Below are 57,671 nucleotides of genomic sequence, written 5' to 3' on the forward strand. Positions count from 1 at the left end.
ACGGCATGTGTCAGTGCATCCATTGCTGTCATTGCTGTCAGGTGTGGTGGAAGGGTCAGTGTCATGCGCGGGTCAAGAATGGCAGCATTTGGCATCAGGTAATTGGATGCAAAAGGTATTTTGACGTGCTTCTGATTGTCTGAAACCACGGCAACCATGGTGACTTCTGAGCCTGTACCTGAAGTGGTTGGGATCACGAAGAAAGGTTTCAGCGGTTTAGGCAGGTTATGCGCACCTGAATATTTCAGCAGGTCATCTCCACCTTCAGTCACCAGAATGTTGGTTGCTTTTGAGGTATCAATAACAGAACCACCGCCTACTGCAATGATCGCATCACAGTTGTTGGTACGATATGCCTGAGCCGCAGCACGGACAGTTTCAAGACTTGAATCTGGTGGAACGTCATCAAAGACAAAACCAATTTCTACATTGGTGGATTCAAAAGCTGCTTCAAGCGGTGCAAGCAGGTTATTTGCGCGGACACCCTTATCTGTAATGATCATTGGACGTTTTGAACCCAGTGAGGCAAGTTCAAACGGAATGTGTTCGAGTGCAGCATGACCAGCAATAACTTTGACCGGACAGAAAAATTCGTAATAAGGCTTAGCCATGTTATGCACTCCGTTTCAGATAGGACTGAGCTACTTTCAGATAGATACTGGCAGCTCCTGTTAATTTTTCTTTCAGGCTTAAATCGCCTGGGTACTGTTTTACTGCCAGTTCTGCAACCAGTTTTGGCAGAATCAGCGCTTCCATTTTATTGAGGCAACGGACGAGCCTGATCGCATGGGCTAAATCACCATCTGCAATCATACGGTCATGTGCAAATGCCAAAGCTGTACTTTCCTGAAATGAAAAGACCAGGAATGCATGGCTCAGATGTTTGAACGTAATGGTCAGATCCGGTTTCTGCTGTGCAGTATCAAGCAGCTCCAGCTGTTTCTGTTCACTGACTCTTGCAATGAATGCAGGACCATCTAGAAATACATTCATGGAAAGAACGAAACCTGTTGGAAATTTTGCAACTTCCTGTTTAATTTCTTCATCGACCTGGCTCGCCATAACCAGACCTCTGCCAATCACATCCATCATGAGTTTGACATAAGCCTGTTGCAGAGCGGGTTTTACAGATTTACTTGTAATCACTCGCGAGTCCCTATTGTAAAAATAATTATAAATTAGAGTAAATACTCTAATTTGTTTTTGTGTGAAATGCAAAGTCTTTTATTGTTCTATGACTTCTACGTCATTAAAGTAACCGCTGTCTTTTAAAGATTCAATCACATCTGCACAGAAGTTTTCAAAACGTGGATAAGTTTCAGGAATAAGATCCATCACTCTGACCATTTCAAGTCCTGCATAACCACATGGATTAATCGTATGAAATCCGGTCAGATCACAGTCAATATTTAATGCTAAGCCGTGATAACTACGTCCTTTACGGATTTTAAAACCCAGAGACCCAATTTTACGTTCATCAACATATACACCTGGTGCATCTGCTTTAGCATATGCCGTGATGCCATATTTTTTCAGCAGTTCAATCATCAGATTTTCAGCATAGGACACCAGGCTGCGGACATTCCATTTCAGTCGGTTTAAATCAAACATGAAATAGACCACCATCTGACCAGGACCATGCCATGTAATCTGACCGCCACGGTCGCTCTGAACCACTGGAATATCGGTATGTGCCAGGATATGTTCAGGTTTTCCTGCCTGTCCCTGCGTCAGTACATCGTGATGCTGCAAAATCCACAGTTCATCGGGTGTATTTTCATCACGGTTTTCTGTCAGGTTTTTCATTGCCTGAAAACGGTCAGCATATTCAACCGCTGTTTCAAAGTGTCGAATAATCAGCTTGGGTTTCAGAACAGTATCATTCACAGAACAGGTATCCTTTTCGTCAAAACTGTTTGTCCAATTATAGACTTTTCAACTGAACTGTGGAGCTGAAAAAGACCGTGGAGACATAAAAAAACACGCCAGCAGGCGTGTTTTTAAAGCAGATTACAGTGCTGTTTTAATCAGAGGGCAGGCTGCAAGATCGGCATAAAGCTGATGTACCTGTTCCAGTTCTTCAAAACGGAGCTGCGCAGTAATGGAGTGATATTTACCTGTACGCGAAGGCTGAACTGATAAAGTCGCTCCATCAAACTCAGGAAAATGTTTCACTAAAATTTCCAGGACTGCAACGTGCAGTTCTGTACCTGCATTACCAATGAGTTTAATTGGGTAGTCCATTGGAAAAACCCAGAGATGTTCCTGTAATTCGCGGGATGGTGTGCGATCTGGCATAGTCATGAGAGTCAGTCCCCCTTATATCAAACGCCTGCATGAGTGCAGGCGCTGTTGTGGTTCTCTTGATTACTTAATGGAGACTTTCAATAATTTTTCAAGCCTCCATCGGAGTATCAGAAATCAGTCGTTTTCCAGGAAAGAACGTAAGTGTTCTGAGCGGGAAGGGTGACGTAATTTACGCAGCGCTTTCGCTTCGATCTGACGGATACGTTCACGGGTTACATCAAACTGTTTACCTACTTCTTCGAGAGTATGGTCAGTTGGCATATCAATACCAAAACGCATTTTCAGAACTTTCGCTTCACGTTCAGTCAGGTTTTCCAGGACTTCACGGGTTGCTTCTTTTAAGCCTTCTGAAGTCGCAGCATCTACAGGAGATGTAATGTTGCTGTCTTCAATGAAGTCACCAAGATGTGAATCTTCATCATCACCGATTGGCGTTTCCATGGAAATCGGCTCTTTGGCAATTTTAAGCACTTTACGTACTTTCACTTCGTCCATTTCCAGACGTTCACCCAGTTCTTCAGGGGTAGGCTCACGACCCATTTCCTGAAGCAGCTGACGGGATACACGGTTGATCTTGTTAATGGTTTCGATCATGTGTACCGGAATACGGATTGTACGTGCCTGATCCGCGATTGAACGCGTGATTGCCTGACGGATCCACCATGTTGCATAAGTTGAGAACTTATAACCACGACGGTATTCAAACTTATCCACGGCTTTCATCAGACCGATGTTACCTTCCTGAATCAGATCCAGGAACTGTAAACCACGGTTGGTGTATTTTTTCGCAATTGAGATCACCAGACGTAAGTTGGCTTCGACCATTTCTTTTTTCGCACGACGGGCTTTTGCTTCACCAACCGCCATACGTTTGGAAATGTCTTTAATGTCTTTTACATTTAAGCCAAGTTCTTTCTCAAGATCTGCAATTTTCTGCTGGAATGCCAGTACATCAGGGCGAACTTTTTCAAGATAGCCTTTCAGTTCAGCAGGCGCTTTGGCAATCTGTTCATCCAGCCATGCAGGATTTGATTCCTGGCCAGGGAAAGAAGTACGGAACTGAGTACGGTCCATACGGCCACGACGGACTGCATAACGCATCACTTCACGTTCAGAAGTACGGATCTGTTCATGTGTGCCACGGATCATTTCTGAAATAATATCGAAAAGACGTGGAGTGAATTTGAACATCATAAAGACAGCGGCAAGTGCCTCCATCGCTTCAGTACCCTGAGCGCTGTTTCGTCCATGCTGTGCAATTGCCTGTTTCGCAGTGTTCCAGGCATTTTCCAGTTCTTCAAAACGTGCTTTCGCAATTTCAGGATCTGGACCTGATTCGCCTTCAGAGTCATCATCACCCTCAGACTCTTCCTCTTCATCATCGTCATCCAGTTTTACATCTTTGGTTGGCTTTTTAGATGAATCTTCGTCGTCGTCAAGTTCTTCTGCGCTGTCTTCCAGTACTTCTGGAATATCTTCATCTGTTTCAGGGTCTAAATAACCTGATAAAATATCGGCAAGGCGGCGCTCACCGGTTTCGTATTCTTTGTATTCCTGAAGAACCACTTCCACTGCATTTGGCCAGTAGGCAATCGAGTTCAGAACGTCGCGGATACCTTCCTCGATACGTTTTGCAATACTGATTTCGCCTTCACGGGTCAACAGTTCAACGGTACCCATTTCACGCATATACATACGGACTGGGTCAGTGGTTCGACCAGGTTCATTTTCAACAGATGCAAGTACCGCAGCGGCTTCTTCTTCTGCAACCTCATCGGCTGCTTCCGCGTTGTCTCCGAACATCGTATCGTCAGATTCAGGCGCACGTTCGTGTACAGGAATACCAACGTCCTGAAGCATCTGAATAATGTCTTCAATCTGCTCGCTTTCTGTGATTGAGTCCGGCAGATGATCGTTAACTTCAGCGTAAGTTAAGTAACCCTGTTCCTTGCCTCGGCTAATCAGCGCCGCTACCTGTGAAGTAGGGGAAGTCATATCGCTCATCTTTGCTTACTCTTCATTGAATCTGTGGCGGTAAAAAACCGTGCATGATAGCACAATTCGCTCAAAATACTTTCTGATTTGATCAGTCAGCAGTGAATTTATGTAGTTTGATTTAACAACTGCTTAACAGTATTGGGGCAATATAAAAACTTTCAAGTCCTGTCTCTGTTCGAGCTTCACACTTTAATGTTTATAGGGTGGTTTGAACTGAAAAATAACTGATTATAAATACACAATTTTATTAGGTGTATGCAAGAGGATAATATGCAATTGGTATAAAAAATCAAATAAAACTTGACAGGAAACTGTAAGAAAGATAAATAGCGCCTAGACCCATTCAAATTTTTTCATTATGAGGTAGTTTTAGTGTCTTCTACAGATTTCGAACTGGATGATAGCTACGGTGATGATGATGTTAATTTCGAAGAGGCATCAAGTAAAATCAGTGCTAAAGAATCACTTGAAAAGCGCCGTCTGATTGATGACCTTCTCGCAAAGCGTCGCCTTGAACGTGAGCTGAAAGATTTCGATTATGATATTGATGACGACGATTTTGACGACGAGTAAAAAGTCATTGGGCAAGCTGCCTTTCGATGCTATGCTTTGACACTGATGAAAACCGCCTGGAAATAACATGAGTGCTTTGGATTTAGATCTGTTAAGTGATTATCTTGATGGGGACCAGAATGAATATGGTCTCGATTTTGCTGCGACACATGGCTTTTTATGTGCCATAGCAGTTGGTCCTCAGTTCGACAAATGGCTTGAAGAGCTGTTTGAGGGAAATCAGAGCAAAGCACCGAAAGAAATCGTAGCGCAGATTAAACTGTGGCTTGAAGACCTGCGTCAGAAACTTTCAAATGAAGAAGGGATTGAATTTCCTTTTGAAATTGAAGAAGCGGATGTTGAATCGAGTCTGGGCGACTGGGCAGTCGGTTTTGTGGATGCAATGTTCCTGAATGAAGATGGATGGTTCACACCTGAATTTGAAGAGCAGGTGGTTGATCTGACCTTACCAATGATGGTTTTCAGTGGTGTCGATGATGAAGATCCACAAATGGAGTCTTTCCGTCGCAATGGTCAGTTAATGGACGAAATTGCAGAAGAAATTCCTGAAAATCTGAATGAAATTTATCTGATGTTCCATACACCAGCAAAATAATCTGTTCAGCATTAAAAAAGCACCTTACTTCAGGTGCTTTTTTATTGATTATATGAAATATGGGAGCACCCTGTCAGCCTGATATATTGGTCCGGTTCAGACAGCGCTTGGCATACCAGTGATATGCAACATGAAAAACTGCACCATGAATGGCAATCAGGCAGAGCATGATCACAGCTGACAGACCTATTCCTGCCTGATCTGCTGCCTGTAAAATCTGTTCAGCATCAGGATTCAGCATCACAAGAAAAAAGACAAACAGACTGCCAATAATAATAGCAACAGCAGATGATCCCCAGATCAGCTGTACTTTTTCTTCAGGAGTTGGCAGGCGTTTTTCCCGTTTTACAAAATGCCCCGCAGCAATGAAGGCTGAGGCAATCAAAGCAGGCAACAGGGTAATACCACTTAAATTTAAAGCAATGATCAGTACGGTGGTCAGCAGCACCAGTGCAATGCTGTAGACGGATGCGAAATAAAGCAGATAATGTTTCACGTTCAGGTTACTCTATGAATAATTTTTTTATTCATTTTAGTGGCTTATGACTGTATTTACGGTATAGCCATACAGCAGAAAATGCAATACAGATTGCCACAATGATATAGCCGACCCGACTGAAAATCTGATGCATCAGTGCCTGATTTTCACCAAAGTAATAACCGACAGTAGCTAAAAAAGTCGTCCAGATAATAGTGCCTGATCCACTGTACAGCATGAATTTCCAGAAGGGCATGTGACTCATGCCTGCGGGTATGCTGATCAGTGAGCGTACAGCGGGAATCATCCTGCCGAAGAAAACGATACGGTGTCCGTAACGTTCAAACCATTCCAGGGCTTTTTCCACATCTTCTTTTTTGATGAACAGATATTTACCGAAACGGTCAACCAGACCAAACAGTTTGTCATGTGAAATTTTTCTTCCAGCCCAGTACAGCACTGCGGCAGCAATCAGTGAGCCGAGACTGCCTGCGATAATCACACCTGTCAGAAGAAGCTGTCCTTTGGAAGCGGTATAACCCGCTGAAGGCATAATAATTTCAGAAGGGATAGGGGGGAATACATTATCCAGGAACATGAGCAAGGCAATACCGAAGTAGCCAAGTTGCTCCATAATGGAAATAATCCATTCAGTCATATTTGAAGTTCAGTCAGATTTTTTAACAGTTTAATTGAGCGGGTCATTATGTATATATGAATTGTATTAATTTTATGCGATAAAAAAGGAGATTCATCTGAATCTCCCTTTTTTTACTTAAAATAATATTTCCAGTTTACAGGCGTTTACGTTTAGCCGCAGTAATTTGTGACTGACGCATACGGAAACCTTCTTTTTGCTTTTCAGAAGTTTTGTCGATGCAGTACTTACAAGACACGCCATGTTCATAGCTAGGTAAAGCCACTTCTTCAGGAACCAAAGGCCAGCCACATGCGTGACATTTGGTATTTTCGCCTTCTTCCATACCATGCGTGACCGCAGTACGACCATCAAAGACGAAACATTCACCTTCCCACATGCTTTCTTCAGCAGGGGTTTCTTCGAGGTATTTTAAAATACCGCCTTTCAAGTGATAAACCTCATTGAAACCTTCCTGAAGAAGTAATGACGTCGATTTTTCACAACGGATACCGCCGGTACAGAACATCGCGATTTTTTTATCTTTATGCTGTTCCAGCTCTTTTTTCACGTAATCTGGAAATTCACGGAAAGTTTCAGTTTTAGGGTCAATCGCACCCTTAAAAGTCCCTGCTTTATATTCATAATCATTACGTGTATCGATCAGGATCACATCATCACGTGCGATTAAGTCATTCCATTCTTTAGGATCAAGATAGTGTCCAACCAGGTCACGTGGTTTAACTTCTACGCCTAGAGTCACGATTTCTTTTTTATGTTTGATTTTCATTTTACGGAACGGTTTTTCTTCACTGTGCGATTCTTTATATTCCATCGCTGTGAAACCTTCATCTAAAAGGAACTGATGAATCACATCAATCGCTTTACGGTCACCCGCAACTGTTCCATTAATACCTTCATCAGCAACAATCAGAGTACCGCATAGGTTGATGGTTTTTACCAGATCTAAAAGACGTTGTTGAAGATCGGCAGAATCTTGAACTTCTTTGAATTGATAAAGTGCGGCAACAACCCAACCAGAGGTCGCTTGCTGTTCTACAGGTGCAAGCTGTTCTACAGTAGCGTTCATGGAGTACTCCAAATGTGTAAATACAGGATAAAATTTAAGGCGCACATTTTAACGTGATTTGCTCAGGTTTGCGAGAAAACCTTATTGAAAAAATGGGTTTTTCAAATCTTTGCAGTATGGGTATGATGCTGTCATATTTTGAATGAACTGTGTACGGACGTTAATGTCAGTATTACAGGATGAATTATTTTTACAGGAGTCTGTTTTGAGTACTGATCGTCGAATTGCCTCATTAACCCCATGTGCAGGGCGTTGTTCAACGGTATTTGGTGATTCAGTATGTCGTGGTTGCCGCCGCTTTAATCACGAAGTAATCAAATGGAATACTTATACGGAAGAGCAGCACAGTGCTGTCTGGAAACGGCTGGATGCACAGCTGGATCAGATTCTGATTCCGATGTTGCCACTGGCGGACTTACGTCATGTAGAAGGTTTTGTACTTTCACGCAGAGTCCGTTTGCGTGATGATGCATCTAAAGGACGAAAGCTTTATCATGCGTTGAAAATATGTGAAAAGAATAAAAATTTTACTGAAGACAGCGGTCTTGGAATCACTCAGAAGCAGGTCAAACCGATCTGGCAGGAGTTTGAACGGCGTGTACTGGCACTGGCAACGGCAAGTTATGATCTGGCTTTTTTAAGAGCGGATGGGATCAGTCATCATCTGTTGCAGATGGATGAAGAGCAGGAGATTTAATGATCATCAACGGATTTTATTCTGAACAACATACTGTTGCTGGACATAAAAGTGGCTGAGTATCTGCTGTATTGTTTTGCTGTGGTGATTATGATTGCCACACCTGGTCCTGTAATGATGCTGGTGGCGAGTGCGGGTTTAAAGGGGGGTTATGCTCAGGCATTCAAAACCATTACTGGAACCAATCTTGCGTCCCTGGTTCTGATTACATTGTCTGTACTGATTATTAAAGGCGCGGTTCATATTAATGAACAATGGCTCAGTACTGTGCAGATTCTGGGAAGTTCTTATATTGCCTGGCTTGGTATTCAGATCATAAGAGAAGCACGGACGGAAGTGCATCCTGCTGTTGGGGATGTGCAGAGTACAGATGGCGGTTTTGTCCAGGGTTTTATGGTTGGGATTTCAAATCCTAAAGACATTATTTTCTTTGCTTCATTTTTTCCACAGTTTATTCATATCACATCAGATATCAATATCAGTCTTATGATTTTGACTTTCAGCTGGATTGTTCTGGATTTTGCCACGCTGTCGGTAGTTTATCTTGGGTTTAACAAACTGTCAGGCTCAAGTATTTATCGTTATCTGTTGCTTGCCTGTGGCTGTATTCTGATGGCTGTTGCAGTTTTTGGACTGTATTCAGGATTAAAAAATTTCTGATATTCAGTGGTTGTTAAATATTAATGAATCTAAAAAAACTCCCATAGATTGAATCTTTGGGAGTTTTTTTCTGTTGCTTAAATTAAATCAGAAACAGCAAAAAATTATATGTTGTGAGTCAGTCGGTACTGAACCAGTTCTTCAATAGTGATCAAAGTCAGATCATGTGTCTGAGCATAAGCCAGGACCTGGATACCTGATGCCATTGTGCCATCTGGATTGGTTACTTCACACAGCACACCTGCGGGTTTTAAACCTGCTAAACGTGCCAGATCAATTGAACCCTCAGTATGACCACGACGAGTAAGTACACCACCACTGCGACCACGTAAAGGGAATACATGCCCAGGACGGTTTAGATCACTGGCAACAGCACCATCTTTAATCGCAGCATGAATCGTTGTGGTACGGTCTTTTGCCGATACGCCAGTGGTTACGCCTTCAGCAGCTTCAATGGTGATGGTAAATGCCGTTTTAAACTGACTGGAGTTATCCTGAACCATTGATGGTAATTCAAGATGATCGGCAAGTTCATCAGTCAGTGTTAAACAGACTATTCCAGAACCGTCACGGATCATACGTGCCATGGTTTCGGCATTGAGGGTTTCGGCAGCAACGATCAGATCAGCTTCATTTTCACGATCAAAATCGTCCATGACCAGGACGGGTTTGCCCTGGCGCATATCTTCTAAAGCTTGTTGAATACGTTGCTCAGCAGGGGAAAGTGCCGAAAAGAAAATTTCAGGTTGAATTAAACTGGACATTGAAACGCTCTCGTAAAAAATAAATACGGTTGAACATTTCAGGACATGTGAAATAGTGGCGTTACAAAACATTTTCCAATACAGGGCACTGGAATTTTTACTGTGACGTCGTCTTCTTTCATCCGGACTATACCGTCGGCTTTGGAATCTCACCAAATCTGCGAATCACTGGAGAAGTGACTGGCTCGTGGGCTACTGAAACATCAAGGTAGAATGATGATTCAGATTACCACCGGTGGGGAATTACACCCCGCCCTGAAGCGATGTAAGATCATTATAGACTGTTTTACAGTGTAGATATGTTTTTTGTTTAGAATGATCAGTACTATGAATAGAACAATCTGTGCTAAAGCATAGTGGATAAAAGGTTTAATAATGAAAAATAAAGACGGGGTATAGGCATTGATCAGAACTCAGCAGACAGTATTTTCATGGCAGGATCAGAAATTTGTACAGCATTTACAGATCTTTGGTTTTACATTGATTGCGGTCAGTGTTTTATATCTGATTGCAGCCAACTGGTTTATGTTGCCTCAATCTGTACAGTTGGTGATTCCACAACTTTTATTGTTACTGAGTGCGCTGTCCAGTGTTTTTCTGGTCAAAAATGATTCTTTAATCCAGTGTTTACATGCTGTCTGTGGCTTGATGATCGGGCTGTGTATGGCAGTTATTGGACAGGTTTATCAGACAGGTGCAGACAGTTATTTACTGTTTTTCATCTGGTCTGTGCTGCTGTTGCCCTGGCTGTACCGCTCTAGTATTGGCATCTTTTTTCTGCTGTGTATTGTGAGTCAGATTGCTTTATTTTTATTCTTTATTCAAACCTTTTGGGGAGATGAATCTCCAACCGTTTTTTTACTGTCTATCCATCTCCTGGCACTGTTACAGTTTTTATTCTGTCTCAGATATTATCCAAAAATAAGATATTTATTCATCATCTGGTTTGCCATGCTTTCTGTATGGAATATGGTGATGTTCTTATATATGGATAAGGGACTGCTCTATTTTATTTGTTCATTGATTTTATTGAGCATCGCATTTATTTATTTCTATAAGAAAAATGATCAGTTGTGCAGTGTACTGTCTGCGGTCACTTTAGGGATTACTTTCACCTTAATCATTGTGAAATGGCTTGATAATTTATTCAGACAGTCTGAAATCTTGGGGCTGCTGATCATTGCGGTAATTATTTTTGCATGGTTTGCATTGATTACTTTTTTACTGATTAAGTTTATTCCGAACAGCCGATTCAATAATATTCCTCTGGCTGTTGGTGCGTGGATTTCAGGGATTGTGCTGTCTTCATTGATGCTGACATTCTGGGGGAATTTTTCCTTAATTATGGGCATCATTTTTGTGGCTTTCGCAGCCTATATGCTCAAAATAAAGCAGAATTTATTTTTAAGACAGCTTGCTTACTGTTTGTTTGTCGCAGGGCAGGTCGCAATCCTGTTTCATACTTATGATTTGACCGAAAAGATTTATCCACTGTTGTTGATTCAGGCTGTTGGGCTGATCGTCGCATATTGGGTCAGAACGCACTGGTTCTTTGTTTTTGTTCAGTTGTCTGCGCTCTATGCTTTGGGTGTTGCGATGATCTGGCATGACAATGCAGCACACTTCTGGATGGGAAATGTTGAAAATTTTGCTTATCTGACGCTGCTGACTTATGTTTTTTATACGGCGCTGCTGTGGGTTCAGAAAATTCAACCGCAACAATATCAAAGAAGTTTGATGCTTTGTAATTTAGTGATTACTGTTTTTTCTGTTGGTTTTTACGCTTTTTTAGGAAAAAGTGAATTCGCTGATATTCAGCTTATTCCAGCCTTTACATTTGGTCTTCCGATTTTGTGGTGTGTATTATTTTTAATTCTGCATATACAGAATCAGTTCAATTTTTTAGCACAATGTGTTTTAGCGATTTTTGGTGCTGTGCTGATTTATTTCGGTTATTTTGAAATCTTTATTGTGCTGGCGGTGCTTTCATGGGCTTTGATGAAGCATGATAAATTCATCTCTGCTTTTGCATTATTGACCTTAACGGTTATTTTATGGTGCCTGTATTATTCACTGGAAGTGACTTTTCTGGTGAAAAGTCTGAGTATCTTTATTTCAGGCATCACGCTGTTATTACTGAGTCTATGTTTAGTGCATTTTAAAAATAAAGAGGGGATAACACAATGAAAAAAAATATCCCTTTGGTTATCGCCATTCTGAGTGTTGTATTTTTTCTTGGCCTGATCCTGAAAAATGAGCAACATTTAAAACACAGTGACAGTATTTATATTCAGCTTGCACCTGTAGATCCCCGTTCTTTGATCCAGGGGGACTATATGGTGCTCAATTATGATCTGAGCTTTTATGATGTGGCTGTGCAAAAGGGTGATCCACATATTCCCATGAATGCTACTGCAATTAAAAATAAGTCTTCGGTTGTTGCTTATGTCGCACTCGATGCACAGCGTCGTGTGGTGAAAACCAGTCTGGATCCAAGATTACTGGAAATGTATCCATCAGCCAGTCATCGTATCGTACTTAAAAATCCTGATAATCGCCTGGATAGGCTTTATCCTGCTTCGAACAGCTTTCTGTTTGCAGAGGGCTTGGCTGAATGCTATCAGGCTGCGCAATATGCAGAGTTTAAAGTCGATGAAAGGGGTAATGCTATTCTTGCTTCGTTGCGTGGCGGTGATTTGAAGTCTTTGGGCTGTGAAAAAAACAAGAAGTGGTGGAATGGAAATTTACCCGTTTTGATGCATAAAGATTGAATTAATAGATGTAAAAAACCCGCATTAAGCGGGTTTTTTTAGAATCTTTGAGTACTGTGCTTATTAAGCCACCTGGACAGGAATGCAGTTCGCTGTGTGGTTCACAGTATTGTCTGGATTTGCATACACAAGACGCGGTTTATGTGCATCCGCTTCTGCATTGGTAAAGTCACCAAATGTTGCAATAATCACGATATCGCCAACATCTGCCTGGTGTGCAGCACCGCCATTGACAGAAATAATGCCTGAGTTATCTTCACCACGAATCGCGTAAGTTGTGAAGCGTTTACCATTTGTCACGTTCCAGACATGAATTTCTTCATATTCACGGATGCCAGCTAAATCCATCAGAACGCCATCAATCGCACAGGAGCCTTCATAGTGAAGTTCTGCATGAGTAACGAAAGCGCGGTGAATTTTACATTTTAATAAACGAGATAGCATGGCTAGCGTCTCCTTAGTGGACCTAAGATGTTTTATCTTATGGTTGAATCAAATAGCTTCGTCCTGGACAGGCTTCAGCGCAAACGCATTTTGCTCTGAAATAAACGTCAAGGCAAGCGCTATTGTTCAACAATTCGTGAATTTATCAGTTCGGTTTGTAAGCATTGATCTGATTCATGGCTTGCTGTACATCACCATTGACCAGCAGTTTAATACGGGATAATGCATGATGAAGCGCATCGTCCATCAGAGTCTGTTCTGAGGAAGGTGCTTTGCCAAGGACATGTCCAGATACGCGTTCTTTTGAACCTGGATGACCGATTCCTATGCGTAAACGATGGAAATCAGAACCGATGTGGGGAACAATATCTTTTAAACCATTGTGTCCACCATGACCACCACCTGTTTTCAGGCGAATGACACCTGGATTCATATCCAGTTCATCATGGGCTATCAGCATAGATGATGGGGCAATGTTATAGAATTTTGCGAAGGGAACAACACTTTTACCAGAGGCATTCATAAAGGTTGTGGGTAACAGCAGACGAACGTCCTGACCTTCGATATTACCACGACCGCTGATTCCGTTGAATTTTGGGTCAGCTTTGAGGGAAATGCCATATTGATCTGCAAGGCGTTCAACGAACCAGAAGCCTGCATTATGGCGGGTCTGGGCATATTCCTTTCCAGGATTACCCAGACCTACAATCAGTGAAATATCTGACACTAATTTACACCATCAACACTTATGCGCGTTTGAAGTCAGCGTGCATAGGCGTGTTTTTAGCTGGGTGACGCTGTAAAGCCTGGATTTTAACGCTTTCAGCTTTACCGTCGATGTTGATTTCAACAACTTCTTCAAAGAAAGCATTGCTTTCTAAAGCTTTAACAAGCTCACGAAGTTCTAAAGTTACAGCAACAGGAGCAGCTTCACCACCGTAGATGATCGCTGGTACTTTGTTCTGAAGACGAAGGCGGCGGCTCGAACCTTTCCCTTGAACTGCTTCTTCACGTGCTACTGCATTTAATACGAAGTTTGCCATGACAGACATTCCTAATTTAAGTTTAATTGACTGAACCTTCGACCAGTTCAGTGATAGAAAGCCCCACCAAAAGGCAGGGCTTTTAAATTCAGCGCTATATTATAGATAAGAATCGAACATTGCGCTAATAGATTCTTCGTTGTTAATACGACGAATTGTTTCAGCAACCATACTTGCTACTGAAACCTGGCGAATCTTACCAAGATTTAAAGCTTCATCAGAAAGAGGAATCGTATCTGTTACAACCAATTCATCAATCACAGAATTTTTAAGATTTTCAAGTGCTTTACCTGAAAGTACTGGGTGAGTTGCATAAGCAACAACTTTACGAGCACCGAATTTTTTCAATGCATCAGCTGCTTTACACAATGTACCAGCAGTATCAACCATATCATCGACGATGACACAATCACGATCTTTCACATCACCAATCAAATGCATCACTTGTGATTCATTCGCTTTCTGGCGACGTTTATCAATGATTGCAAGGTCAATATCACCCATTTGTTTAGCAACAGCACGTGCACGTACTACACCGCCAACGTCAGGTGAAACCACCATCAGGTTGTCATGAGACTGTTGACGTAAGTCAGCAAGCAGTGCAGGAGTACCGTAGATGTTGTCTACAGGAATATCAAAGAAACCCTGAATCTGGTCAGCATGCAGGTCGATCATTACAACACGGTCAATACCAACAGTTGTCAGCATATCTGCAACAACTTTAGCAGTAATTGGAACACGGGTTGAACGAGGACGACGATCCTGACGGGCATAACCGAAGTAAGGAATCACAGCAGTAATACGACCAGCACTTGCGCGACGCAAAGCATCAGCCATTACTAAGATTTCCATCAGGTTATCATTTGTAGGGGCACAAGTAGGCTGTACGATAAATACGTCTTTACCACGCACGTTTTCAGTAATTTCAACAGTGATTTCACCGTCAGAAAATTTACCTACAGCGGCAGCACCCAGAGGGATATGCAAGTGGCTAACGACTTTTTGGGCGAATTGTGGATGCGCAGACCCACTAAAAACGACAAGATTGGGCATGAAGCACCCTTGGCGGTTGGCAGATTTGAAAGTATATGGCAGGGGCGGCTGGATTCGAACCAACGGATGCCGAGATCAAAACCCGGTGCCTTACCACTTGGCGACGCCCCTAATGCGGCAGAATTTTAGTGTTTCCAACTGTTTTTGTCAAGGTAAACTGGCAAAAAACAGTGAATACCATGTTCTGTCTTTTTTGAGAAAATGGCAGGGGCGGCTGGATTCGAACCAACGGATGCCGAGATCAAAACCCGGTGCCTTACCACTTGGCGACGCCCCTAATTGATGTGTTGTTCAGTATGCTAAGTAATGGCAGGGGCGGCTGGATTCGAACCAACGGATGCCGAGATCAAAACCCGGTGCCTTACCACTTGGCGACGCCCCTGTTACTTAGATGAACAAACATCTTACAGATGAAAATGATGGCAGGGGCGGCTGGATTCGAACCAACGGATGCCGAGATCAAAACCCGGTGCCTTACCACTTGGCGACGCCCCTATCATTACACTTTGAAATGAATGAGTGGTGATTCTTTTAAGCTGTTCACAATGTAGGATTTACATGGTGAATGTTTTAAAATCTCATCAGTATTCATATCTTCAGTGACTTCAACAAAAACACAGGCACCTGTACCTGTAAGTTTTGCAGTTCCGAACTGATTCAGATACTGCATCGCTTCATCGACTTCAGGATATAGACTTCTTGCTGTTGGCTCAAAGTTATTTATGAAATCGGATGGCTTAAGCTGATAGGCGCAAAATTTAGTAGGCTTAGTGTCTCTTGTCAATGTTTTTTGTGAAAAAAGCAGTTGAGTGCTGATAAAACAGTCAGGTTTTAACACAATGTACTGTTTTTGATCTAAGTCTATGAATGTTAAGTGTTCACCAATACCTTCAGCCCATGCGTTCCGTCCATGAACAAAAATCGGGACATCAGCGCCAAGTCTCAGCCCCAGTTCTGCCAGCTGTTCAGTGTTTAAACCGCATTTCCATAATTGATTGACCACAATCAGGGTGGTTGCTGCATTGGAGGAACCACCACCTAAACCTGCACCCATGGGAATATTTTTTTCAATACGGATATGCAGACCACCTGGCTGTTGAGCAAATGGTTTTAAGATTTCAGTCGCTCTGAAGATCAGATTCTGCTGTAAATCAACGCTGTTTAATCCGTCAATTAAAACATCCTGAGTATCTGTCTGGGTGAATTCCAGCCAGTCAGACAGGTCAATCAACTGAAAAATACTCTGCAGTTCGTGATAACCGTTTTCACGGCGACCGGTGATATGCAGAAACAGATTTAATTTGGAAGGGGACTGTACTCGGATCATAAGTGGTATGAATTAACGGTTCTGAATAATCATTGTAATACGGTTTTCCTGACCAGATTCAAGTGATTGTTTAAGAATCAGTTTGTTGGGGAGCAGGGTGGCTTCATTGTAGCTGAGACTGACAGCCCAGCCATCTTCATTCAGTTGTTCAATCCGTCCCTGTTCATCTTTTTTAATTTCAGCAGAAGTCGTTGCAGGTTTTGCCTGAACCCAGCTGACTAAATGTGTAATCGGTGCTTGCCAGCCCGTTGCTCTTTCCAGCAGTTCTTCAGGTGTTTCAGCAGTAATCAGACCAGTTTTAGCGCTGTTTAAAGACACTTCACCTGGTTTTCCTGTGATCTGGGTTTTACCCACACCCAGGATACCGCTCAGCTCTATGTCAAATTCCTGCTGCTGCTGTATCCATGTAAAAAATGCACTGCCACTCTGCTGAGGTGTGCGGACACCGATTTTACCCTGAAGGCTGAACTGGCTCGGTGCTTCCGGTAGCTGTGCTTCAGGGGGTAACTGAGGTTTGGTGTACTGCTGACAACCAGTCAGCATCAGTAATCCTGAGGTCACAAGAACAGTGCTGAAACGTGTGAATAATTGCATGAATCGGGTTAACTCTTTTTAGTCTGTTGAGGTAACAGTAATGAAGTCAGTTGATCCAGTTGTGGATCATCTGGATGATTTTGTTGTAGCTGATGTAACACTGTGTTGAACTGATTCAGTTCACCCTGCATGTACAGGGCACGTGCATATCGGACACCAATTTTTATGCTTTTACTGATGGAGTAGGCTTTTTGCAGTACCTGGGCAGATGTTTTGAAGTCATTCTGTAAAAAAGTGATATAGCCCAGTGTGTCCAGGATGGATGCCTGCTCTGGCGCATTGTCCAGTGCCTGCTCTGCGTACTTCCGTGCTTCATCCAGCCGTCTGTTCTGTAATGCCAGCGTATAGGCATAAGCATTCAGGTAGGTAGGACTGTTGGGTTCAATCTCCAGCAGTTTTTTCAGCAGTCTGTCCAGTTTGTCTCTGGATTCATAAGGATCGAGTAACAGGACTTCAGCATAGATCAGTTCTGGATCATCGGGCAGGTTTTTGATGGCTTCATCCAGAATGCGCAATGCTGCTTTTTTGTTGTTGGTGCGTTTTAAGATCTCAGCCTGTGCAAGATAGAGAAAACTGGCATGCTGTGGATAGTTGACCCGTTCCTGTGTCAGAAAACGCAGTGCATCATTCAGACGGTTCTGCTGTGCAAAGATTGAGATCATATTACGCCTGGAAACCGTATACAGGCTTCCATCCACAAGTCGATAGTAGGCTTTGGCTGTTTCAAAATGCTGTTTTCTTTCTGCATTGACTGCCAGGTAATAATACGCTTCATTCTGATACTGAGCTGAATAACGCAATTCGACCAGGTATTTTTCTGCAATTTCATATTTCTCAAGATCAATCGCAGTCAGACCTGTAATGAACAGCGCTTCTTCGGCATCAGGCCATTTTTTCAGAATGGTTTCCAGGTGCTCGAGTGCCAGTTCAGATTCATTTTTCTTGATCAGATATTTGACTTCAGCGAGTCGTATTTCAAGATTATTGCGGTTTTTTCGGCTGGCTCTTTCGTACCATGCCCGTGTCGCATTTTCATCTCCCATTGCATTCAGGAGATTGGCTTTCATTAAAATATAACTGGTTGCTTTGGGACGCTTTTTTAAGGCTTTGTTGACAGTTTCCAGTGCCTGTTTCAGCTGACCGTTCTGCGCTTCTAGCCCTGCGATCAGCACAAGGATGGATGGATTTTCACGTTCGTTGCTTGAACTGAGAGCACTGGTCAGATACTGACGGTCTTCTTCGGATTCGGGTGAAATGCCAGCCAGAATTTCTTCAAGGTCAGCGGTTGGATCAATCTTTAAAATTTTATCCAGTGTTTCAGCTGCAAGTTCATATTCATGTGTTTTCAGCGCAATATGTGACAGATAAAACAGGGCTGGAACATCAGATGGTTCCTGAACCACCCAGTGCGTTGCAATATCCAGTGCTGCCTGCAGGTTGTCCTGTTCAATCGCAATATTTAAGGCTCTTTGTTTGACCGCGGTTGAATTGCTTTTGATGGCAAGAACGGTGTAATTGTGCAAAGCAGTTGGAAAATCATGATAAGCCAGGGCAAATTCGGCAATCATGCTTTGTTTTATGGCATTATAGTTTGAGTCGGCATGGTATATTTCTCCAGCAGCACGAACTTGTGCTGAGGAAGCCATGCTACCGACCAGTAAGAATGTGGTAGAATATTGCTTAATTGTCGCGCCGTTGAGTCGGCTGTTTGTTTGACGCAATTTTTCTGAATCCAAGTAATGCTTTTTATGACACCGATGTTGCACAATAGCATAAATTTAGCGAAATGATGATCTGATATGTCTTTCTTTGCATTGGGTGTCAACCATCAAACCGCGTCTGTAGAACTGCGTGAGCAGATTGCATTTAACCCTGAAAAGTTAAGTGAAATACTCGCACAGCAAAGCGAACATCATGATCTGAATGATATGGTGGTCGTTTCTACATGTAACCGTACAGAAGTCTATGCCATGTCCGAAGATGCGGATAAGGTATTGGACTGGCTCGCCCGTGCCAATGGTATTGATGTAAAACAATTGTTGAATCATGTATACCGTTATGAAAATGCTCAGGCAGTTACTCACCTGATGCGGGTGTCCAGTGGACTCGACTCCCTGATGCTGGGAGAACCGCAGATTTTAGGGCAGGTCAAATCGGCACTGTCACTGGCCAAAGATGCAGCAACAGTTTCTCCTGATCTGAACAGAATATTTGAATACGCTTTCTATGCGGCTAAACGTGTACGTTCTGAAACTGCGGTTGGCAGTCATGCTGTATCCATGGGCTATGCCGTGGCACAGCTGGCACAGCAGGTATTCAGTAAGCCTGAAAAACTGACCGTGATGGTGGTTGCCGCAGGTGAGATGAACAGTCTGGTGGCAAAACATCTGGCGGAAATGGGAGTTGCAAAGGTCTTGATCTGTAATCGTGGACAGGAACGTGCGGAAACGCTTGCCCGTGAAATTGCACATCGTGTGGATGTTGAAATTGTTCCTTTTTCTGCACTGGCTGAAAACTTACATCGTGCAGATGTGATTTCCAGCTGTACGGGCAGTCTGCATCAGGTCATTGCATTTTCAGATGTAAAGTCGGCATTGAAGAAGCGTCGTTATCAGCAGATGTTAATGGTGGATCTGGCTGTTCCACGTGATATAGATCCGAAGGTTGAAAGCCTGGATGGTGTGTATCTGTATGGTGTGGATGATCTTCAGTCCGTCATTGACGATAATCTGGCGCAGCGCCGACAGGCAGCGGTTGAAGCTGAGATCATGGTCAACCAGCTGGCGACAGAACTGGTGACACAGCAGAAAGTGAATCAGGCCGGTCAGACCATTCATGCATACCGTCAGCATGGTGAAACTTTGAGAGAGGAAGAGCTTGCTTTAGCAATGCAGCGTATTGCTAAAGGTGAAAATCCTGAACAGGTCATGCAGGAGTTTTCACACAGACTGACTCAGAAGCTGCTGCACCCTGCTTCTATTCTGTTACGTGAAACAGCAAAAGAAGAAGATCCTTCCATTTTTGAATCCATTAAAAACAATCTGGATGACGTCTACAGAAAGCGACGCAAAAGTAAAAAATAAGCAGAAATAAAAATCAGTTCAGGACACCAGTCTTAAACTGATTTTTTTGGTCAGCTCATTCAGCTGTTGTCGTAAATTTCTGGATTCAATCAATGAACCAGGAGATTTCATTTTGTTTCTTAAGTATTTTTCCTGCAAAGCTAAGGCATATTCGGTTGCCAGTTTATCTGCCATTTCAGGTGCCTGCGTCAGGGCTTCAATATTTGTACGCTGAATAATGTCGGCGATTTCCTGTGCATAACGGCTACAGGCACCCAGCACATAATAGGTTGCCAGTTCCTGGTCATCAGGCAGTTCTTCAAACACAATATTCATTAGTCGAAGAACTTCAGCCAACAGTTCATTTTGCGGAACGACAGCTCTTAAAGTCTCAAAATGTATATATAAAAACGGATGGTGCATCAGAATCGCAAGTGCAAAATCTTCATCACGGGTACGGATACTGAAAGAAAGCGATGCGTCATTACTGACCTGTGGGGTCCAGCGACGACCATAACCCAGTTTTTCTTTAAAAGACTGGCTCAGCAGATAGCGGAATGAACCTGTCTTAGGTAACAGTTCAGTCAGCTGGCGCAGTTCAGCCATAACCAGGCTTTTGCCTTCTGGAGTAGTGATGTCATGATTCTGTGTTAAATACGCAAAGATAAAATCTGACAGTAACGGTGCCTGTTGAAGTAAACGCTGGAAATTTTCTATGCCTTCCTGGCGGATCAGTGAGTCAGGATCATGTTCTTTGGGCAGAACAAAAAATTTAAGTTCACGACCGTCATTCAGCAATGGAAGAGCAATTTCCAGTGTTCTGCGAGCAGCTTTCTGTCCCGCGGCATCACCATCAAATGCAAGGGTAATGCGGTTATTCTGTTTAAACAGAATATTCAGATGTTCGGTGTTACTGGCTGTTCCAAGAGTTGCAACAGCACCATTGATGCCATACTGCTGTAAGGCAATGACATCCATATAGCCCTCAACCATCAGCCAGTCCTGGGCTTTAAGCTTACGTCCCTCATACAGACCGTACAGTAACTGATTTTTGTGAAAGACTTCGGAATCAGGGGAGTTGATGTATTTAGGTTTGATTTCATCATTCAGCGCACGACCACCGAAACCTACCACACGACCTTTACTGTCCCGAATCGGGAAAATAACACGGTCTCTCAGCAGGTCAAAAGCCCGACCATTGTCACTGGTCCGTATCAGTCCCAGCAGCTTTAAACCCTCAACATCCTGAGGGAATTTTTTTTCAAGATGCTGCCAGTCTTCAGGTGCATAGCCTAAACGCCAGAACTGAATGGTTTCAGCACTGAGACCACGCTGCTTAAAATACTGCTGTGCAGTTTTACTGCCTGGAAGCTGTGATTCATAATACTGAGCCACACTTTCCAGCAGATCGTACAGGTTTCCTTCCTGAGCGGTGTCTTCAGCAGCAGCCATATCAAACTGCATGAAAGGATCATTGAAATGATAGATACTGTCATCGAAAGATGGCGGAAGAATTTCTGCAAAAGGATCAATGGATGTATCTGGTACAGATACTGTCGGCTGAGTTTTCTGCTGAGCAGGATTGTTTGGAGCAACAGGAATACTGACAGGTTTCGGGGCTTCTTTTTTATAGCTGAGACGCTTGGAGTCCTGATTGTCTTTGGGCAGCTCAATTCCAGTCTGACTGGAAAGATCCTTCATGACATCAATAAAATTACGACTGTCGATATCCATTAAAAAACGGATGGCGTTACCATTTGCCTGACAACCGAAACAGTGAAAATACTGTTTATCACGGTAGACGTGAAAAGACGGTGATTTTTCCTGATGAAAAGGGCAGCAGCCTGACCAGGTCCGTCCTGTTTTTTTCAGTTTCACACGCTGACCGATCAGATCGACGATATCGGTCCGATCCAGAATCTGATCAATGGTGTGCTGAGGAATGGCCATAGTTCTGTCGCGCTGCATGAAAACTGAAAATTTGAGTGCTGTGAGAGGCTGTTACTCTCAGTTCAGTACAACTTTTAAGCTACCTTAAAAAGAATTGAAAGTACAGAAACAGCAAGGGCAAGTATGATAACTTGCCCTTGCTTAAAATGCACTGTACAGCTGAATTTATTGCGCAGGTGCTGCTGCATCAGTTGGTGCAGCATCCTCTACAGGCGCTGGAATACTTTTTGACTTTTCAGGACGGTCAAGCAGGCCAAAACTCAGGCGGTTGGTCAGACTGCGTTCTTCTGTTACAGACTGTTGCTCTGCTTCAGCTTCAGATGAGTTTTTCGCCTCACGACCAAAAATTCCCAATGTTGCACGGTTGAACCAGCTGCCTTCTTTACGGGCTGCACGTAAATTTACCGTTCCATCAGATTTGACCAGGTTCGGATAGTTCAGTTTCAGTACTTCAGCATATTGCTGAGCCATTGCCTGATCTCCGAGTTTGCTGTAACCATAAGAAATGGTTGCCAGTGCTTCAGGAATCTGTGGTGTCTGTGGGAAATGTTCGATCACCCATTGTGAACGCTCAATCGCAGCAACAAAGGCTTTTCGTTTAATAGCGAAACGGGCAGCATTCATTTCACTTTCTGCCAGTTCATTTCCAATAAACTTCATACGCTGTGCTGCATCTACAGCATAGGTGCTGGATGGATAACGGCGAATGAAATCGACAAAATTCTGATACGCCAGTTTCATGTAGCTGACATCACGATGAGCCTGTTTCAGCGAGGTATAACGCAGAATGGCATCATAATTCTGTTCCATATTGGCTACACCACGGACATAGTAAGCATAGTCCACATTTGGATGCTGAGGGTTCAGACGGATAAAACGGTCAGCCAGTGCAACAGCACCCTCATAATCTTTCTGCTGGAATTTGACATACAGCAGTTCAAGCTGAGCCTGTTGTGCAGAGTCCCCAGTCGGATAATACGTATCCACCGATTCCAGGTATTTTGCAGCATCTGTATATTGTCCACGTTCCAGGGCTTTTTCTGCTTTCTGCATATAAACCTGTTCACTGGACTGCGGTCCTGTATCCACCACTTCTTTTTTTGGATTACTGCTACAGCCCACCATTGCAGATGCAATGCCTAAAGACAGGACCAGCATTGTAATTTTATAATGTGGCAGCGACATAAAAATTCCTCTGTTAATATGGGCAATGAGCTACAATTGCGCTATTAAACCACTTTTGTCTGAATGATCAAATGACCCAAGCACAATCTTCCAATTCCATTATCCCTGAAACTGATCTGAATGTATTTGAAGATTCTGAGGATGCAGATAATCATAATTCAGAGTCAACTGCAACACGTTTATCGTTGCAATTTCAACTGGATGAAAGCTTTCTCGGCCAGCGGATCGACCAGGTCGCTGCCATCGTATGGAGTGATTTTTCCAGGGAAAAACTGAAACAGTGGCTGAAAGAAGGTCATTTGTTGGTAAATGGTAACACTGTTAAGCCTAAATATAAGTGTGAAGGGCATGAACTGCTGACACTTGAAACTGAACTGGAAGTGCAGACTGCCAGTCAGCCGGAAGATATTCCACTGAATATTGTCTATGAAGACAATGACATTATTGTGATTAATAAACCGGTTGGTATGGTGGTTCACCCAGGTGCAGGTAATCATACCGGTACACTGGTGAATGCGCTGCTGCATCATTATCCGAAATCTGCGGAACTGACCCGTGCCGGGCTTGTACACCGTATTGATAAAGATACCAGTGGTCTGCTGGTGGTGGCTAAAAATCTTGAATCCCAGTTTTCTTTAAGTAAACAGCTGGCACGTAAGTCCGTGTACCGTGTGTATGACCTGGTGGTTTATGGCAATATGATTGCAGGTGGAACGATTGATGAACCGATCAAGCGTCATCCTGTAGATCGCGTAAAAATGGCTATTCTGCCAGGCGGACGTGATGCAGTAACACATTACAATGTAAAAGAACGCTTCCAGCACTTTACCCGTGTTCAGGCACGTCTTGAAACGGGACGTACACATCAGATTCGTGTTCATTTCAGTTATATCGGTTTTGGTCTGGTTGGCGATCCTGTTTATATGTCACGTGTACGGGTACCAGCAGGGGCATCTGAACTGTTGAGTGATACTTTACGTGGCTTTAAACGCCAGGCTTTACATGCTGCAAAACTGGGCCTGATTCACCCGCGTACAGGTGAGGAAATGATGTTTGAAGCGCCGTGGTCTGAAGATTTTGCTGAACTGGTCAATGTACTTCGTTCAGAAAATGCAGCGTATTGATTGCGGAAAAAGACCAGACAGTACTGACAGGGAAGCTCAGCCTTTTCTGTCAGCCAGTGCAAAAGTAAAAATGACGGTAAATGGAGTTGAATATGCAGTTTGTGCAGGGATTACCAGCAGGCATCTATGTCGGTCAGACTCGGGTGCATCATCCTGAAACATGTCCTTCAGAACAGCCTGAACTTGAGGGTTTTAATCTTGCCTTGCATGTCAGTGACGATGCACTTCGGGTTCAGCAGCACAGAATGACACTGCTCAAAGACTTTGCCGGTTATGGCGTCACAAAAATTACATGGATGACTCAGACACACAGTACCATTTGCCGTACTGTGAACAAGGATATTTACTTTGATGCCCCTGAGGGGGATGGACTGGTCACTCAGACCACAGGTCATGCCCTGATGATGATGACCGCAGACTGTCTGCCTGTTGTTCTGGGGAATGCTGAAGGCAGTGAAATCGCCAATCTTCATGCAGGATGGCGTGGACTGGCAGGTGGAATTATTGAAAATACCATTGCTGAAATGAAGTCAGCTCCAGACTGGGCATGGCTGGGGGCTGCCATCAGTCAGCCCTGTTTTGAAGTTGGAGCTGAAGTCAAAACAGCATTCTGTTCAAAATATGCCGAACTTGAAAGTGCCTTTGAACCAGGTGATCAGGCAGGCAAATATTATGCTGACCTGTATGCAATTGCCCGTTTTATCCTGAAGGCACATGGAGTACAGACTGTACTTGGTGGTGATCAGTGTTCATACCGTCAGCCCGATGAGTATTTTTCCTATCGCAGACATGCAAAAACTGGACGTATGGCAACCTTTGTTTTTATGGAAAATAAAAACTGAACGACTCCTAAGATCATGAAAGACTGAAAATTGAATTACTTAGTACTGAAATGCACAGCGATTTCAGGAATTGTTTAAATATGAATAGATGTTAAACTTGACAAAATTTGTCTGTTTTAACTGCTATGTCATTGTCTGCAAAATCTCTCGCCATTGTTTACCACAGCCCTTATGGGCATACCGCTAAAGTTGCTTCCTTTATTGCACAGGGTGCAGAAAAAACAGGTGTTCAGGTGTCTGTAATGGATATTGAGCACATTGACTGGGATATCCTGGATCAGGCAGATGCAATTATTTTTGGCAGTCCAACCTATATGGGCAGTGTGACTGGCCCTTTTAAAATGTTCATGGATTCCACTTCCAGACGATGGAAAAACAGAGACTGGCAAGGCAAACTGGCTGCCGCTTTTACCAACTCAGGTGGTTTGAGTGGTGACAAACTCTCCGTTCTTCAGCAGATCAATATCTTTGCTATGCAGCATGGCATGCTGTGGAGTGGGTTGCCCTTGATGCCAACTGGAATCAAACCTACAGACCTGAACCGTATGGCGGGTTATCTGGGATTGATGACGCAGTCTGATAATGCACCTGTGGATATCACACCACCTTCTGGTGATCTGGAAACAGCGCAATGGTTTGGTGAATATGTTGCGCTATTGTTAAAAAGAGTAAATTAGTTAACATTGTTGCGCTGTTTTAGTGCAATTCCACTCCATTGTTTTTAATGATTAAAAATGGATTTATTGGCAAAAAACACCAATATTTAGTGATTTTAGTCACCTAAATGAATGTTGCATGTGATTTCATACTGGTCTAGTTTGTTTTTTGAGCACTGTCGGGATGATGGTGAATATATAAAATAAAAAGGACTGAGCAAGGATGAAAAAAGCATTGTTAGCATGCTGCATGGCTATTTCAGGTTATTCTTATGCAGATATAAGTACTGGCACAGGTTTAATTGGACTCAGTGACAGTGAGCTTTCTCAGGTCGAAGGTGCCGCTTTATTTAAGCTTGAATACACAGCTCCTGCTCAGGCACATTCTACAATGAAGAGCCAGAATATCGGTTTTTATAAACTTGGGCTGGATGCTGTTGTAGAGCTGAATGCCAATATTAAAAGTCTGAAACTGGGTTGTGGCGGTATCAATGGTGCAGGCAACTGTGACATTGATATTGATAACTTAAGTTTAAGTGGTCCTGGTGAGACCAGTGCCGATAGGGTAAACTCCTCAGCTCAACTGACCAATCCTTTTATTCAGTTTGCCATTAAAAATCCACAGTCTGCTGCAACCCGGGAAATTATGGGTTTCCGTTTAAGTGCAGAGAAAGCGATGGGACTCTTGACCGCAGGTACAGAAAATTCTGATAAGCCAAATGGGATCAATACCTTAAGTGGTGCAATTAAAATTAAAGAGACTACGGGTACAGCTTCAACTCGTGCGCGAGGTATGTCGTATGCTGATACAAACATGCCAATCAGTGGTCGGATTGACTTGGTCGGATTAGGTTCTTTGACATCGCCTGGATTTGAAACTAAAGATTATAATTTACAACTTGATTCTGCTCAGGCAACACTGAAGGTAAATAGGACAACCTTGTCAGGTAACCGTATGACATCAGCAAAACTGACTGGTACAGCTGACATTAAAGACCTTAATTTTGGTGGAAATATTACAGCGAGTGTAAAGTTGCCTTTAATCAGCTTAATTCCAATTGGAATTAATGCAAATGGTTATATTTCAGGTCTGAAAGCAAACCTTGATATTGATGAAGACCTGGGTTTTATTCATAAATTACCACTGAATAACCCGTTCTCGCTGTCATTACAGAAACAGCAGATTCACTGGACTGGTGCTGAGGTTGCCGCACAGCGTGGTTGGTGGATGGCAATCGAGGATGAAATTGATATTGGTCAGGTGACTCCATCCAATCCCATTGATGTGACCAATGATATTCTGAAGCAGGTTGTGCCGCAGATCAGTGATTATTTAACGAAGAATCCACCGAGTTGCGCATTGCTTGGATGTTTAATAGCAGGACTTGATATAGGAAAAGTCGATCTTTCATCAGCAAATCCACTGTATTTCCCAATTAAAGACTTACAGCTGGCAACTCAGAATTTTGCCCCTAACTGCTATGGTGGACTCAGGTACTGTTAATGCTTAAACATCTCGATTCACATGGAGTGAAATCTGGAGGAATCTGAAATTCTTTCATTGTTGTATTATTGTTAATATTTTTTAAATAAAAGTAAGGTTGTAAAGGTGGGTGGAAACAGATAAGTATTTTGATTTTAAGTATAAAAGTATAGTAAAAGTGATATTTAGAAATTTTTACCGAGTTGTTTTGTGTCTTATGTCACACATATTTTGTTGAATGTGGTTTTTTAGTGGTTTAGTCTTTAGCTGAAATATACCATCAGGAAGATGGTTATCAGGTAGAAGGGCTAAATAATAAAATGAAAAAAACGACTCTTGTTGCATGCTGTCTGGCATTGACTGGATATGCTCATGCAGAGACAGGCTTAATCAGCATGGATGACTCTGAGCTTTCCAGTGTTGCGGGTAAGGGGTTGTTGAATCTTGCCTATACCGATCCTGCTAATGCACACTCGACAATGAAAGCTGAAAATATTGGGTTTTATAAGCTTGGTCTCGATGCAGTAGTGGATCTGAATGCCAATATTAAAAAGATTCAGTTGGGTTGTGGTGGAGCCAATGGTGCAGGTGGTTGTGATATTGATCTTGAAAATGTCAGCTTAAGTGGAATCAGTGGCACCAGTGCAGGACGGGTTGCCTCATCGGCACAATTGACCAATCCTTTTGTGGAATTTGCAATTAAAAATCCGAACAGTGCAGCAGCCCGTGAAATTGTCGGCTTTCGTTTAAGTGCGGATAAAGTGGTGGGGCTGTTAACCATCGGAACGGAAAATTCGTCAAAACCAAACGGAATCAATAGTCTTTCAGGTTTCATGAAAGTACAGTCGGACGACAAAAGTCAGAAAATCAATGGTCTCGCGAATACTGCTGCCACACGTTATAACCTGTATGGTTCAAACGAATATGGAAATCTTGCCGTTACAGGTCGGTTACAGGCGTTGGGACTGGGTGGTTTTGCTGAAGTTGATTTTAAAACCACAGCCGGTGGTTTCAATATTCCTGAAATTTTACGTAACCCATTTACAACACCTGCGATTGCAGTCAATGGTAAACGCCAGACCTCTACTACACTGACAACGCAGGTGAAAGTACCTGATATTCTTTTAGGTGATGATTCCAGTGGTTATCCTGAAGGAGGAGTGGTTACTTATGATCCAGCGACAGGCTATCCGACAGGTATTCAGGCACTGGGTGGTAAAGTGACCGCTGAGGTAACTTCATGCAGCTGGCTTGCCTGTGCTATTGCAAGGAAAGGTTCAGAATTTAAAAATGTTTATATGAGTGGGAAAATTACGGGTATCACCGCCGATCTGACCCTGCAGCAGTCCTTAGGTCTGATTCATAATTTACCTATCAACTCTGCAATGTCCCTCAGTCTGCAGAAGCAGGCAGTGAAATGGGCAGGAACAGATGCTGCTGATACGGCACAGCGGGGCTGGTGGCTTTCAGCCAAAGACCCTGTAAATATTGGAGATGTTATTCCACAGGATCTGATCGTGATTGATCAGCTGTTCCCTCAGATCGCTACAGCGGTCAGTCAGTATCTGGAGACCAATCCAGCCAAGACAAACGATCTTGGTGGGCTTCTGGGGATTGGAGCCTTGACAGCCAATGTCGGAACTTTAAATCTGAGCAATACGCCGTTAAAACTGAACGTTAAAAACCTGACTTTAAATGGACAGTCATTTGCACCGAACTGTAGTGGTGGGATGCGATTCTGTTAAAAATCAAGAAATAGTATGTTTTTTAGTCAATTGAGCGGTAATTGACCCAGTTCCTTAAATTGCTGTCAGAAAAACTATATTTTTCAATTGAATGATTGTTTTATTCTTCAACAGTGAGATGTCCAGGAAGGATGTCCACTTGAGTTGGGGATAAACAATGAAAAAAGTAATCATGACATTGGGCTTAGCCTGTATGTCTTATGCACACGTGTATGCCAGTGAAGGGGTGGTCAGGTTAAATGATACAGAGCTGTCAGAAATGAACAGTGCTGAATTGATGAGTCAGACTTATACAGACCCAGCAAATACAATGATAGAGTTAAGTGATCAGCAGTTGTCACAGGTTCAAGGTCAGGCTTTGTTCTCCTTGAACAATATTAAAGATAACGCTCAGGGAATTAATTTTTATAAGCTCGCTTTTGAGGCTTCAGTTGATCTGAATCTGAATGCTAAATCTCTGCAATTGGGTTGTGGTGGGATGAATGGTGCTGGTGCGTGTGATATTGATATCAGTCAAGTCTCTTTTGGCTGTATTACTGGTGCTTCAGGTAACTGTATAAGTTTACCGGCAACATTACAGAATCAGGCGAATGGTCTGGATGCCAATAACAGTATTTCTAATCAGACAGCATTGAAAAATTTTGTGCTTACAAACCCTTTTTTTCAGTTTGCTATAAGAAATTCTGATAGCGCCGCTAAACGTGAAGTTGTTGGCGTAAGAATTGGTGCGGAACATGCTGAGGGTCCAATGTCATTTGGGGCTTTAAATAGTTTCAGTGGATATTTTACGGGGAAAGCCAATCTGACAATGTTAGGAGAGAAAAACGTATCTCCAGTAAGTAAGGAAAATGCACACTTTGGCAATGCTTCAGCATTTCTTGGGCTTCAGAATTCAGAAATATTAAATGTATTAGGTATTAAAATAAATTACAGAGACCTGACAATGGATTATGGCACGATCAGTGAAAAGGATTTGAAAGTTTCAGTGGTTGGGAACAGGGTTACTCAAGCAACAATTCAGGGGCTTCAGTTAGGTAGCGTTGTTGATAAAATTGTTAACGGGGTTACTGTTAATCAGATTTGCGGTAGAGGGTGGTTTAATGAGTGTACAGGTGTAATCAGTCCAGGAGTGGCGAATACATTGTTACCATTATTAAAAACGGGTATTGGTAATTATATTAAAGGTGAGTTGGCTTCGGGTTTACATACCACTGCTGATCAACTTAATAACTACCAGCTTAAATATAACCTTACGAACGTACATCAGATTGATGTCGATTCAGATACTTTTGGTATTGCTTTATCAAAAGAACTGATCAAATATCCAGGCTATGCTGAAGCGGTATCAAGAGGCTGGAGTATGTATTTACAGGATGCATTTACATTAAATATTGAAGATAAGGTCAGTAATCTTGTACAGAATATTGCTGCAACACCTAATGCAAGGGAAGGAAATATTACGCTGTTAGCACCGGCATATCGTAACTGTTATGGTGAAATGAAATTCTGCTGAGCTGAAGTCTGAATTAAAAAAACCTCCTGAAAAGGAGGTTTTTTTAATGATTTTATTTGTGAAAAATACGCGCTTTATCACGTTGCCAGTCACGGTCTTTTTCAGTCGCACGTTTGTCATGCAGCTGTTTCCCTTTCACTAAGGCAATTTCAAGTTTAACCAAAGGACCTTTCCAGTAACATGCCAGTGGCACACAGGAATAACCTTTCTGGTTGACTGCACCCATCAGTTTTTCAATTTCTCTGCGGTTCAGCAGTAATTTACGGGTTCGGGTTGCCTCTGGCACAATGTGTGTGGATGCAGACAGTAAAGGCTGAATCTGAGCACCAAACAGGAAAGCTTCACCATTTTTTAACAGAATATAGCTTTCAACCAGTGTCATGCGTCCTGCACGCAGGGACTTGACTTCCCAGCCCTGCAAAGACAGTCCGGCTTCAAATTTTTCTTCGATAAAATAATCATGACGAGCACGTTTGTTCAGTGCGATCGTGCCGCCATTATTTTTTTTAACTACAGTTGCTTTCGCCATAATCAATCAATTCCAGTATTGAGACTATTGTGCCTCAGACAGCTCATACTGACAATTCAATTATCAGGATGTTGCTCTAAAAATGTACAGGCTGTGTCTGAGCGCACTGTAAATCAGATATAAAGGCTTAATAGTGAAGATTTTTCAAATTTATGGAGTTTATTCACCAAAAAAACAAGTTTTTGTTAAAATGAGCGCTGACAAAATAAATCTGAGTACAAATGGATGTCTAAAACTCGTGTGATATATCCGGGAACTTTTGACCCGATTACCAATGGACACGTAGATCTGGTGGCACGTGCTTCAAAAATGTTTGATGAAGTGGTTGTGGCTATTGCGATTGGTCATCATAAAAATCCTGTATTCAGTCTGGAAGAACGGGTGAGTCTCGCGAAAGAATCCCTCATCCATTTACCCAATGTTGAATTTGTCGGTTTTGATGGACTGCTGGTCAATTTTTTCCGTGAACAGAATGCAACAGCAGTATTACGTGGTCTGCGGGCTGTTTCTGACTTTGAATATGAGTTTCAGCTTGCGAACATGAACCGACAGCTGGATCATCATTTTGAAACAGTGTTTTTGACACCATCTGAGCAGTTTTCCTTTATTTCCTCTACAATGGTCAGGGAAATTGCACGCTTAAACGGTAATGTTGCTAAATTTGTACCACCGGGGGTGGTCGAAGCCTTTAAGCGTAAGCATCAACAAGGTTGGTAGAGTGTCTTTATATATAACTGATGAATGTATCAATTGTGATGTCTGTGAACCTGTATGTCCCAATGAGGCCATTTTTATGGGGGATGTGATCTATGAGATCCATCCTGACTTATGTACAGAATGTGTTGGACATCATGATAAACCCCAGTGCCAGATTTTCTGTCCAGTCGATTGTATTCCGCTTGATCCTGATCATGTGGAAAGCCAGGATGACCTGATGGAAAAGTACAAAAGACTGATTGCTCAAAAAAGCGCAAGCAATTAGCTGGAAAATTTGTTAGGATACGCCCCGAAGTGAGCCAGACGATCGCTGCTGTGGAAATCTCCGTGATTGAAGCAGGGGAGGAAAGTCCGGGCTTCATAGGGCAAGGTGCCAGGTAACGCCTGGGCGGCGTGAGCCGACGGAAAGTGCAGCAGAGAGTAGACCGCCTTCATATCGTTTCTTTTCGGAGAAATGGGAGGTAAGGGTGAAAGGGTGCGGTAAGAGCGCACCGCATGGCTGGTAACAGTTCATGGCATGGTAAACCCCACCGGAAGCAAGACCAAATAGGGATCCTATAGGCATGGCCCATGCTGGATCCGGGTAGGTTGCTTGAGCGTATGAGTGATTGTACGCCTAGAGGAATGATCGTTCTCGACAGAACCCGGCTTATCGGTTCACTTCACTAAATTTTATACAAATACTGCGTGATAATGCTTGACGTTGATTTAATATCAGCAGATAATGCGCCCACAGTTTTTGGCTATGTAGCTCAGTTGGTTAGAGCACCGCACTCATAATGCGGGGGTCACAGGTTCAAGTCCCGTCATAGCCACCATTTTTATAGACCACGTTCCTAAACGTGGTCTTTTTTTATCTTTAAATTCAGTTTCTCTTTAATTATCTGATTTATTGTAAGTTTTCGACTTTTTTTGTACTTACTTTTTATAAGTTATTCTACACTGAATTATCGCAAAGCGCTTTAAAGTGAATGTCTTCGTTCTTCATATTTTTCAGCTTCAGTAAATTGTTATAGCCATTCAAAATCAGGGTTGAGTCGAACTGTGAGTCTTCATGGTAATCATCACTGAAAGTGATTTTCAGGGGTTTAAAAATATTGAGTATGCGTACAGCTCTGTCTGTTGTGATCAGCTCAATATGCATACATTTGTAAAATCCATGTTATTTATGATGGAGGACAGGCTCATCGAACACAACTTTGAGTCTGTATTTTAGACACGATCTTTTCCCTTGTTTATTTTCTAACGGTGATTATCACTTATTGGGCTATACCTGTTGATGAATACTGTAATGGATGGCATTTACGGTCTGATCAGATGGACAGAATAAAAATTATTCACAATGAACTGTAGTCGGGTCGAGTTTTAATCCATCCAGTTGCTGATTCAGTACTTTCAGGTATTGCTGTCTGTTTTCATCCAGCACCTGATCCTGCAGTTGTCTGATTTTCCGCTCTGATACGTTCCGACGTGCGCATTGCAGTGCGACAGCATTCTGTATGGCGATTTCCTGCTGTACGCTTTCAGATGCCTCGCTTATACGGTAAAGTCGCTGTTGCGCCTTACTGAGCTGAACCAGGCTCCTTTTCTGTTGCATACTCAGCAGGGGCTGTGTATTGATCCATCGGGCAACATCCATACGGACACCGTTATAGTCAACAAATACTGGGCTGATGAGCTGGCAGGCTGTCACCAGTGGCAACATAAACAGCAAAGACAGAAATTTAAGTTTCATACAGACCCCTCAGGCTAAATGTTTATATTGCCTAATAAAATTAATGAAATGTGTTTTATTTTTCATCAAAAGAATGGTTTTTGTTTAAAGTCTGAGCATTGAAGTAAAAACTGGCTTGACGATAGTGCTGTAACTTAAGATAATGCGCACACAGTTTATGGCTATGTAGCTCAGTTGGTTAGAGCACCGCACTCATAATGCGGGGGTCACAGGTTCAAGTCCCGTCATAGCCACCATTTTAAAAGACCAAGCTCTCAGCTTGGTCTCTTTTTTTGTGCTTAATATAAATATAAAAAAAATCAGGCGTTTATTTTGAGTTTTCAGCCATAAATCTTTCAATGAATTTATGTGTCTGCTCATTCATATAAAAAGGCTGAATCAGCGTCTGAATAATACCGTCCAGCAGGTTTTTGTCATGCAGTGCTTTTAAGCTGTGCGGTAAAAAACGCTCTGCCTCAGCATACAGATCATCCAGTGTCAGACCGACGGCATGCAGCATTTCCTGTAGCGTATATTCTCCAAAATATTCATAAAACGCATCGACAATGTTCAGAATTAACTGCTGCATGTATTCCGTTTCACGTAATTCTTTCCATGTTTCATAGACCAGAATGAAAAACTCTTCAAAGTCGATGGGCTGAAACTGAAAAAATGTTTCCTTCAGCGTGCGCTTTTTGATATCCGACCAGATATGCAGTGTAATGTCTGCCAGTTCTTCTTCAGGGAGCAGAATGATTTTCCCAAGTTGTTTCACCAGGGTATGCGCCAGTTGCTGTTCGAGTTTAATTTCAAACTGCTGCTGCTGGTCCTGAATAAAACTGATGACTTTGGAACCCAGTCCTTTTTCTTTGATATTCAGTTTGCGTAAATAATCCAGCCAGGGGGTATTACTTTCCAGAATCTGATTGGCGAGTTGCAGGCTGACCTGTTGTACCTGAGGATTGGTCTGTAAGTTTTCCTGAATATAGTGGCGTACCTGGTGTAATTCCAGGATTTTATGCATCCACAGTTCAAAGACTTCATCAGAAAGAAAGTCATTGAATTCTTTGGGGCTGTTGCTGGCGTAATGGTGAATTTTCTGTGCTACTGCACCGATGAATTCAAGAATATCTGCACCCAGATTCAGTTCAAAAGCATATTTTTGAACAACCTGATGCAGGGTTTCAACCTGAATGATCTGATTCAGCTGTATCTGATCTGAATGTGTATAGATCTGCTTTATAAACTGATGAATATATGCAGGATCATTCGAATTCAGCAGTTTTTCACGGCTGAAACGAACCTGCTCAAGCAAAAGTGCCTGAGCAAGTTTCTGAGCGAAGCCCTGGGCCTCAGACACCTGGTTTCCATCCATTTACGATTGGATAACGACGTTCACGGCTGAATGCACGGGAAGTGATACGTGGACCAATTGCTCCCTGACGGCGTTTATATTCGTTACGGTCAACGAGTTTAATGACTTTCTCAACAATCTCACGTTCAAAACCTTTGGCAATAATGTCATTCTGGCTCTGATCTTCTTCGATATAAGCATAAAGAATGGCATCGAGTACGTCATAAGGCGGTAATGAGTCCTGATCTTTCTGATCTGGGCGAAGCTCAGCAGAAGGTGGACGGGTAATAACACGCTCAGGAATTACAGGAGTTTCTGAAATGCTGTTACGGTATTTAGCCAGTTCAAACACAATGGTTTTGTAGACATCTTTCAGTACCGCAAAGCCACCGACCATATCGCCATAGAGCGTGCAGTAACCGACGGACAGTTCTGATTTATTTCCTGTGGACAGAACCAGGTTGCCAAATTTATTGGATAAACCCATCAGCAGTGTGCCACGGGTACGCGCCTGCAGATTTTCTTCTGTTGCGTCCGCAGGGCTGTTTCCAAAAAATGGATAAAGCGTCTGCATGAAGCTGTTGACCACAGGATTAATTTCGGCAATACCGAAAGTGATGCCTAAGCTTTTTGCCTGTTCAGCAGCATCTTCAACGCTGATCTGAGCGGTATAGGTATATGGCATCATGACGGCCTGAACTTTATCTGCCCCAATGGCATCCACTGCAATTGCCAGTGTCAGAGCTGAGTCAATACCACCAGACAGACCTAATATCACGCCTGGGAATCCAGAGCGCTGAACATAGTCACGGGTTGCCAGTACCAGGCTCTGATAAATTTCTGCCATGGTGCCTGGTACAGCAGTGATTTCACCGGTTTTATATGCTTTCTGTTCAGCATCATATTCAGCGAAATACAGATTTTCAGCAAAGCAGGGTGCCTGTACAGCCACCTGACCGTTCTGATTGATTACAAAGCTTGTACCATCAAATACTAGGTCATCCTGTCCACCCACCTGGTTGGTGTAGACGACATTGATGTTCAGCTCTTTTGCCAGTGCTGACATCGTGTCAATGCGGTGCTGAGGTTTGCCGACTTCATAAGGTGATGCATTCAGAACCAGTGCAGTTTCAACATTCAGTTGTGCAAGTTGCTGAACTGTTTTTAAGGACCAGACATCTTCACAGATGAGGACACCAAATTTATGTCCCAGGTATTCAAAAACCAGGTGCTGATGACCTTCTGAAAAATAGCGTTTTTCATCAAATACGCCATAGTTTGGAAGATTCTGTTTGTTATACACACCCAGGATCTGTCCATCTTTCATCACGGCTGCAGCATTGTAACGCTGACCATCTTCAGTCTGATTGACAAAACCGAACACCATGACAATGTCTTTTACCGTTTTCAGCTGATCAAAAGCCAGTTGCGTACGTTGAGCCAGACTTGGGCGCAGCAGCAGATCTTCTGCTGGATAACCTACCGTGGACAGCTCAGGAAAAATAATCAGATCAGCATTCTGTTTTTTTGCATCATTAGCCAGTCCAATCATTTTCTGAACATTAGCATCGATATCACCAGTGTATGGAGAGAATTGCGAGAGAGCAATTTTAAAACTTTTCATTTAAACAGGATCCTGTTCCATTAGGTTAGTTTATATACAATCTGTTGATTTATGTAATATAGTTATCCAACAAAAGCATATACAGACAGCACATATATTGCCAAAAGGCGAATCTATAAAATCATCAAAGAATGATGAGAAAATCTCTATTTTCTTGCAAGGCAAAAATTTCAGACAATGAGTATTTTAACTAAAAAAACATGATAATCCAGTGGTTCATCAAGTTTATTCCTGATAGCGTCAAAGCTCTCATGAATCTGGTGATTTTTTTGATGGAAACTTGTGATTTTTCAATAATTTTTGCTTATGTATCAGAAAAGAAAAGCTTTGAGATATTTGTGTGAATCAAGTCACATTTTGTGTTTTTAAGGTTGGATTATTTCATGATGAATGGGGTGATATATCTTTATTCAGAATAATATTTTCAATCCGTTTTAAATAAATATCTTTCGCAATATCGCCCTGTTGTTCAATGTTGTAGTCAAAATAATCTTTCCCTTTTTTCAGGGTGTAGTGATAAGGATTGTATTTGCCTAAACTGAGGTAGAGTGCAGACTGTAAAACAGCACCCTTAAGCAGCACATTGATCTGACGCTGATACTGATAGACATGTGCCATTTCATGAATGAACACTGCTTGATAGCCCAGGCTTAAGCAGGAAAAATCCTCACAGAAATCAGCATCTTTTAAGTGAATATACCCATCTGGAGCCATAAATATACCGACAGGTTGCCAGGGTAAATAAGGGTGATTCATGACTCTGACCTGAGCATAATCAATCAGATTGCCAAAAACCTGCTGACTGATCTCAATTTCACCTTGTGTGAGATGACGAACCTTGAACTGTTCCACTTTGAGCAGCCTGAACAGCAAGCTATAAATTTTTAACATTCAGCAATTCACCATTCAAAAACTGATTCTGCACGCTGGGTATTTTAGCACTTTCAGTTTTATGGAGTCTGTTTCCAGTTCATTTTTTGGAGCTGTATTTATCGGTTGGATAAATGTATTGAATTTCATAAAAAAATCTTAAAAAGTCATTTAAGGACAGAATGTATCAATAGAAGAAAGTTCAGGGAATAACAGCTCAAAATACCCGTGTAAAGGCACAAGATGCCAGTGAAATGATCAGTTTTGCTAACTGAGCTGATCGGCGAATAGTGTAATTTTTCTAATAAATTTGACTTCAATGAATCAGTTAATTTTCATTATTTATTTTGATTTATTCAGGTCTGAACCATGATTTAAAAAATGAGTATGCAGACATGTTGTTAGCAAAGCCGATTAAATCGCTTATATCCAGAGTTGTTCATGCGGGTGTATCTGTTGATCTGGAAAAACAGACACCTGTTGTACCTATCCGTCATTTTAAATTTAATTTTACGCCCAGAGAACTGGATGTGAAATTTTTCATGCAGAAAGAATGGGCGACTGCATATTTTGCGGCTTTATCCATTTTTTTGACGTATGGCGAAGATCTGGTGATTGAAACTGCACGGCATCACCGTGATCAGATCCAGGACCCTGTTCTGAAACAGCGGCTGACGAGTCTGATTGGTCAGGAGGCGATTCACTCAAAGATTCATAATGAATATAACGAGATTATGATTCCCAACAATATCCCTGTGCGCCTGTACCGTTTTCTGGCTGAGCAGGTGTTCAACCGGACATTTTTAAAATTTCCACAGCCGCTTAAATTATCCATGATGGCAGGAATTGAACATTTCACTGCTGTGTTTGCTGAATATGCAATGACGCATGAAGATATATTCAATCATTCACTTGATGATAAAACCCGTGCGCTGTGGTTATGGCATATGCTGGAAGAATCTGAGCATAAAGATATTGCTTATGATACCTATCAGGTGCTGTCAGCCAACTATCCACTGCGTGTCGCAGGCTTCTTTATTGCTCTGGTGACCTTGGGGTTGGGTGTTGGGGCAGGGGCACTGTTTTTACCTTTTCTGCGCCGTCCATTAAATGTAGTGAGCTCAGATTTCTGGATAGAAGCTAAAGGCAGCTGGGATCTGCTGTTTGGTCTGAAAAATGGGGTATTCGGCAGCTCTTTAGGGCATATTTTTGACTATTTACGTCCTGACTTTCATCCCAACGATCATGATACGACAGAGTACCTGGAGTACTATAAAGAAAAGCTGCTGAATCCTGAAAATGGTTTACTGGCAGAATATTTTGTTAAGGAATTTATTCCAGCACTGCGTTCCTGAACCTTAGGGTTTTGACTGTTGTCACGTGGGACTGAAGCAGAAATGCTTCGGTCTTTTTTTATGTCATTCTGTTTTGGTTGTTCAGTGCTGATTTTATAGGATCGCTTCGGTGATGTTTCTGATATCAACTGCTCTTTGAGCATGAGACTGTGCCTGATAATCTTCATAAAACTGACTTATTTTCACTGTAGTTTGTGGAAAGAAATACACAATAAAAATGAAATTTTAAATGAATAAAAACAACAGATATGTGCATAAGGGACATTTCTTGTTAATAGAGGTTTATTGCCATAAAAATTGTCCGACAGGAATGTTGGGATGTCATAAATTGCAAGTTGAATGGCTTTTATTGCTAATGGAAATGGACAAAACATCCTTTAATTTGATTTCATCAAAGTAGAGTTTTACTCAAAAAAAGGTGATCTGAGACTCATTTTGCAGGAACGGATTTCCATAAATTAAATGAAGAGTATGCGCCATGTTATTAGCCAAACCTTTAAAAAAAGCAGCAGCAAAAGTTTTTGCAGCAGCACCATTCAGTCTGGATAAGCAGTCTCCTATTATTCCAATCCGTCATATGAAATTTGACTTTGAACCAGAGAAACTGGATCCAAAGTTTTATATGAATGCTGAGTTGGCAAGTGCCTATTTTGCATCTTTGTCCATTTTTTTAACCCGCGGTGAAGATCTGGTGATTGATACGGCGCGTTATCATCGTGACTTTATTAATGATCCACTGTTAAAGCAGCGGGTTACGTCCCTGATTGGTCAGGAAGCCATTCATTCAAAAATGCATGAAGAAATGAATGATGCCTATAGAGAACGTGATCTGCCGGTCGAGCTGTTCCGTTTTCTGGCGGGTTATGTTTTTAAATATGGGTTTGAGCGTCTGCCTCAGCCAATGAAACTGTCACTGATGGCAGGGATTGAGCATTTTACTGCGGTACTTGCAGAATACATGATGAATCACGAAGAAATATTCTTCCGTTCAACCGATGAAAAACAGCGCGCCATCTGGATGTGGCACATGCTTGAAGAGTCTGAACATAAAGATATTGCCTTTGATGTGTTTCAGCATCTGTCCAATAACTATGCATTGCGTATAGCAGGATTCTTCCCGGCATTGATCACCATTCTGGTTCTGATTTCTGCGGCTTCATTTATTGTGCCGTTTTACCGTAATCCGAAAAATCTGATCAGCCTGAAATACTGGAAGGAAACTCCGTATAACTTCAGACTTATTTTTGGACTGAAAGATGGTGTTTATGGCAGTAGCTTTAAACATATCTTTGATTATTTACGTCCTGACTTCCATCCAAATGACCACGATACAACAGATTTTCTTGAATACTATAAGGAAAAACTGCTGCATCCTGAAACGGGCTTGTTGACGCCTTATATGACCAAGGAATTTATTCCTGCTTTACGTATTTAAAAAATTAATAAAATGGATGTAGTAAATGGGACTTTTTACAAAAAAAATTAAACCGTCGCAAAATGCTTATGCAGTTGTAACAGGTGCAGGAAGCGGAATTGGTCGCAGTTTTGCCATGGAGCTGGCAAAACGGGGTGGGACAGTCGTCTGTGCGGACATTAACCTGGATGCAGCGAAGGAAACTGTACAGCTGATTGAGTCTCAGACTTCTGCAAAGGCTTATGCGCTGAAATGTGATGTAGGTGTCAAAGAGCAGGTCGAGGCATTGTCAGAACAGGCTGAACAGCTGATGGGGCATCCTGTGACACTTGTGATTAATAACGCAGGTGTCGGTCTGGGTGGAAAGTTTGATGAAGTGTCCCTGGATGACTGGAAGTGGTGTATGAATGTCAACCTGTGGGGAGTGATCCACGGTTGTCATTACTTCGTGCCTAAGTTTAAAAAACAGGGTTATGGTGCGATTATCAATGTTGCTTCAGCAGCAGGTTATACGGCTGCACCTGAAATGACAGCATATAACGTTACCAAGTCGAGTGTGCTTGCACTGTCTGAAACGCTGTCAGCTGAACTGCGTAAAGATAAAATCCGGGTCAATGTGCTGTGCCCGACACTGGTTCCAACCAATATTATGAAAAATGGTCGGTTACCGGGTCAGTATGCAGGCATCGCAGATGATTTACTTATGAATCATGCTTTCACGACCAGTGAAAAAGTTGTGATCAAAACGCTGAATAATCTGGATGCTGGCAAGCTTTATACCATTCCACAGCCTGATGCCAAACTGTTCTGGTTAATGAAACGTGCTTCACCTGGGATGTATACCAAAATGCTGGGTATCGGGTATCCCGTTTTTAATAAATTTATGAAATAAAATATGGATTGAGATTAAGAAGATGACAACTGAAACCACATTGGACGTTTTGCCAGAAGAAGAAAAGGCAACAAAAAAATCCACTCAGACCACACTTGAAGAAGTAAAACAGGTGACTCAGCCTGCTGCTGAAGAAAAAGCAGTAAAGCCTGTTCAGGAAAAACCAGTGGTAAAAGCTGAGAAAACTCCTGTAGAGTCAAAAAAAGCACCAGTCAAAGCTGAAGTGAAACAGGAAGCACAGCCAGAGAAAAAAGCGGATGCTGCACCTGAAGTCACTGCTAAAAAAGCCGTTGAGCCAAAGCAGACTGCTACTGAAGCTAAACAGGTTCCAGTGCATTTTATGACACTATTGTTGTTGGCGCGGGTATCTCAGGGATTGCTGCTGCTTATAAAATGAACCAGGCGGGTTATCACGACTATATCATACTGGAAAAAGCCGCACGTGTCGGTGGTACATGGCGTGATAACAACTATCCGGGTTGTGGTTGTGATGTCCCTTCAGCTGTTTATTCATTTTCCTTTTCTCCAAGCCACAAATGGAGCCATCTTTTTGCCAAACAGCCAGAAATTCTGAGCTACCTTGAAGAAGTCGTGGAGAAGTTTGATTTAGGCGGGAAAATTGAACTGAACAACGAGCTGATCAGTGCCCGATGGGATGAATCGAAACATATCTGGACTCTGGAAACATCCAAAGGTTCGTATCAGGCGAAAACAGTTGTCTTTACAACGGGGCCAATTACCGAGCCATCCACACCAAAAATTAAAGGAATAGAAACCTTTAAAGGTGAAATGTTCCATTCAGCCCGCTGGAACCATGATTATGATCTGAGTGGTAAACGTATTGCTGTGATAGGTACAGGGGCTTCTGCCATTCAGTTTGTTCCTCAGGTACAGCCTTTGGCAAAACAGCTGCTGGTGTTCCAGCGGACTGCGCCGTGGGTATTGCCAAAAGCAGATATGGATCTGAATGAGACCGCAAAAAGCGTGATTGGCAAATTCCCGGTCATTCAGGAAACATGGCGTCAGAGTATTGTGCAGATTTTAAATGGCATTAACTTTGGTCTGCGTCATCCAAAAGTGCTGAAACCGGTAAATTTCCTGAGCCGTCAGCTTCTGAAACTTCAGATCAGCGATGATGAATTACGTAAAAATGTAACTCCGAATTTTGATATTGGCTGTAAGCGTCTGCTGTTTGCAAACAACTATTATCCGGCTTTACAGCAGGACAATGTCAGTCTGATTCCACATGGTCTGGTTGAGATTGATGGTAATACTGTCATTGCTGCCAATGGTGAGCGTCATGAAGTTGATGTAATTATCCTTGGGACGGGCTTTGAGGTATCACATCCACCAATCGGTAAACGTGTTTACGATGCAGATGGTCAAGTCCTGGCTGACCGCTGGAAAGACAGTTCACCTGAAGCATACCTGGGTGCAAGCATTGAAAATGTACCGAATGCATTCCTGGTGCTGGGTCCAAATATTCTTGTATATGACTCGTTTATTGGAATTGCAGAAGCGCAGGTTGATTATATCGTCAATGGTCTGCTGAAAATGAAAGCGCAGAAATTTACCCGTTTTGAAATTAAACGTGATGTAGTGCGTTATCACAACCTGAAAGTTCAGAAACACCTGAAAACGACCGTATTTAATGCGGGTGGCTGTAAGTCTTATTATCTGGATCAGAATGGTCGTAACTTTGCAGCCTGGCCGTGGTCATTGACTGAGTTGAAAAACCGTCTGAAAGAGATGGATCTGAACCAGTACAATATTGGTTCATAACTGAAAAAGCGCAATCGTTTAAAGCCCTGACATGATTCAGGGCTTTTTTATGGTCGCAGCTTTGATGATTCATCAATGATTGCGTGCATAAAATCAGATGCTGTTCCGTCAATGCAATAAAAAAACCGCCCAAAAAGGGCGGCTTTTCAGATCAGATCATTCCGAGGAATTAACGACCCTGGATGTCACGCTGAACTTCACCAGTGTAAAGCTGACGTGGACGACCGATTTTGTAAGGACCGCTGTGCATTTCTAACCAGTGGCTGATCCAGCCAACTGTACGTGCAAGAGCGAAGATTACAGTAAACATTTCTGTTGGGATACCAATCGCTTTAAGGATGATACCTGAGTAGAAGTCTACGTTAGGGTATAAGTTACGTTTGATGAAGTATTCATCAGAAAGTGCAATACGTTCAAGTTCCATTGCAAGAGCAAGTTGTGGATCGTTGATACCAAGCGCGCTAAGCACTTCGTCGCAAGTCTCTTTCATTACTTTCGCACGTGGATCGAAGTTTTTATAAACACGGTGACCGAAGCCCATCAGTTTAACTTCTTTAGTCTTCACTTTTTCCATGAAGTCAGCAACGTTTTCTACAGTGCCGATTTCATCAAGCATCTTAAGAACAGCTTCGTTCGCGCCGCCATGAGCAGGGCCCCAAAGTGCAGAGATACCAGCTGCGATACATGCATAAGGGTTAGCGCCAGTAGAACCAGCTAAACGTACTGTAGACGTAGACGCGTTCTGTTCGTGGTCAGCATGAAGCGTAAAGATACGGTCCATTGCTTTAGCAAGAATTGGGTCAACTTTGTAGTCTTTGTCTGCTGGTGTAGCAAACATCATATACAGGAAGTTTTCAGCGTAGCTTAAGTCGTTACGCGGATACATGAATGGTTGACCAACAGTGTACTTGTAGCTCCACGCAGCAAGCGTAGGAACTTTAGCAATCAGACGAATTGCTGTAATTTCGCGGTGATCAACATTTTCAATGTCTAAGTTGTTGTGATAGAACGCAGAAAGTGCGCCTACAACACCAACCATGATCGCCATTGGGTGAGCATCACGACGGAAACCATTGAAGAAACGGCTGACCTGATCGTGAACCATAGTGTGGTTACGTACTTTAGCGTCAAACTCTACTTTCTGTTCAGCAGTAGGAAGTTCACCGTTTAACAACAGGTAGCAGGTTTCAAGGTAATCTGCTTTAGTTGCAAGCTGGTCAATTGGATAACCACGGTGCAGAAGAACACCTTTACCACCATCGATGAAAGTGATTTTAGACTCGCACGCAGCAGTAGCCATAAAACCAGGATCAAAAGTGAAGTGACCTGCGGCCAACACATCTTTAACGTCGATTACATCTGGGCCCAATGTGCCGCTGTAAATTGGTAATTCAATTTCTTTGCCATCAAGCTGTAAAACGGCTTTCTTGCCAGTTGCTTCAGACATTCAATAGATCTCCTGTCCCGGTGAATGTATATCTGACTCGTAGTACTAATCTTTTAATGCGCGAATCAGACGGATCGAAAATTTGCTACTAGATTAGTGAGTACTGAAATTTTGTCAATTATACTTATGGATAAAAATGACACTATCAAAAGAAGTTTTGTCATAAAATATTCACATAAAAAATGAATAAAATCACAGCACCGACGCATTATAATAAGTTAAATAGGGTTACAGGTGCATAAAAAAATATAAGTATCGTTTTAATTGTAAGTAATTTTAAACAGGGGCTTTTATATTAACTTTGCAGCTAAAAGACAGAAAAATGAAATTAAATTTATATATTATTCATAACTTAGAGACAGGTGAGTGATTTTGTGTGGCTCGGAAAATACTGGAGTTTTATCATTAATAATAATTTTTAATGTGAACTGACTGATTAAAAAATGACTGATTGAACTTTACTTGTTGATTAAAAAATAATCATGAGTGGTTGTGAAATAAATATATTCGACTAAAGATTAATCGTAAGCCCGGACTGTTTTAAAGTTATTCACATACTAAGTTATTATTTCATTTGGTGATATTGAGATGTTATTTGAATTTTGTGATGGTCTGTATTTAATTACTAAATACAGCATCCTGAAAAACAACAATAAATGTGTCGGGTTGATGCGTGATGAAATTTCTTTTTTGTTCGCCTTTAGTCTATTGTACATCTCTTTTTTTATCATTTATGTGTTGAGCTTGTGAAGTCTTTAATCCATAAAAACCAATGGTATAGGTTGGTTTAGCCTGAGACTGAGTGTGTGCTTTTGTGTTGTTTTAATTGTTAATGATTCTTATTTAAAGACTTTTTGTTGAAAACAGATTTGTCATTGTTTGTATTTTGACAGTTCACGTTTTATAATTCAGTGTCGTTTTAAGTTCAGGTACTGCTGAAGTAGGTGCAGTAGCCCGAACAATGCCAGCTTTCCTTCGAATTAATTCCAACAAACTCCGGATGGAGTTTTTACTTACAGGATGCCCGCTGTGAAAAGCAACAGACCTGTCAATTTGTCCATGGGTCAAGTTTTAGATGTAAACTTAAAATCCCCTGTGGCTATTGCATCAATTCTACACCGTCTTTCTGGTGTCATCGTATTTTTACTCGTACCTGTACTTCTGTGGCTTCTGGATAAGTCATTGTCTTCGCCTGAAGGTTTTGCTCAGGTTCAGGCAATCTTCGGTGGCTTTATAGTACGTTTCATCGTATGGGTATTCGTAGCCGGCTTACTGTTCCATTTCATTATGGGTATTAAGCATCTTCTTGCAGACCTTGGTTTTGCAGAGGAACTGCAAAGCGGTCGTGTAGCATCTACTGTTGCACTGATCCTGGCTGCGATTTCTGTTATCGCATCATTTGTATGGATTGTTCTCTGATGAAAAGTGCTACAGGTTTAACCGGTTCAGGTTCCCGCGATTGGTTTATCCAGCGTGTAAGTGCTGTCGTTCTGGCAGTTTATACGGTTGTTGTTCTGGGTTGGATCCTTTGTAATGGTGGTTTCAACTACGAGCAATGGTTTGGCTTCATGATGACAGTTCCAATGAAGATTTTATCTTTACTGGCAGTCTTATCACTTGTTGCACACGCATGGATTGGTATGTGGCAGGTATTCACTGACTACGTGACTACCCGTCAGATGGGTCCTTCAGCATCAGGCTTGCGTCTTGTTCTGACTTCAGCAGTTATTCTTGCTGTGTTTGCATACGCAATCTGGGCAATCCAGATTTTTTGGGCGAATTGATAGGAAAAAATCATGGGCGCTATAACCCCTAAAGAAGATTACACAAATATTCCACACCTGACTTTCGATGCAGTCATCGTTGGTGGTGGTGGTTCAGGTATGCGTGCTTCGTACCAACTTGCTCAAGCTGGTTTAAAAGTTGCAGTATTAACCAAAGTATTCCCAACACGTTCTCATACTGTTGCAGCGCAGGGTGGTATTGGTGCTTCCCTGGGTAACATGCAGGAAGACAACTGGCACTACCACTTCTATGACACTGTAAAAGGTTCAGACTGGTTAGGTGATCAGGATGCGATCGAGTATATGACTCGTGAAGCTCCTCAGGTTGTTTATGAACTTGAACACCTGGGTATGCCTTTTGACCGTAACGCAGATGGTACGATTTACCAGCGTCCATTCGGTGGACACGCTGCAAACTACGGTGAAAAGCCAGTTCCACGTGCCTGTGCAGCTGCTGACCGTACAGGTCACGCGCTTCTTCACACGCTTTATCAAAGCAACGTGAAAATGGGTACACAGTTCTTTGTTGAATGGATTGCGCTTGATCTGATCCGTAACGAAGCAGGTGATGTACTGGGTGTAACTGCGATTGACCAGGAAACTGGTAATATTGCTGTATTCCAGGGTAAAGCTACGCTGTTCGCTACAGGCGGTGCAGGTCGTGTTTACCGTGCATCTACAAATGCTTATATCAACACTGGTGACGGTCTTGGTATGGCAGCCCGTGCTGGTATTCCATTACAGGATATGGAATTCTGGCAGTTCCACCCAACAGGTGTTGCAGGCGCAGGTGTACTGCTGACTGAAGGCTGTCGTGGTGAAGGTGCGATCCTTCGTAACGATTCTGGTGAACCGTTCATGGAGCGTTATGCACCTACTTTAAAAGATCTGGCGCCACGTGACTTCGTATCACGTTCTATGGATCAGGAAATTAAAGAAGGTCGTGGCTGTGGTCCTAAGAAAGACTACATTCTGCTTGATATGACGCACCTGGGTGCTGACACGATCATGAAACGTCTGCCATCTGTATTCGAGATCGGTAAGAAATTTGCGAACGTGGACATCACTAAAGAGCCGATTCCAGTTGTTCCTACAATCCATTATCAGATGGGTGGTATTCCTACAAACATTCATGGTCAGGTTGTTCTGCCTGAAAGCCCTGAAACTGTAGCATTTGAAGCGAACTACGATAAAGATACCGGTGTTTATTCACACAATGCTGGTGAGCGTAACTTCACTAAGCCTGTAAAAGGTTTCTATGCGATCGGTGAATGTTCATGTGTATCTGTACATGGTGCAAACCGTTTAGGTACAAACTCGCTGCTTGACCTTGTTGTATTTGGTAAAGCTGCTGGTGAACACATCATTGACTATGTAACCAAGCATCATGGTGATGAATATACGCCACTGCCAACAACTGTGCTTGAAAACACACTGAAACGTATCCGTCATCTTGATGATTCGACTTCAGGTGAAAATGCTCAGGAAGTTGCTGATGCAATCCGTGACATCGTTCAGGATCACGCTGGTGTATTCCGTACATCTGCATTGCTTGAAGAAGGTGTTAAGCAGATTCTTGCAATTGAACCGCGTGTTCGTAACATCCATCTGAAAGACAAATCCAAAGTATTCAACACTGCACGTGTTGAAGCACTTGAAGTTGAAAACCTGTATGAAGTTGCGAAAGCTACTCTGATTTCAGCAGCTGCCCGTAAAGAATGTCGTGGTGCGCATACGGTGGTTGATTTTGAAGAATCACCAGATCACCCAGCTTATCCTTATGGCCGTCGTGATGATGAATGGATGAAACACACATTATGGTTCTCTGCTGATAACCATCTTGAGTACAAGCCAGTGCGTTATAACCCGCTGTCTGTTGAACCAATTCCACCTAAACCACGTACATTCTAATTAGGAGAAGTAAGATGAGTAGAGGTACTCGTACATTTAATATCTACCGCTACGATCCTGATAAGGATAAAGCACCGTACATGCAGACTTTTAAACTGGAACTGACTGATAAGCACCGTATGTTGCTTGATGCTCTTCTGGCACTGAAAGTTGAAGATGAATCTTTAACGTTCCGTCGTTCTTGCCGTGAAGGTATCTGTGGTTCTGATGGTGTGAACATCAACGGTAAAAATGGTCTGGCTTGTCTCTGGAACCTGAACGATTTACCTAACGAAATCACAATCCGTCCTTTACCAGGTCTTCCTGTTGTAAAAGATCTTGTTGTGGATATGAATCAGTTCTACGATCAGTATGACAAAATTCAGCCATTCCTGATCAACAACCAGCCAGCACCTGCTAAAGAGCGTTTACAGTCTCCTGAAGACCGTGAACACCTTGATGGTCTGTATGAATGTATTCTTTGTGCATGCTGTTCAACTTCATGCCCGTCATTCTGGTGGAACCCGGACAAATTCCTGGGTCCTTCAGCACTGTTGAATGCATACCGTTTCATTATTGATTCGCGTGATACAGCAACTCAGGACCGTCTGGCACGTCTTGACGACCCGTTCTCTCTGTTCCGCTGTAAGGGTATTATGAACTGCGTGTCAGTTTGCCCTAAAGGTCTGAATCCTACAAAAGCAATTGGTCACATCCGCAGCATGCTGCTTGATATGGCTGGTTAATTTTTCCGGATCAAAAAAAGCACATCTCAGGATGTGCTTTTTTTATGTGTTGTAAGACGGTTAGATTGTCTGAAAATTCTGAATAAAAATGTTATGATGTAACGATATCAGAGGACAGTTCGAGCAGTGTCCTTTTTTATTATGGAAAATTTGATGGTTAATTGTACTTTAGTCTCTCTTGCAAGCAGTTTTTGAATAAAGCACCATATGTTAGATTAAAATATGATGTATGTATTTAGCTGGTTTATGGGAGGTATGTGTCAATTAAATCAATTGAGAGTTGAGAACATGTTACGATTTGACATATCGCTGTATGTGAAAAATGTGCCCGTTATATGTACATTTTCTCAACATTTGCAAATCAGCAAACAGTATATAAATATTCAGTAATCGCTTTAGAAAAGGTAAATCAGAACAGTTACTTTTTCTAAGTCGATTTGCAAAAAATTGCCCAGCCTGGGTTGGGTATTGATGAGTGATGATGCCATTGAGGGCGTTATGATTCATTATTCATACTGGGTAACGCCAGTGTGGTGATAACGCCTCATGGCTTATGTCAGATGAGGACTAATGTCATATTACCAATTTGACATTATTAATCATGGGTTGTGCTTAAAAAGCATCCTGAAAAATGTTTTTGCAATAGGAAATGGGTCCACAAATGCAAGAAGTTGCTGACGCACTGCGTCTTGACACTGAACTTTCCGCTGATAGTGCAGCGTATATTGAAGAACTTTATGAGCAGTATTTGACGGCTCCAGACTCAGTAGGTGCTGACTGGCGTGAATACTTCGATAAATTCCCGAAAGGTGACCAGCCACACAGTAATGTACGTGAGCAATTCCTTTTACTGGGTCGTAATTCAAGCCGTGTCCAGCCAGTTGTTCAAAGCGCAGTCAGTTCTGAACATGAACGTCGCCAGATTGGTGTATTGCAGTTAATTGCAGCATATCGTAACCGTGGTCATCAAAAAGCAAAACTGGATCCATTAGGTCTGGCTAAACGTGAAGACGTGCCTGATCTTGATCTTGCTGCACATGGTTTGACTAAATCTGATCTTGATACTGTATTTAATGCCGGTAATCTTGCAATTGGTAAAACTGAAGCAACTTTAGGTGAAATGGTTAACGCGATGGAAGCAACATATTGTGCTTCTATTGGTGTTGAATACATGCACATTGTTGATACCAAAGAAAAACGCTGGATTCAGCAACGCCTTGAAGGTGCTCGTGGTCAGTTTGGTTTTTCTGCAGAGCAGAAGAAACACGTACTTGAGCGTCTGACAGCTGCTGAAGGCCTGGAAAAATTCCTGGGCAATAAATACGTTGGTGCTAAACGCTTTGGTGTGGAAGGTGGTGAATCTTTCATTCCTATGGTGAACGAACTGATTCAGCGTGCTGGTTCTGTAGGCTGTAAAGAAGTTGTGATCGGGATGCCACACCGTGGTCGTCTGAACCTGCTTGTAAATATCATGGGTAAAAACCCGGCAGACCTTTTTGGTGAATTTGAAGGCAAATCACTGCATAAAAAAGGTTCTGGTGACGTTAAGTACCACCAGGGTTTCTCTTCAAACGTAATGACACCAGGCGGAGAAGTTCACCTGGCACTGGCATTCAACCCATCGCATCTTGAAATCGTTGGACCTGTAGTTGAAGGTTCTGTACGTGCGCGTCAGGTTCGTCGTAAAGACATCGGTGGTGATGACGTATTACCGGTGATTGTACATGGTGATGCTGCATTTGCAGGTCAGGGCGTGAACCAGGAAACTTTCCAGATGTCACAGACTCGTGGTTACACAGTCGGTGGTACGGTTCATATTGTTGTCAATAACCAGGTTGGTTTCACAACATCTGATCCACGCGATGCACGTTCTACAGAATACTGTACAGATATCGCAAAAATGATCCAGGCACCGATTTTCCATGTGAACGGTGATGATCCTGAATCTGTTCTGTTTGTTTCTCAGCTTGCTCACGACTTCCGTCACACATTCCGTAAGGATGTTGTGATTGATATGTTCTGTTACCGTCGTCGTGGCCACAACGAGGCAGACGAGCCAGCTGCAACTCAGCCAATGATGTATCAGGTGATCAACAAAAAAGCGACTACACGTACGCTTTATGCAGATCAGCTTGTACAGCAGAATGTACTTGACCGTGCTGCTGCTGATGCAATGGTTGAAAAATACCGTGAAGACCTTGAAGCAGGCAACCATGTTGCCAATGCACTTGTTCTTGAGCCAAATACGAAAATGTTCGTAGACTGGACACCGTATTTAGGTCACGAATATACAGATGTATGGGATACAACATTCCCGATCGAACGCCTGAAAGAGCTTGGCACAAAAATGCGTGAGTTGCCTGAAGGCTTCGTGATGCAGCGTCAGGTTTCAAAAGTCATCGATGACCGTTTAAAAATGCAGACAGGCGAAATGCCGCTGAACTGGGGCGCAGCTGAAACTTTAGCTTATGCTTCCATTCTAGATGATGGTTACCTTGTACGTCTGACTGGTGAAGACGTTGGTCGTGGTACATTCTCACACCGTCATGCAAAACTGCATAACCAGGTGGATGGTTCGGTTTATATCCCACTTTGCCATATCAAAGAAAATCAGCCACGTACTGCAATCTATGACTCTCTGTTGTCAGAAATGGCTGTACTTGCATTTGAATATGGTTATGCAACGACACTGCCGCACAGTTTAATTATCTGGGAAGCGCAGTTCGGTGACTTCGCAAACTGTGCGCAGGTTGTGATCGATCAGTTCATTTCTTCTGGTGAAACCAAATGGGAACGTGTGTGCGGTTTAACACTGCTTCTTCCACATGGTTTTGAAGGTCAGGGTCCAGAGCATTCATCTGCACGTCTTGAACGTTTCCTTCAGTTATGTGCTGAAGAAAATATGCAGGTGATCACTCCGACTACGCCAGCTCAGATTTTCCATGCGATGCGTCGTCAGGCAATCCGCCCAATCCGTAAGCCAATGATCGTGACTTCACCGAAGTCATTACTTCGTCACAAACTTGCGACATCTACTCTGGATGAACTGGCTACCGGTACATTCCAGACTGTGATTGATGAAGTGGATAACATCAACAAAGCTGACGTAACACGTCTGGTACTGTGTGGTGGTAAGGTTTATTACGATCTGCTTGAAAAACGTCGTGAAGAAAATCTGAATATTGCAATTGTCCGTGTTGAACAGTTGTATCCATATCCAGAACAGCGTCTTGCAGAAGTACTGGCTACTTATCCAAACATCAAAGAACTTGTATGGTGTCAGGAAGAGCCGAAGAACCAGGGCGCGTGGCTGTTTATCGCACCTCGTTTATACGAAGGCGTAATGAAATCCGGTCAACAAATTAAAATCAGCTACGCAGGTCGTGAAGCTTCAGCTGCACCTGCTTGTGGCTCACCTTACTTGCACGCAAAACAACAAGCTCAGCTCGTATTTGACGCACTTGCGATCGTAGCTGATCAATCAGGAGAAACTAAATAATGGCAACCGAAATTAAAGCACCGGTATTTCCAGAGTCAGTTGCTGACGGTACGATTGCGACCTGGCACAAACAACCAGGTGAAGCTGTATCACGCGATGAAGTAATCTGTGATATTGAAACTGATAAAGTTGTTCTGGAAGTGGTTGCTCCTGCTGATGGTACTATTTCTGCAATCATCAAAAATGAAGGCGATACAGTTCTTTCATCTGAAGTGATTGCACAGTTTGAAGAAGGTGCTGTTTCTGGCGCTGCTGCAACTGAAGCTGTTCAGTCTGAACAAAAAGTTGAACAGGCTGCTTCAAATACTCAGGCAGGTGCTGCACCTGTTGTTGAGCGTGCTCAGCCAGTTGCTGATCAGGCACCAGCGGTACGTAAAGCATTGACTGAAACCGGTATTGCAGCTGCTGACGTAGCGGGTACAGGTCGTGGTGGTCGCATCACTAAAGAAGATGTTGCAAATCATCAGGCTAAACCGGCTGCTGCACCTTTAAGCGTTGCTGTTGGCGAGCGTATTGAAAAACGTGTTCCTATGACTCGTCTGCGTAAGCGTGTTGCTGAGCGTCTGCTTGCAGCGACTCAGGAAACTGCAATGCTGACTACGTTCAACGAAGTCAACATGAAGCCAATCATGGAAATGCGTGCACAGTACAAAGATGCGTTTGAAAAACGCCATGGTGCTCGTTTAGGTTTCATGTCTTTCTTTGTTAAAGCAGCAACTGAAGCGCTGAAACGCTACCCAGCTGTAAATGCTTCTATTGATGGCGAAGATATCGTTTATCACGGTTTCTATGACATCGGTGTAGCGGTTTCTTCTGAGCGTGGTCTGGTTGTACCTGTACTTCGTGATACTGATCGCATGAACTATGCAGAAGTTGAAAACGGTATCCGTGCATATGCTGGTAAAGCGCGTGACGGTAAACTGGGTATTGAAGACATGACTGGCGGTACATTCACTATTACTAATGGTGGTACTTTCGGTTCATTACTTTCTACACCTATTCTGAACACACCACAGACTGCTATTCTGGGTATGCATAAAATCCAGGATCGTCCAATGGCTGTAAATGGTCAGGTTGAAATTCTGCCGATGATGTATCTGGCACTTTCTTATGACCACCGTTTAATCGATGGTAAAGAAGCAGTAGGTTTCCTTGTTGCAATTAAAGAATTGCTTGAAGAGCCAGCTCGTTTAATCCTTGATCTTTAATTCTTACGAATAACAATACGGGCTTAGGGTGATCCTCTAAGCCCGTTTCTGGAGATAGCATGTCTCAGTTTGATTTAGTAGTAATCGGCGGTGGACCAGGTGGTTATGAAGCAGCGATCCGTGCTGCACAGCTTGGTTTCAAAGTTGCGTGTATCGAAAAACGTGTACACAAAGGTAAACCATCTCTGGGTGGTACTTGCTTAAACGTAGGTTGTATCCCTTCTAAAGCATTGCTTGATTCTTCACATCACTATGAAGATACACTTCATGGATTGGATGTACACGGAATCTCAGTTGAAAATGTTCAATTGGATCTTCAAAAACTTCTTGCGCGTAAAGACAAAGTTGTTGATAACTTAACTGGTGGTGTTGCTCAATTATTAAAAGGCAACGGCATCGAGTGGTTACAGGGTACTGGTAAATTACTTGCAGGTAAAAAAGTTGAATTCACACCATTAGAAGGTAGTGATGTTCAGGTTTTAGAACCTAAATTCGTAATCCTTGCGACAGGTTCTGTTCCTGTAAACATTCCTGTAGCAAAAGTCGATGAAGACTTAATCGTTGACTCAACTGGCGCGCTGGAATTCCAGGAAGTGCCTAAACGTCTTGGCGTAATCGGTGCAGGCGTTATTGGTCTTGAACTTGGTTCTGTATGGCGTCGTCTGGGTTCTGAAGTTGTTGTGTTTGAAGCACTGGATGCATTCTTACCAATGGCAGACAAAGCTTTGGCTAAAGACTACCAGAAACTGTTGACTAAACAGGGTTTAGACATTCGTGTAGGTGCTAAAGTTGCGGGTACTGAGATTAACGGTCGTGAAGTGACTGTTCAATATACTCAAGGCGGCGAAGACAAAACTCAGACTTTCGATAAACTGATCGTTTGTGTAGGTCGTAAAGCGTATGCAGAAGGTTTACTGGCTGAAGACTCAGGCATTAAATTGACTGAACGTGGTCTGGTTGAAGTAAACGACTGGTGTGCGACTTCTGTTGAAGGCGTATATGCAATTGGTGACCTGGTTCGTGGTCCAATGCTTGCACATAAAGCAATGGAAGAGGGTGTAATGGCTGTTGAACGTATGCATGGTCATGCGGCTCAAATCAACTATGACACCATCATCAGCGTAATCTACACACACCCTGAAGCGGCGTGGGTGGGTTTAACTGAAGAACAGGCAAAAGAAAAAGGGCATGAAGTTAAAACTGGTCAGTTCCCATTTGCGGTGAATGGTCGTGCTTTAGCTGCCAATGAATCTGCTGGTTTCGTGAAGTTTGTTGCTGATGCGAAAACGGATCGTTTACTGGGTATGCACATCATTGGTCCTGGCGCATCTGACATCGTTCACCAGGGTATGATTGCGCTTGAGTTTGTATCTTCTGTTGAAGACTTACAGCTGATGACTTTTGGTCACCCAACGTATTCAGAAGTGGTTCATGAGGCTGCACTTGCAGTGGATGGACGTGCGATTCATGCGATTCAGCGTAAACGCAAATAAGATCACAAAAAGAGCGGTTTATACCGCTCTTTTTTACGTAATGGTGGTTGTTTTTAAAAGAACAATCATCTAAAAATAAAAGAACAAATTTTAATAATTGCCAATGGTTTGACATGGCGTATGCCGAAATATTGGCAGGTAATAACAACGTGAAAAGTAGTAAAAGGTAAAAAATGAATTTACATGAGTATCAATCGAAAGCGCTGTTAAAAAAATATGGTATGCCAGTGCAGGAAGGCATTTTAATTACGACATCCGATGAAGCATCGAAAGCATTTGACCAGATCGGTGGCAAATTTGCAGTCATGAAAGCTCAGGTTCATGCAGGCGGACGTGGTAAAGCAGGCGGCGTTAAAGTTGTAAAATCTGCCGATGAAGCAGCCGAATATGCCAGAAACTTGATTGGTACAAATTTAGTGACTTATCAAACCGATGCCAATGGTCAGCCGGTAAACAGTATTCTGGTGTGCGAAGATGTTTATCCTGTGGAGCGTGAGCTTTATTTAGGTGCAGTGGTAGACCGTTCAAGCCGTCGTGTAACGTTTATGGCATCGACTGAAGGCGGTGTTGAAATTGAAAAAGTTGCAGAAGAAACGCCTGAAAAAATTATCAAAGTAGAAGTCGATCCACTGGTCGGTTTGTTGCCGTTCCAGGCACGTGATGTTGCATTTCAGCTGGGTTTGAAAGATAAACAGATTGCTCAGTTTGTCACGATTATGACAGGTGCATATCAGGCATTTGTTGAAAATGATTTTGCCTTGTTTGAAATCAATCCACTTTCAGTCCGTGAAAATGGAGATATTCTGTGTGTAGATGCAAAAATCGGTATCGACTCAAATGCGTTATACCGCCTTCCTGAAATTTCAGCGATGCGTGATAAATCTCAGGAAAATGAACGTGAGCTGAAAGCTTCTGAGTTTGATCTGAACTATGTTGCTTTAGAAGGTAACATTGGTTGTATGGTGAATGGTGCAGGTCTTGCAATGGCAACCATGGATATCATTAAACTGTATGGTGGTCAGCCTGCAAACTTCCTGGACGTCGGTGGCGGTGCAACCAAAGACCGTGTGATTGAAGCATTTAAAATCATTCTTTCAGATACATCTGTACAGGGTGTATTGATCAATATCTTCGGTGGTATTGTACGTTGTGACATGATTGCTGAAGCAATTATTGCAGCGGTTCAGGAAGTAAATGTGACTGTACCTGTGGTTGTCCGTTTAGAAGGGAACAATGCAGAGTTAGGTGCAAAATTACTGGATGAATCAGGTTTGAAATTGATTTCTGCGAACGGTCTGGCCGATGCTGCAGAAAAAGTTGTTGCTGCAGTGAAAGCGTAAGGAGTATCAATCATGAGCGTATTAATTAATAAAGACACTAAAGTATTGGTACAGGGCTTTACGGGTAAAAATGGTACTTTCCATTCAGCGCAGGCACTGGATTATGGAACAAAAGTGGTGGGTGGGGTAACGCCAGGCAAGGGTGGAACAACTCATCTGGATTTACCTGTATTCAACACCATGCGTGAAGCTGTAAAAGCAACTGGCGCAAATGCAACCTCTATTTATGTTCCTGCACCATTTGTGCTGGATTCAATCGTTGAAGCGATTGATTCTGGTATTGAACTGATTGTGGTGATTACTGAGGGTGTACCGACTTTAGACATGCTGAAAGCTAAGCGTTACCTGGAAACCTATGGTAATGGCGCACGTTTGATTGGTCCTAACTGTCCAGGGATTATCACACCGGGTGAATGTAAGATCGGAATTATGCCTGGGCATATTCATCAGTCCGGTAAAATCGGGATTATTTCACGTTCAGGTACATTGACCTATGAAGCGGTTGCCCAGACGACCAAGCTGGGTTTAGGTCAGTCTACATGTATTGGTATTGGTGGTGATCCAATTCCAGGGATGAACCAGATTGACTGTCTGAAACTGTTCCAGGACGATCCACAGACTGAAGCCATCATTATGATCGGTGAAATTGGTGGTACTGCGGAAGAAGAAGCAGCTGAATATATTCAGTCCAATGTGACTAAGCCAGTTGTAGGTTATATTGCAGGTGTGACTGCGCCGAAAGGTAAGCGTATGGGTCACGCAGGTGCGATTATTTCTGGTGGAAAAGGTACGGCAGAAGAAAAGTTTGCTGCATTTGAAAAAGCGGGTATGGCTTATACACGCAGTCCAGCAGAGCTGGGCTCCACCATGCTTGAAGTTCTGAAAAAGCAAGGTCTGGCTTAATCTCTAAGCTGTAAAAAAGCCCTCATAAGAGGGCTTTTTTTTGGGAGGTGATTACTCAGGTTTATGCAGTGGCTTCAGACTTTGGGTCAGTCCATTAATGTCTCCGCCCTGAATGCCCAGTTCGTTCATCAGGCTGTCTATCAAAGGTGCCTGAGAGCGATAACGCAGTGCACTGTTCACCACCTGATCGGACAGGGGAATATTGCTGTTATCAGACTGAGCTTCTCCTGAAGATGCAGTACCTGCACCATGCAGACCATTGACCTGCAAAATCTTAATATCGTCAATGTTTTCCATAGGCTTAACACTTTCACGGATAATTTCAGGTAAGTATTTAAGCAGGGCAAGACGGATCTGCATTTCAACCTGTTCGCTTGAAAGTACGTTGTTGGCTTCATTGACCGCACGTGTACCTTCTGCATCGACCTGATACTGTTTTTCCATCGCCTGAGCCAACAGGACTTTAGCATCTGCTTCACCTTTGGCTTTCAAACGGACTTTCTCAGCTTCAGCTTCGGC

At 42.6% G+C, this 57,671-nt stretch carries 53 protein-coding genes, 6 tRNA genes, 1 other RNA gene, 1 pseudogene and 1 riboswitch (2 of these 62 only partly in view); of the genes and pseudogenes, 31 read left to right on the forward strand and 30 right to left on the reverse strand.

The window, feature by feature from the left end:
- The 5 genes from CDG61_RS04875 to rpoD form a co-directional block, all read right to left on the reverse strand.
- On the reverse strand, positions 1-611 hold the 5' portion of the coding sequence (locus CDG61_RS04875; protein WP_087513504.1) for an iron-containing alcohol dehydrogenase. The gene continues 574 nt to the left of window position 1, outside the view; 611 of the gene's 1,185 nt are visible here — the first part of the coding sequence; its start codon is at positions 609-611; its stop codon lies beyond the left edge, outside the window.
- Between the two features lies 1 nt (position 612).
- The gene (locus CDG61_RS04880) at positions 613-1,146 is read right to left on the reverse strand and encodes a hypothetical protein (RefSeq protein ID WP_087513503.1); all 534 of its coding nucleotides are present in this window, start codon (positions 1,144-1,146) and stop codon (positions 613-615) included.
- A 78-nt stretch (positions 1,147-1,224) separates the two neighbouring features.
- Positions 1,225-1,887, reverse strand: coding sequence for a lipoyl(octanoyl) transferase LipB (gene lipB, locus CDG61_RS04885; RefSeq protein ID WP_087551192.1), 663 nt, complete (start codon positions 1,885-1,887; stop codon positions 1,225-1,227).
- A 123-nt stretch (positions 1,888-2,010) separates the two neighbouring features.
- A complete protein-coding gene (locus CDG61_RS04890) occupies positions 2,011-2,298 on the reverse strand; it encodes a YbeD family protein (protein ID WP_087513501.1) in 288 nt (95 codons plus the stop codon).
- 123 nt (positions 2,299-2,421) lie between these two features.
- The gene (rpoD, locus tag CDG61_RS04895; protein ID WP_087551191.1) at positions 2,422-4,311 is read right to left on the reverse strand and encodes an RNA polymerase sigma factor RpoD; all 1,890 of its coding nucleotides are present in this window, start codon (positions 4,309-4,311) and stop codon (positions 2,422-2,424) included.
- A gap of 366 nt (positions 4,312-4,677) precedes the next feature.
- Here rpoD and CDG61_RS04900 point away from each other — a divergent pair, with 366 nt between their 5' ends.
- Positions 4,678-4,878, forward strand: coding sequence for a PA3496 family putative envelope integrity protein (locus tag CDG61_RS04900; protein WP_087513499.1), 201 nt, complete (start codon positions 4,678-4,680; stop codon positions 4,876-4,878).
- Between the two features lie 67 nt (positions 4,879-4,945).
- The gene (locus CDG61_RS04905) at positions 4,946-5,473 is read left to right on the forward strand and encodes a YecA family protein (RefSeq protein ID WP_087513498.1); all 528 of its coding nucleotides are present in this window, start codon (positions 4,946-4,948) and stop codon (positions 5,471-5,473) included.
- A 73-nt stretch (positions 5,474-5,546) separates the two neighbouring features.
- Here the strand turns inward: CDG61_RS04905 and CDG61_RS04910 are convergent, their stop codons facing one another.
- The 3 genes from CDG61_RS04910 to CDG61_RS04920 form a co-directional block, all read right to left on the reverse strand.
- Entirely contained in the window at positions 5,547-5,969 is a 423-nt protein-coding gene (locus CDG61_RS04910) for an ABZJ_00895 family protein (RefSeq protein ID WP_087551190.1), read from the reverse strand.
- Positions 5,970-6,000: 31 nt separating this feature from the next.
- Positions 6,001-6,609 carry a DedA family protein gene (locus tag CDG61_RS04915; RefSeq protein WP_087513496.1) on the reverse strand — a complete coding sequence of 203 codons (609 nt, stop codon included), beginning with the start codon at positions 6,607-6,609 and terminating at the stop codon, positions 6,001-6,003.
- Positions 6,610-6,745: 136 nt separating this feature from the next.
- Positions 6,746-7,678 (reverse strand): rhodanese-related sulfurtransferase, encoded by a 933-nt coding sequence (locus CDG61_RS04920; protein ID WP_087551189.1) that lies wholly within the window; start codon positions 7,676-7,678, stop codon positions 6,746-6,748.
- A 205-nt stretch (positions 7,679-7,883) separates the two neighbouring features.
- Between CDG61_RS04920 and CDG61_RS04925 the strand changes: the two genes are divergently transcribed.
- Entirely contained in the window at positions 7,884-8,375 is a 492-nt protein-coding gene (locus CDG61_RS04925) for a DUF1289 domain-containing protein (RefSeq protein ID WP_087551238.1), read from the forward strand.
- Between the two features lie 45 nt (positions 8,376-8,420).
- Positions 8,421-9,035: a LysE family translocator gene (locus tag CDG61_RS04930; protein WP_087551237.1), complete on the forward strand. Its 615-nt coding sequence runs from the start codon at positions 8,421-8,423 to the stop codon at positions 9,033-9,035.
- A gap of 104 nt (positions 9,036-9,139) precedes the next feature.
- Here CDG61_RS04930 and ribB read toward each other — a convergent pair whose 3' ends face one another.
- Entirely contained in the window at positions 9,140-9,799 is a 660-nt protein-coding gene (ribB, locus tag CDG61_RS04935; RefSeq protein ID WP_087551188.1) for a 3,4-dihydroxy-2-butanone-4-phosphate synthase, read from the reverse strand.
- 106 nt (positions 9,800-9,905) lie between these two features.
- Positions 9,906-10,065: riboswitch (FMN riboswitch) on the reverse strand.
- A gap of 136 nt (positions 10,066-10,201) precedes the next feature.
- Here ribB and CDG61_RS04940 point away from each other — a divergent pair.
- Positions 10,202-11,986: a DUF2157 domain-containing protein gene (locus CDG61_RS04940; protein ID WP_087551187.1), complete on the forward strand. Its 1,785-nt coding sequence runs from the start codon at positions 10,202-10,204 to the stop codon at positions 11,984-11,986.
- On the forward strand, positions 11,983-12,570 hold the full coding sequence (locus CDG61_RS04945) for a GDYXXLXY domain-containing protein (protein ID WP_087551186.1): 588 nt from the start codon (positions 11,983-11,985) through the stop codon (positions 12,568-12,570). Before CDG61_RS04940 ends, CDG61_RS04945 begins: the two co-directional genes overlap by 4 nt.
- Before the next feature lie 63 nt (positions 12,571-12,633).
- Here CDG61_RS04945 and panD read toward each other — a convergent pair whose 3' ends face one another.
- From panD to CDG61_RS05000, 11 genes are all read right to left on the reverse strand, one after another.
- Entirely contained in the window at positions 12,634-13,014 is a 381-nt protein-coding gene (gene panD, locus CDG61_RS04950) for an aspartate 1-decarboxylase (protein ID WP_087513491.1), read from the reverse strand.
- A gap of 145 nt (positions 13,015-13,159) precedes the next feature.
- On the reverse strand, positions 13,160-13,741 hold the full coding sequence (pth, locus tag CDG61_RS04955; protein WP_087551185.1) for an aminoacyl-tRNA hydrolase: 582 nt from the start codon (positions 13,739-13,741) through the stop codon (positions 13,160-13,162).
- 19 nt (positions 13,742-13,760) lie between these two features.
- Positions 13,761-14,057, reverse strand: a complete 297-nt coding sequence (gene rplY, locus CDG61_RS04960; RefSeq protein WP_087513529.1) for a 50S ribosomal protein L25 — start codon at positions 14,055-14,057, stop codon at positions 13,761-13,763.
- A gap of 99 nt (positions 14,058-14,156) precedes the next feature.
- Positions 14,157-15,110 (reverse strand): ribose-phosphate pyrophosphokinase, encoded by a 954-nt coding sequence (locus tag CDG61_RS04965; RefSeq protein ID WP_087513489.1) that lies wholly within the window; start codon positions 15,108-15,110, stop codon positions 14,157-14,159.
- A gap of 36 nt (positions 15,111-15,146) precedes the next feature.
- A tRNA-Gln gene (locus CDG61_RS04970) sits at positions 15,147-15,221 on the reverse strand.
- A gap of 91 nt (positions 15,222-15,312) precedes the next feature.
- Positions 15,313-15,387: transfer RNA gene (locus tag CDG61_RS04975), tRNA-Gln, on the reverse strand.
- A gap of 30 nt (positions 15,388-15,417) precedes the next feature.
- Positions 15,418-15,492: transfer RNA gene (locus CDG61_RS04980), tRNA-Gln, on the reverse strand.
- 38 nt (positions 15,493-15,530) lie between these two features.
- A tRNA-Gln gene (locus CDG61_RS04985) sits at positions 15,531-15,605 on the reverse strand.
- A gap of 4 nt (positions 15,606-15,609) precedes the next feature.
- Positions 15,610-16,437 (reverse strand): 4-(cytidine 5'-diphospho)-2-C-methyl-D-erythritol kinase, encoded by an 828-nt coding sequence (gene ispE, locus CDG61_RS04990; protein WP_087551184.1) that lies wholly within the window; start codon positions 16,435-16,437, stop codon positions 15,610-15,612.
- Between the two features lie 12 nt (positions 16,438-16,449).
- Entirely contained in the window at positions 16,450-17,031 is a 582-nt protein-coding gene (gene lolB, locus CDG61_RS04995) for a lipoprotein insertase outer membrane protein LolB (RefSeq protein ID WP_087551183.1), read from the reverse strand.
- Positions 17,032-17,039: 8 nt separating this feature from the next.
- A complete protein-coding gene (locus CDG61_RS05000) occupies positions 17,040-18,752 on the reverse strand; it encodes a tetratricopeptide repeat protein (RefSeq protein ID WP_087551236.1) in 1,713 nt (570 codons plus the stop codon).
- Positions 18,753-18,830: 78 nt separating this feature from the next.
- Here CDG61_RS05000 and hemA point away from each other — a divergent pair, with 78 nt between their 5' ends.
- On the forward strand, positions 18,831-20,114 hold the full coding sequence (gene hemA / locus CDG61_RS05005) for a glutamyl-tRNA reductase (protein WP_087551182.1): 1,284 nt from the start codon (positions 18,831-18,833) through the stop codon (positions 20,112-20,114).
- An 18-nt stretch (positions 20,115-20,132) separates the two neighbouring features.
- Here hemA and CDG61_RS05010 read toward each other — a convergent pair whose 3' ends face one another.
- On the reverse strand, positions 20,133-22,043 hold the full coding sequence (locus CDG61_RS05010; protein WP_087551235.1) for a DNA primase: 1,911 nt from the start codon (positions 22,041-22,043) through the stop codon (positions 20,133-20,135).
- Between the two features lie 165 nt (positions 22,044-22,208).
- A complete protein-coding gene (locus CDG61_RS05015) occupies positions 22,209-23,228 on the reverse strand; it encodes an outer membrane protein assembly factor BamD (RefSeq protein ID WP_087551181.1) in 1,020 nt (339 codons plus the stop codon).
- Positions 23,229-23,299: 71 nt separating this feature from the next.
- Between CDG61_RS05015 and rluD the strand changes: the two genes are divergently transcribed.
- The 6 genes from rluD (at position 23,300) to CDG61_RS05045 (ending at position 30,591) form a co-directional block, all read left to right on the forward strand.
- Complete coding sequence (gene rluD / locus CDG61_RS05020; RefSeq protein WP_087551180.1) at positions 23,300-24,352, forward strand: 23S rRNA pseudouridine(1911/1915/1917) synthase RluD; 1,053 nt, start codon at positions 23,300-23,302, stop codon at positions 24,350-24,352.
- Positions 24,353-24,444: 92 nt separating this feature from the next.
- Positions 24,445-25,194 carry a peptidoglycan editing factor PgeF gene (gene pgeF / locus CDG61_RS05025; protein WP_087551179.1) on the forward strand — a complete coding sequence of 250 codons (750 nt, stop codon included), beginning with the start codon at positions 24,445-24,447 and terminating at the stop codon, positions 25,192-25,194.
- A gap of 125 nt (positions 25,195-25,319) precedes the next feature.
- Complete coding sequence (locus CDG61_RS05030; RefSeq protein WP_087551178.1) at positions 25,320-25,871, forward strand: flavodoxin family protein; 552 nt, start codon at positions 25,320-25,322, stop codon at positions 25,869-25,871.
- Positions 25,872-26,073: 202 nt separating this feature from the next.
- On the forward strand, positions 26,074-27,354 hold the full coding sequence (locus CDG61_RS05035) for a hypothetical protein (RefSeq protein ID WP_087551177.1): 1,281 nt from the start codon (positions 26,074-26,076) through the stop codon (positions 27,352-27,354).
- Between the two features lie 299 nt (positions 27,355-27,653).
- The gene (locus tag CDG61_RS05040) at positions 27,654-29,078 is read left to right on the forward strand and encodes a hypothetical protein (RefSeq protein ID WP_087551176.1); all 1,425 of its coding nucleotides are present in this window, start codon (positions 27,654-27,656) and stop codon (positions 29,076-29,078) included.
- Positions 29,079-29,337: 259 nt separating this feature from the next.
- Positions 29,338-30,591: a hypothetical protein gene (locus tag CDG61_RS05045; RefSeq protein WP_205671799.1), complete on the forward strand. Its 1,254-nt coding sequence runs from the start codon at positions 29,338-29,340 to the stop codon at positions 30,589-30,591.
- Positions 30,592-30,643: 52 nt separating this feature from the next.
- Here CDG61_RS05045 and smpB read toward each other — a convergent pair whose 3' ends face one another.
- Positions 30,644-31,120 carry an SsrA-binding protein SmpB gene (gene smpB / locus CDG61_RS05050; RefSeq protein ID WP_087513478.1) on the reverse strand — a complete coding sequence of 159 codons (477 nt, stop codon included), beginning with the start codon at positions 31,118-31,120 and terminating at the stop codon, positions 30,644-30,646.
- 225 nt (positions 31,121-31,345) lie between these two features.
- On the opposite strand from smpB, the gene coaD reads away from it, so the two are divergent.
- The 4 genes from coaD to CDG61_RS05070 all read left to right on the forward strand — a co-directional run bounded on the left by coaD (position 31,346) and on the right by CDG61_RS05070 (position 32,655).
- On the forward strand, positions 31,346-31,837 hold the full coding sequence (gene coaD / locus CDG61_RS05055) for a pantetheine-phosphate adenylyltransferase (RefSeq protein ID WP_087513477.1): 492 nt from the start codon (positions 31,346-31,348) through the stop codon (positions 31,835-31,837).
- 1 nt (position 31,838) lies between these two features.
- A complete protein-coding gene (locus tag CDG61_RS05060; RefSeq protein ID WP_087513476.1) occupies positions 31,839-32,102 on the forward strand; it encodes a YfhL family 4Fe-4S dicluster ferredoxin in 264 nt (87 codons plus the stop codon).
- Between the two features lie 26 nt (positions 32,103-32,128).
- An RNA gene (gene rnpB, locus CDG61_RS05065) (RNase P RNA component class A) lies at positions 32,129-32,505 on the forward strand.
- A 73-nt stretch (positions 32,506-32,578) separates the two neighbouring features.
- Positions 32,579-32,655 (forward strand) — tRNA-Met (locus CDG61_RS05070).
- 119 nt (positions 32,656-32,774) lie between these two features.
- Here CDG61_RS05070 and CDG61_RS05075 read toward each other — a convergent pair.
- A complete protein-coding gene (locus CDG61_RS05075) occupies positions 32,775-32,981 on the reverse strand; it encodes a hypothetical protein (protein ID WP_087551175.1) in 207 nt (68 codons plus the stop codon).
- 189 nt (positions 32,982-33,170) lie between these two features.
- Positions 33,171-33,572, reverse strand: coding sequence for a hypothetical protein (locus tag CDG61_RS05080; protein ID WP_087551174.1), 402 nt, complete (start codon positions 33,570-33,572; stop codon positions 33,171-33,173).
- A 159-nt stretch (positions 33,573-33,731) separates the two neighbouring features.
- On the opposite strand from CDG61_RS05080, the gene CDG61_RS05085 reads away from it, so the two are divergent.
- Positions 33,732-33,808: transfer RNA gene (locus CDG61_RS05085), tRNA-Met, on the forward strand.
- Between the two features lie 71 nt (positions 33,809-33,879).
- Here the strand turns inward: CDG61_RS05085 and CDG61_RS05090 are convergent.
- From CDG61_RS05090 to CDG61_RS05100, 3 genes are all read right to left on the reverse strand, one after another.
- Positions 33,880-34,911, reverse strand: coding sequence for a hypothetical protein (locus CDG61_RS05090; protein ID WP_228199615.1), 1,032 nt, complete (start codon positions 34,909-34,911; stop codon positions 33,880-33,882).
- The gene (locus tag CDG61_RS05095) at positions 34,904-36,529 is read right to left on the reverse strand and encodes an NAD+ synthase (protein WP_087551172.1); all 1,626 of its coding nucleotides are present in this window, start codon (positions 36,527-36,529) and stop codon (positions 34,904-34,906) included. Before CDG61_RS05095 ends, CDG61_RS05090 begins: the two co-directional genes overlap by 8 nt.
- A gap of 381 nt (positions 36,530-36,910) precedes the next feature.
- On the reverse strand, positions 36,911-37,420 hold the full coding sequence (locus CDG61_RS05100; protein WP_087551171.1) for a hypothetical protein: 510 nt from the start codon (positions 37,418-37,420) through the stop codon (positions 36,911-36,913).
- Positions 37,421-37,794: 374 nt separating this feature from the next.
- Between CDG61_RS05100 and CDG61_RS05105 the strand changes: the two genes are divergently transcribed.
- From CDG61_RS05105 to CDG61_RS05120, 4 genes and pseudogenes are all read left to right on the forward strand, one after another.
- The gene (locus CDG61_RS05105) at positions 37,795-38,754 is read left to right on the forward strand and encodes a metal-dependent hydrolase (protein ID WP_087551233.1); all 960 of its coding nucleotides are present in this window, start codon (positions 37,795-37,797) and stop codon (positions 38,752-38,754) included.
- Between the two features lie 478 nt (positions 38,755-39,232).
- Positions 39,233-40,189, forward strand: coding sequence for a metal-dependent hydrolase (locus CDG61_RS05110; protein WP_087551170.1), 957 nt, complete (start codon positions 39,233-39,235; stop codon positions 40,187-40,189).
- Between the two features lie 25 nt (positions 40,190-40,214).
- Entirely contained in the window at positions 40,215-41,060 is an 846-nt protein-coding gene (locus CDG61_RS05115; RefSeq protein WP_087551169.1) for an SDR family NAD(P)-dependent oxidoreductase, read from the forward strand.
- Positions 41,061-41,283: 223 nt separating this feature from the next.
- Positions 41,284-42,842: pseudogene (locus CDG61_RS05120) on the forward strand (flavin-containing monooxygenase).
- 169 nt (positions 42,843-43,011) lie between these two features.
- Here the strand turns inward: CDG61_RS05120 and gltA are convergent.
- A complete protein-coding gene (gene gltA, locus CDG61_RS05125; RefSeq protein WP_087513468.1) occupies positions 43,012-44,289 on the reverse strand; it encodes a citrate synthase in 1,278 nt (425 codons plus the stop codon).
- A 1,020-nt stretch (positions 44,290-45,309) separates the two neighbouring features.
- Here gltA and sdhC point away from each other — a divergent pair.
- From sdhC to sucD, 9 genes are all read left to right on the forward strand, one after another.
- On the forward strand, positions 45,310-45,708 hold the full coding sequence (sdhC, locus tag CDG61_RS05130; RefSeq protein ID WP_087513467.1) for a succinate dehydrogenase, cytochrome b556 subunit: 399 nt from the start codon (positions 45,310-45,312) through the stop codon (positions 45,706-45,708).
- Positions 45,708-46,073: a succinate dehydrogenase, hydrophobic membrane anchor protein gene (gene sdhD / locus CDG61_RS05135; protein ID WP_087513466.1), complete on the forward strand. Its 366-nt coding sequence runs from the start codon at positions 45,708-45,710 to the stop codon at positions 46,071-46,073. The genes sdhC and sdhD overlap by 1 nt, the downstream gene beginning before the upstream one ends.
- 12 nt (positions 46,074-46,085) lie before the next feature.
- Positions 46,086-47,984: a succinate dehydrogenase flavoprotein subunit gene (gene sdhA, locus CDG61_RS05140; RefSeq protein WP_087551168.1), complete on the forward strand. Its 1,899-nt coding sequence runs from the start codon at positions 46,086-46,088 to the stop codon at positions 47,982-47,984.
- Between the two features lie 14 nt (positions 47,985-47,998).
- Complete coding sequence (locus CDG61_RS05145) at positions 47,999-48,709, forward strand: succinate dehydrogenase iron-sulfur subunit (protein ID WP_087551167.1); 711 nt, start codon at positions 47,999-48,001, stop codon at positions 48,707-48,709.
- A 661-nt stretch (positions 48,710-49,370) separates the two neighbouring features.
- A complete protein-coding gene (locus tag CDG61_RS05150) occupies positions 49,371-52,208 on the forward strand; it encodes a 2-oxoglutarate dehydrogenase E1 component (RefSeq protein WP_087513463.1) in 2,838 nt (945 codons plus the stop codon).
- A complete protein-coding gene (odhB, locus tag CDG61_RS05155; RefSeq protein ID WP_087513462.1) occupies positions 52,208-53,416 on the forward strand; it encodes a 2-oxoglutarate dehydrogenase complex dihydrolipoyllysine-residue succinyltransferase in 1,209 nt (402 codons plus the stop codon). Before CDG61_RS05150 ends, odhB begins: the two co-directional genes overlap by 1 nt.
- Before the next feature lie 59 nt (positions 53,417-53,475).
- Complete coding sequence (lpdA, locus tag CDG61_RS05160) at positions 53,476-54,909, forward strand: dihydrolipoyl dehydrogenase (RefSeq protein WP_087551166.1); 1,434 nt, start codon at positions 53,476-53,478, stop codon at positions 54,907-54,909.
- Positions 54,910-55,082: 173 nt separating this feature from the next.
- Positions 55,083-56,249: an ADP-forming succinate--CoA ligase subunit beta gene (sucC, locus tag CDG61_RS05165; protein WP_087551165.1), complete on the forward strand. Its 1,167-nt coding sequence runs from the start codon at positions 55,083-55,085 to the stop codon at positions 56,247-56,249.
- A gap of 12 nt (positions 56,250-56,261) precedes the next feature.
- A complete protein-coding gene (gene sucD, locus CDG61_RS05170; protein ID WP_087551164.1) occupies positions 56,262-57,152 on the forward strand; it encodes a succinate--CoA ligase subunit alpha in 891 nt (296 codons plus the stop codon).
- 51 nt (positions 57,153-57,203) lie between these two features.
- Here the strand turns inward: sucD and CDG61_RS05175 are convergent, their stop codons facing one another.
- On the reverse strand, positions 57,204-57,671 hold the 3' portion of the coding sequence (locus CDG61_RS05175; RefSeq protein WP_087551163.1) for a flotillin family protein. It continues 1,245 nt past the right edge of the window; the window shows 468 of its 1,713 coding nt (coding positions 1,246-1,713); its start codon lies off the right edge, out of view; it ends in the stop codon at positions 57,204-57,206.

This window comes from Acinetobacter sp. WCHAc010052 (genome assembly GCF_002165295.2).
Taxonomy (GTDB): domain Bacteria; phylum Pseudomonadota; class Gammaproteobacteria; order Pseudomonadales; family Moraxellaceae; genus Acinetobacter; species Acinetobacter chinensis.

What these genes read in the sequence shown, in the direction of transcription:
- CDG61_RS05030 (WP_087551178.1), top strand. Translation starts at nt 25,320, where the DNA reads ATGTCATTGTCTGCAAAATCTCTCGCCATTGTTTACCACAGCCCTTAT.
- sdhD (WP_087513466.1), top strand. Translation starts at nt 45,708, where the DNA reads ATGAAAAGTGCTACAGGTTTAACCGGTTCAGGTTCCCGCGATTGGTTT.
- odhB (WP_087513462.1), top strand. Translation starts at nt 52,208, where the DNA reads ATGGCAACCGAAATTAAAGCACCGGTATTTCCAGAGTCAGTTGCTGAC.
- rluD (WP_087551180.1), top strand. Translation starts at nt 23,300, where the DNA reads ATGACCCAAGCACAATCTTCCAATTCCATTATCCCTGAAACTGATCTG.
- lpdA (WP_087551166.1), top strand. Translation starts at nt 53,476, where the DNA reads ATGTCTCAGTTTGATTTAGTAGTAATCGGCGGTGGACCAGGTGGTTAT.
- rpoD (WP_087551191.1), bottom strand. Translation starts at nt 4,311, where the DNA reads ATGAGCGATATGACTTCCCCTACTTCACAGGTAGCGGCGCTGATTAGC.
- rplY (WP_087513529.1), bottom strand. Translation starts at nt 14,057, where the DNA reads ATGGCAAACTTCGTATTAAATGCAGTAGCACGTGAAGAAGCAGTTCAA.
- CDG61_RS05105 (WP_087551233.1), top strand. Translation starts at nt 37,795, where the DNA reads ATGTTGTTAGCAAAGCCGATTAAATCGCTTATATCCAGAGTTGTTCAT.
- CDG61_RS04890 (WP_087513501.1), bottom strand. Translation starts at nt 2,298, where the DNA reads ATGCCAGATCGCACACCATCCCGCGAATTACAGGAACATCTCTGGGTT.
- CDG61_RS04965 (WP_087513489.1), bottom strand. Translation starts at nt 15,110, where the DNA reads ATGCCCAATCTTGTCGTTTTTAGTGGGTCTGCGCATCCACAATTCGCC.
- lolB (WP_087551183.1), bottom strand. Translation starts at nt 17,031, where the DNA reads ATGCAATTATTCACACGTTTCAGCACTGTTCTTGTGACCTCAGGATTA.
- CDG61_RS05110 (WP_087551170.1), top strand. Translation starts at nt 39,233, where the DNA reads ATGTTATTAGCCAAACCTTTAAAAAAAGCAGCAGCAAAAGTTTTTGCA.
- sdhA (WP_087551168.1), top strand. Translation starts at nt 46,086, where the DNA reads ATGGGCGCTATAACCCCTAAAGAAGATTACACAAATATTCCACACCTG.
- CDG61_RS05040 (WP_087551176.1), top strand. Translation starts at nt 27,654, where the DNA reads ATGAAAAAAACGACTCTTGTTGCATGCTGTCTGGCATTGACTGGATAT.
- CDG61_RS05080 (WP_087551174.1), bottom strand. Translation starts at nt 33,572, where the DNA reads ATGAAACTTAAATTTCTGTCTTTGCTGTTTATGTTGCCACTGGTGACA.
- pgeF (WP_087551179.1), top strand. Translation starts at nt 24,445, where the DNA reads ATGCAGTTTGTGCAGGGATTACCAGCAGGCATCTATGTCGGTCAGACT.
- CDG61_RS05015 (WP_087551181.1), bottom strand. Translation starts at nt 23,228, where the DNA reads ATGTCGCTGCCACATTATAAAATTACAATGCTGGTCCTGTCTTTAGGC.
- smpB (WP_087513478.1), bottom strand. Translation starts at nt 31,120, where the DNA reads ATGGCGAAAGCAACTGTAGTTAAAAAAAATAATGGCGGCACGATCGCA.
- sdhC (WP_087513467.1), top strand. Translation starts at nt 45,310, where the DNA reads ATGCCCGCTGTGAAAAGCAACAGACCTGTCAATTTGTCCATGGGTCAA.
- hemA (WP_087551182.1), top strand. Translation starts at nt 18,831, where the DNA reads ATGTCTTTCTTTGCATTGGGTGTCAACCATCAAACCGCGTCTGTAGAA.
- coaD (WP_087513477.1), top strand. Translation starts at nt 31,346, where the DNA reads ATGTCTAAAACTCGTGTGATATATCCGGGAACTTTTGACCCGATTACC.
- ribB (WP_087551188.1), bottom strand. Translation starts at nt 9,799, where the DNA reads ATGTCCAGTTTAATTCAACCTGAAATTTTCTTTTCGGCACTTTCCCCT.
- CDG61_RS05150 (WP_087513463.1), top strand. Translation starts at nt 49,371, where the DNA reads ATGCAAGAAGTTGCTGACGCACTGCGTCTTGACACTGAACTTTCCGCT.
- sucD (WP_087551164.1), top strand. Translation starts at nt 56,262, where the DNA reads ATGAGCGTATTAATTAATAAAGACACTAAAGTATTGGTACAGGGCTTT.
- ispE (WP_087551184.1), bottom strand. Translation starts at nt 16,437, where the DNA reads ATGATCCGAGTACAGTCCCCTTCCAAATTAAATCTGTTTCTGCATATC.
- CDG61_RS04915 (WP_087513496.1), bottom strand. Translation starts at nt 6,609, where the DNA reads ATGACTGAATGGATTATTTCCATTATGGAGCAACTTGGCTACTTCGGT.
- CDG61_RS04905 (WP_087513498.1), top strand. Translation starts at nt 4,946, where the DNA reads ATGAGTGCTTTGGATTTAGATCTGTTAAGTGATTATCTTGATGGGGAC.
- CDG61_RS05095 (WP_087551172.1), bottom strand. Translation starts at nt 36,529, where the DNA reads ATGAAAAGTTTTAAAATTGCTCTCTCGCAATTCTCTCCATACACTGGT.
- CDG61_RS05145 (WP_087551167.1), top strand. Translation starts at nt 47,999, where the DNA reads ATGAGTAGAGGTACTCGTACATTTAATATCTACCGCTACGATCCTGAT.
- CDG61_RS05035 (WP_087551177.1), top strand. Translation starts at nt 26,074, where the DNA reads ATGAAAAAAGCATTGTTAGCATGCTGCATGGCTATTTCAGGTTATTCT.
- CDG61_RS05115 (WP_087551169.1), top strand. Translation starts at nt 40,215, where the DNA reads ATGGGACTTTTTACAAAAAAAATTAAACCGTCGCAAAATGCTTATGCA.
- sucC (WP_087551165.1), top strand. Translation starts at nt 55,083, where the DNA reads ATGAATTTACATGAGTATCAATCGAAAGCGCTGTTAAAAAAATATGGT.
- CDG61_RS04945 (WP_087551186.1), top strand. Translation starts at nt 11,983, where the DNA reads ATGAAAAAAAATATCCCTTTGGTTATCGCCATTCTGAGTGTTGTATTT.
- panD (WP_087513491.1), bottom strand. Translation starts at nt 13,014, where the DNA reads ATGCTATCTCGTTTATTAAAATGTAAAATTCACCGCGCTTTCGTTACT.
- CDG61_RS05045 (WP_205671799.1), top strand. Translation starts at nt 29,338, where the DNA reads ATGAACAGTGCTGAATTGATGAGTCAGACTTATACAGACCCAGCAAAT.
- CDG61_RS05010 (WP_087551235.1), bottom strand. Translation starts at nt 22,043, where the DNA reads ATGGCCATTCCTCAGCACACCATTGATCAGATTCTGGATCGGACCGAT.
- CDG61_RS05100 (WP_087551171.1), bottom strand. Translation starts at nt 37,420, where the DNA reads ATGTTAAAAATTTATAGCTTGCTGTTCAGGCTGCTCAAAGTGGAACAG.
- gltA (WP_087513468.1), bottom strand. Translation starts at nt 44,289, where the DNA reads ATGTCTGAAGCAACTGGCAAGAAAGCCGTTTTACAGCTTGATGGCAAA.
- CDG61_RS04920 (WP_087551189.1), bottom strand. Translation starts at nt 7,678, where the DNA reads ATGAACGCTACTGTAGAACAGCTTGCACCTGTAGAACAGCAAGCGACC.
- CDG61_RS05075 (WP_087551175.1), bottom strand. Translation starts at nt 32,981, where the DNA reads ATGCATATTGAGCTGATCACAACAGACAGAGCTGTACGCATACTCAAT.